49 protein-coding genes and 4 tRNA genes are annotated in these 41,957 nt (G+C 58.8%); 1 reads left to right on the forward strand and 52 read right to left on the reverse strand.

The genetic code is table 11. The features are described 5' to 3' along the window. Positions 1-164: 164 nt before the first annotated feature. Complete coding sequence (locus ACNFG0_RS19595; RefSeq protein ID WP_196145403.1) at positions 165-704, reverse strand: single-stranded DNA-binding protein; 540 nt, start codon at positions 702-704, stop codon at positions 165-167. Positions 705-713: 9 nt separating this feature from the next. Continuing rightward, positions 714-2,108: an MFS transporter gene (locus tag ACNFG0_RS19600; RefSeq protein WP_196145402.1), complete on the reverse strand. Its 1,395-nt coding sequence runs from the start codon at positions 2,106-2,108 to the stop codon at positions 714-716. A gap of 129 nt (positions 2,109-2,237) precedes the next feature. Here ACNFG0_RS19600 and uvrA point away from each other — a divergent pair, with 129 nt between their 5' ends. Further along, positions 2,238-5,072: an excinuclease ABC subunit UvrA gene (gene uvrA, locus ACNFG0_RS19605; protein WP_416766081.1), complete on the forward strand. Its 2,835-nt coding sequence runs from the start codon at positions 2,238-2,240 to the stop codon at positions 5,070-5,072. Positions 5,073-5,189: 117 nt separating this feature from the next. Here uvrA and bfr read toward each other — a convergent pair whose 3' ends face one another. From bfr to birA, 50 genes are all read right to left on the reverse strand, one after another. Then, positions 5,190-5,654, reverse strand: a complete 465-nt coding sequence (gene bfr, locus ACNFG0_RS19610; RefSeq protein ID WP_012316512.1) for a bacterioferritin — start codon at positions 5,652-5,654, stop codon at positions 5,190-5,192. A 162-nt stretch (positions 5,655-5,816) separates the two neighbouring features. After that, on the reverse strand, positions 5,817-7,256 hold the full coding sequence (locus tag ACNFG0_RS19615) for a catalase (RefSeq protein WP_196145400.1): 1,440 nt from the start codon (positions 7,254-7,256) through the stop codon (positions 5,817-5,819). 171 nt (positions 7,257-7,427) lie between these two features. Further along, positions 7,428-7,814: a 50S ribosomal protein L17 gene (gene rplQ / locus ACNFG0_RS19620; protein ID WP_043210290.1), complete on the reverse strand. Its 387-nt coding sequence runs from the start codon at positions 7,812-7,814 to the stop codon at positions 7,428-7,430. Positions 7,815-7,856: 42 nt separating this feature from the next. Then, the gene (locus ACNFG0_RS19625; protein WP_003255452.1) at positions 7,857-8,858 is read right to left on the reverse strand and encodes a DNA-directed RNA polymerase subunit alpha; all 1,002 of its coding nucleotides are present in this window, start codon (positions 8,856-8,858) and stop codon (positions 7,857-7,859) included. 22 nt (positions 8,859-8,880) lie between these two features. After that, the gene (gene rpsD / locus ACNFG0_RS19630) at positions 8,881-9,501 is read right to left on the reverse strand and encodes a 30S ribosomal protein S4 (protein WP_084857327.1); all 621 of its coding nucleotides are present in this window, start codon (positions 9,499-9,501) and stop codon (positions 8,881-8,883) included. A 15-nt stretch (positions 9,502-9,516) separates the two neighbouring features. Next, positions 9,517-9,906, reverse strand: coding sequence for a 30S ribosomal protein S11 (rpsK, locus tag ACNFG0_RS19635; RefSeq protein WP_003255454.1), 390 nt, complete (start codon positions 9,904-9,906; stop codon positions 9,517-9,519). Positions 9,907-9,924: 18 nt separating this feature from the next. Then, on the reverse strand, positions 9,925-10,281 hold the full coding sequence (rpsM, locus tag ACNFG0_RS19640) for a 30S ribosomal protein S13 (protein ID WP_084857325.1): 357 nt from the start codon (positions 10,279-10,281) through the stop codon (positions 9,925-9,927). A 131-nt stretch (positions 10,282-10,412) separates the two neighbouring features. Then, the gene (gene rpmJ, locus ACNFG0_RS19645; RefSeq protein WP_011531897.1) at positions 10,413-10,529 is read right to left on the reverse strand and encodes a 50S ribosomal protein L36; all 117 of its coding nucleotides are present in this window, start codon (positions 10,527-10,529) and stop codon (positions 10,413-10,415) included. Between the two features lie 28 nt (positions 10,530-10,557). Next, positions 10,558-11,889, reverse strand: a complete 1,332-nt coding sequence (gene secY / locus ACNFG0_RS19650) for a preprotein translocase subunit SecY (protein ID WP_084857323.1) — start codon at positions 11,887-11,889, stop codon at positions 10,558-10,560. Next, the gene (gene rplO, locus ACNFG0_RS19655; protein ID WP_084857322.1) at positions 11,890-12,324 is read right to left on the reverse strand and encodes a 50S ribosomal protein L15; all 435 of its coding nucleotides are present in this window, start codon (positions 12,322-12,324) and stop codon (positions 11,890-11,892) included. It lies immediately after the preceding gene. A gap of 3 nt (positions 12,325-12,327) precedes the next feature. Further along, positions 12,328-12,504 (reverse strand): 50S ribosomal protein L30, encoded by a 177-nt coding sequence (gene rpmD, locus ACNFG0_RS19660; protein ID WP_028690238.1) that lies wholly within the window; start codon positions 12,502-12,504, stop codon positions 12,328-12,330. 2 nt (positions 12,505-12,506) lie between these two features. After that, entirely contained in the window at positions 12,507-13,007 is a 501-nt protein-coding gene (gene rpsE / locus ACNFG0_RS19665) for a 30S ribosomal protein S5 (protein ID WP_023382626.1), read from the reverse strand. A gap of 3 nt (positions 13,008-13,010) precedes the next feature. Then, positions 13,011-13,361: a 50S ribosomal protein L18 gene (gene rplR, locus ACNFG0_RS19670; RefSeq protein WP_009397496.1), complete on the reverse strand. Its 351-nt coding sequence runs from the start codon at positions 13,359-13,361 to the stop codon at positions 13,011-13,013. Between the two features lie 10 nt (positions 13,362-13,371). After that, positions 13,372-13,905, reverse strand: coding sequence for a 50S ribosomal protein L6 (gene rplF, locus ACNFG0_RS19675; protein WP_084857320.1), 534 nt, complete (start codon positions 13,903-13,905; stop codon positions 13,372-13,374). 12 nt (positions 13,906-13,917) lie between these two features. Then, positions 13,918-14,310 carry a 30S ribosomal protein S8 gene (rpsH, locus tag ACNFG0_RS19680; RefSeq protein WP_084857318.1) on the reverse strand — a complete coding sequence of 131 codons (393 nt, stop codon included), beginning with the start codon at positions 14,308-14,310 and terminating at the stop codon, positions 13,918-13,920. 209 nt (positions 14,311-14,519) lie between these two features. Then, positions 14,520-14,825, reverse strand: a complete 306-nt coding sequence (gene rpsN / locus ACNFG0_RS19685) for a 30S ribosomal protein S14 (RefSeq protein ID WP_013970638.1) — start codon at positions 14,823-14,825, stop codon at positions 14,520-14,522. Between the two features lie 13 nt (positions 14,826-14,838). After that, entirely contained in the window at positions 14,839-15,378 is a 540-nt protein-coding gene (rplE, locus tag ACNFG0_RS19690) for a 50S ribosomal protein L5 (protein WP_084857317.1), read from the reverse strand. 20 nt (positions 15,379-15,398) lie between these two features. Beyond that, positions 15,399-15,713, reverse strand: a complete 315-nt coding sequence (gene rplX, locus ACNFG0_RS19695) for a 50S ribosomal protein L24 (RefSeq protein WP_013970637.1) — start codon at positions 15,711-15,713, stop codon at positions 15,399-15,401. 11 nt (positions 15,714-15,724) lie between these two features. Continuing rightward, positions 15,725-16,093, reverse strand: a complete 369-nt coding sequence (gene rplN, locus ACNFG0_RS19700; RefSeq protein ID WP_008089810.1) for a 50S ribosomal protein L14 — start codon at positions 16,091-16,093, stop codon at positions 15,725-15,727. Positions 16,094-16,116: 23 nt separating this feature from the next. Further along, on the reverse strand, positions 16,117-16,383 hold the full coding sequence (gene rpsQ / locus ACNFG0_RS19705) for a 30S ribosomal protein S17 (RefSeq protein WP_084857315.1): 267 nt from the start codon (positions 16,381-16,383) through the stop codon (positions 16,117-16,119). A 2-nt stretch (positions 16,384-16,385) separates the two neighbouring features. Then, positions 16,386-16,577 (reverse strand): 50S ribosomal protein L29, encoded by a 192-nt coding sequence (gene rpmC, locus ACNFG0_RS19710; RefSeq protein WP_042123524.1) that lies wholly within the window; start codon positions 16,575-16,577, stop codon positions 16,386-16,388. Next, entirely contained in the window at positions 16,577-16,990 is a 414-nt protein-coding gene (gene rplP / locus ACNFG0_RS19715) for a 50S ribosomal protein L16 (protein WP_009397508.1), read from the reverse strand. The genes rpmC and rplP overlap by 1 nt, the downstream gene beginning before the upstream one ends. Before the next feature lie 12 nt (positions 16,991-17,002). Next, positions 17,003-17,689: a 30S ribosomal protein S3 gene (gene rpsC / locus ACNFG0_RS19720; protein WP_003255481.1), complete on the reverse strand. Its 687-nt coding sequence runs from the start codon at positions 17,687-17,689 to the stop codon at positions 17,003-17,005. 13 nt (positions 17,690-17,702) lie between these two features. Continuing rightward, positions 17,703-18,035 carry a 50S ribosomal protein L22 gene (gene rplV, locus ACNFG0_RS19725; protein WP_003103908.1) on the reverse strand — a complete coding sequence of 111 codons (333 nt, stop codon included), beginning with the start codon at positions 18,033-18,035 and terminating at the stop codon, positions 17,703-17,705. 11 nt (positions 18,036-18,046) lie between these two features. Next, positions 18,047-18,322 (reverse strand): 30S ribosomal protein S19, encoded by a 276-nt coding sequence (gene rpsS, locus ACNFG0_RS19730; RefSeq protein ID WP_010486981.1) that lies wholly within the window; start codon positions 18,320-18,322, stop codon positions 18,047-18,049. A gap of 16 nt (positions 18,323-18,338) precedes the next feature. Beyond that, complete coding sequence (rplB, locus tag ACNFG0_RS19735) at positions 18,339-19,163, reverse strand: 50S ribosomal protein L2 (RefSeq protein ID WP_084857313.1); 825 nt, start codon at positions 19,161-19,163, stop codon at positions 18,339-18,341. 14 nt (positions 19,164-19,177) lie between these two features. After that, entirely contained in the window at positions 19,178-19,477 is a 300-nt protein-coding gene (gene rplW / locus ACNFG0_RS19740; protein ID WP_003255484.1) for a 50S ribosomal protein L23, read from the reverse strand. Beyond that, positions 19,474-20,076: a 50S ribosomal protein L4 gene (rplD, locus tag ACNFG0_RS19745; RefSeq protein ID WP_043210315.1), complete on the reverse strand. Its 603-nt coding sequence runs from the start codon at positions 20,074-20,076 to the stop codon at positions 19,474-19,476. The genes rplW and rplD overlap by 4 nt, the downstream gene beginning before the upstream one ends. 12 nt (positions 20,077-20,088) lie before the next feature. After that, on the reverse strand, positions 20,089-20,724 hold the full coding sequence (gene rplC, locus ACNFG0_RS19750) for a 50S ribosomal protein L3 (protein ID WP_043210317.1): 636 nt from the start codon (positions 20,722-20,724) through the stop codon (positions 20,089-20,091). Positions 20,725-20,804: 80 nt separating this feature from the next. Next, the gene (gene rpsJ, locus ACNFG0_RS19755; RefSeq protein ID WP_003186070.1) at positions 20,805-21,116 is read right to left on the reverse strand and encodes a 30S ribosomal protein S10; all 312 of its coding nucleotides are present in this window, start codon (positions 21,114-21,116) and stop codon (positions 20,805-20,807) included. Positions 21,117-21,258: 142 nt separating this feature from the next. Continuing rightward, positions 21,259-22,452 carry an elongation factor Tu gene (gene tuf, locus ACNFG0_RS19760; RefSeq protein WP_196145393.1) on the reverse strand — a complete coding sequence of 398 codons (1,194 nt, stop codon included), beginning with the start codon at positions 22,450-22,452 and terminating at the stop codon, positions 21,259-21,261. A gap of 30 nt (positions 22,453-22,482) precedes the next feature. Further along, positions 22,483-24,627, reverse strand: coding sequence for an elongation factor G (fusA, locus tag ACNFG0_RS19765; RefSeq protein ID WP_196145397.1), 2,145 nt, complete (start codon positions 24,625-24,627; stop codon positions 22,483-22,485). Positions 24,628-24,657: 30 nt separating this feature from the next. Then, on the reverse strand, positions 24,658-25,128 hold the full coding sequence (gene rpsG, locus ACNFG0_RS19770) for a 30S ribosomal protein S7 (protein WP_003246741.1): 471 nt from the start codon (positions 25,126-25,128) through the stop codon (positions 24,658-24,660). A gap of 106 nt (positions 25,129-25,234) precedes the next feature. Then, positions 25,235-25,606, reverse strand: coding sequence for a 30S ribosomal protein S12 (gene rpsL / locus ACNFG0_RS19775; protein ID WP_003257088.1), 372 nt, complete (start codon positions 25,604-25,606; stop codon positions 25,235-25,237). 210 nt (positions 25,607-25,816) lie between these two features. Next, complete coding sequence (gene rpoC, locus ACNFG0_RS19780) at positions 25,817-30,016, reverse strand: DNA-directed RNA polymerase subunit beta' (RefSeq protein WP_196145396.1); 4,200 nt, start codon at positions 30,014-30,016, stop codon at positions 25,817-25,819. A gap of 64 nt (positions 30,017-30,080) precedes the next feature. Then, positions 30,081-34,154, reverse strand: coding sequence for a DNA-directed RNA polymerase subunit beta (gene rpoB / locus ACNFG0_RS19785; RefSeq protein WP_196145395.1), 4,074 nt, complete (start codon positions 34,152-34,154; stop codon positions 30,081-30,083). A gap of 220 nt (positions 34,155-34,374) precedes the next feature. Beyond that, positions 34,375-34,746 (reverse strand): 50S ribosomal protein L7/L12, encoded by a 372-nt coding sequence (gene rplL, locus ACNFG0_RS19790; RefSeq protein WP_043215349.1) that lies wholly within the window; start codon positions 34,744-34,746, stop codon positions 34,375-34,377. A gap of 80 nt (positions 34,747-34,826) precedes the next feature. Then, positions 34,827-35,327, reverse strand: a complete 501-nt coding sequence (gene rplJ, locus ACNFG0_RS19795; RefSeq protein ID WP_084859376.1) for a 50S ribosomal protein L10 — start codon at positions 35,325-35,327, stop codon at positions 34,827-34,829. Positions 35,328-35,526: 199 nt separating this feature from the next. Continuing rightward, a complete protein-coding gene (rplA, locus tag ACNFG0_RS19800) occupies positions 35,527-36,222 on the reverse strand; it encodes a 50S ribosomal protein L1 (protein WP_084859378.1) in 696 nt (231 codons plus the stop codon). After that, positions 36,222-36,653 carry a 50S ribosomal protein L11 gene (gene rplK, locus ACNFG0_RS19805; protein WP_084859380.1) on the reverse strand — a complete coding sequence of 144 codons (432 nt, stop codon included), beginning with the start codon at positions 36,651-36,653 and terminating at the stop codon, positions 36,222-36,224. The genes rplA and rplK overlap by 1 nt, the downstream gene beginning before the upstream one ends. A gap of 119 nt (positions 36,654-36,772) precedes the next feature. Further along, positions 36,773-37,306, reverse strand: a complete 534-nt coding sequence (gene nusG, locus ACNFG0_RS19810) for a transcription termination/antitermination protein NusG (RefSeq protein ID WP_011531880.1) — start codon at positions 37,304-37,306, stop codon at positions 36,773-36,775. A gap of 9 nt (positions 37,307-37,315) precedes the next feature. Next, positions 37,316-37,684 (reverse strand): preprotein translocase subunit SecE, encoded by a 369-nt coding sequence (gene secE / locus ACNFG0_RS19815; RefSeq protein WP_196145394.1) that lies wholly within the window; start codon positions 37,682-37,684, stop codon positions 37,316-37,318. A gap of 43 nt (positions 37,685-37,727) precedes the next feature. Beyond that, positions 37,728-37,803, reverse strand: a tRNA-Trp gene (locus tag ACNFG0_RS19820). Between the two features lie 55 nt (positions 37,804-37,858). After that, positions 37,859-39,052 carry an elongation factor Tu gene (tuf, locus tag ACNFG0_RS19825; protein ID WP_196145393.1) on the reverse strand — a complete coding sequence of 398 codons (1,194 nt, stop codon included), beginning with the start codon at positions 39,050-39,052 and terminating at the stop codon, positions 37,859-37,861. Positions 39,053-39,132: 80 nt separating this feature from the next. After that, positions 39,133-39,208, reverse strand: a tRNA-Thr gene (locus ACNFG0_RS19830). A 28-nt stretch (positions 39,209-39,236) separates the two neighbouring features. Then, positions 39,237-39,310 (reverse strand) — tRNA-Gly (locus tag ACNFG0_RS19835). Between the two features lie 23 nt (positions 39,311-39,333). After that, positions 39,334-39,418 (reverse strand) — tRNA-Tyr (locus ACNFG0_RS19840). A 144-nt stretch (positions 39,419-39,562) separates the two neighbouring features. Further along, positions 39,563-39,988, reverse strand: coding sequence for a hypothetical protein (locus tag ACNFG0_RS19845; protein ID WP_196145392.1), 426 nt, complete (start codon positions 39,986-39,988; stop codon positions 39,563-39,565). Positions 39,989-39,995: 7 nt separating this feature from the next. Beyond that, positions 39,996-40,745, reverse strand: a complete 750-nt coding sequence (locus ACNFG0_RS19850; RefSeq protein WP_196145391.1) for a pantothenate kinase — start codon at positions 40,743-40,745, stop codon at positions 39,996-39,998. Beyond that, positions 40,735-41,694: a bifunctional biotin--[acetyl-CoA-carboxylase] ligase/biotin operon repressor BirA gene (gene birA, locus ACNFG0_RS19855; RefSeq protein ID WP_416766087.1), complete on the reverse strand. Its 960-nt coding sequence runs from the start codon at positions 41,692-41,694 to the stop codon at positions 40,735-40,737. Before birA ends, ACNFG0_RS19850 begins: the two co-directional genes overlap by 11 nt. Between the last annotated feature and the right edge of the window lie 263 nt (positions 41,695-41,957).

Here is a 41,957-nt window from a genome sequence, read left to right on the forward strand (position 1 = left end):
CCCTTGCCGGGTGTGTAGAGGACTTTCACCTCCAAGTCACCCACTCGACCACCACAGCCAAGCAGGTTGCGCTTGCGCGCAACGCGCCATGCCTGGCGCACCATGAAAAAACCCGGAGCGGTTGCTCCGGGTTTCTAGTCTGACGTGATGCCTAACCGTTCGAATCAGAACGGAATATCGTCATCGAAACTGTCGAAGTCAGCCGCCGGCTGCGGAGCTGGCTGCTGCGGTGCAGGACGCTGCGGGGCCTGCTGCGGACGCGGAGCCTGCTGGCGAGGGGCCTGGTTGTACTGCTGCTGACCGCCCTGGTTGTAGTTGCCACCACCCTGGTTGTACGGATCACCGCCCTGCTGGTTCTGCGGACGGCCGCCGAGCAGCTGCATGGTGCCGTTGATGTCGACGATGATTTCGGTGGTATAGCGCTTGATGCCATCTTTTTCCCACTCGCGGGTCTGCAGCTTGCCTTCGATGTAGCACTGCGAACCTTTGCGCAGGTACTCGCCGGCGATCTCAGCGACCTTGCCGAACAGAGCCACGCGGTGCCATTCGGTACGCTCGACCTTCTGGCCGGACTGCTTGTCGGTCCACTGCTCGCTGGTGGCCAGGCTCAGGTTGGTCACGGCGTTACCGTTGGGCAGGTAGCGGACTTCGGGATCCTGACCGCAGGTGCCGACCAGAATGACTTTGTTAACCCCACGGGCCATAACGTTCTCCTAGGCTTCGCACGCCGAAGCGGCTGGGTTCACCAGACGCTCGAGGGTCGCGCGGTCCAAAATTTTCGTATCCAGTTTGATATAGATGGCGGCTTCTTCTGCCACCACCACGGCGTCGGTCACACCCGGCACGGCCAACAGGCGTTCGGTCAAGCCAGCCTCCCGGAGACCCTCCGGCGTCAGCGGCATGCGCAGGCTGGTCACGTACGGCGGCTCGTTCATGCTCAAGGCCGTCACCAGCCACACGGCACACAGCCCTGCGCAACCGAGGAACACCATGCCCAGGCCACCGTGCTGGAACAACCAGCCACCGATGATTCCTCCCAAGGCAGCACCGAGGAACTGGCTGGTGGAATAGACCCCCATCGCCGTCCCCTTGCCGCCTGCGGGCGACACTTTGCTCACCAGCGAAGGCAGCGATGCCTCCAGCAGGTTGAATGCCGTAAAGAATACCACGGTGCCGGTCACCAGTCCGCGCAAGTTGTCAGCCCATTGCCAGAAGAACAGCTCGACCACCATTAGCACGCTGACTGCGCCGATCAGCACACGCTTCATCTTGCGCTTCTTCTCGCCGTAGATGATGAACGGGATCATTGCAAAAAATGAGACCAGCAAGGCGGTCAGGTATACCCACCAATGTTGTTCCTTCGGCAGGCCGCCGCGCTCGACGAAGGCCAGGGGCAGCGCGACGAAGCTGGCCATGAGGATGGCATGCAGGACGAAAATGCCCACGTCCAGGCGCAGAAGGTCCGGATGACGCAGGGTCGGCCCCAGGGCCTGGCGCGCCACGCCGGACTCGCGATGTTGCAAGGCCTTGTGGCCGCTGGGCACGACGAAGGCGATCAACGCGATGCCGACCAGGGCAAGTCCTGCAGTGGCGAGGAACAATCCTGACAAGCCAAAGGCACGGGTCAACAGCGGGCCTATGACCATGGCCACCGCGAACGAAAGGCCGATGCTCATGCCGATCATGGCCATGGCCTTGGTACGGTGCTGCTCGCGGGTCAGGTCGGAAAGCAGCGCCATGACCGCCGCCGAGATGGCACCTGCACCTTGTAGGATGCGCCCGGCGATCACTCCCCAGATCGAATCGGCCTGGGCCGCCAGCAGGCTGCCGAGGGCGAACACCACCAGGCCCAGGTAAATCACCGGGCGGCGCCCGATGCGGTCGGAAATCACCCCGAACGGAATCTGCAGCACGGCCTGGGTCAGGCCATAGGCACCGATGGCCAGGCCGATCAGCGCAGGGGTCGCACCGGCCAAGTCCATGCCATAGGTGGCCAGCACAGGCAGAACCATGAACATGCCCAGCATACGAAAGGCAAAGACCAGGGCCAGGCCGCTTGCGGCGCGGGTTTCGCTGCCACTCATGCGTTCGTTGTGGGTGTCGTGCATGGAATAACCTCGTGTGAACCGGCGGCGATTCTATCAGTCCGACAGCGTAACAGCATCCACGCGACGCTTTGCCGCGTACTGGCAGCGCGCCTTATACTCCTTTGTTTATGCCCGCCGAGCGAGGCCGCAGTGGACAAGATCCTGATTCGTGGGGCACGCACCCACAACCTGAAGAACATCGACCTGACCCTGCCTCGGGACAAGCTGATCGTGATCACCGGCCTGTCCGGTTCCGGCAAGTCGTCCCTGGCGTTCGACACCCTGTACGCCGAGGGACAGCGTCGCTACGTGGAGTCCCTGTCGGCCTACGCCCGGCAGTTCCTGTCCATGATGGAAAAGCCCGACGTCGATACCATCGAGGGTCTGTCGCCGGCCATCTCCATCGAGCAGAAATCCACCTCTCACAACCCCCGCTCCACCGTCGGCACCATCACCGAGATCTACGACTACCTGCGCCTGCTCTATGCCCGCGTCGGCACGCCACGCTGCCCGGACCATGACATTCCGCTGGAGGCGCAAACGATCAGCCAGATGGTCGACCTGGTGCTTGCCCAGCCCGAAGGCAGCAAGCTGATGCTGCTGGCGCCGGTAGTGCGCGAGCGCAAGGGCGAGCACCTGGCGGTGTTCGAAGAACTGCGCGCCCAAGGTTTCGTACGCGCCCGGGTCAACGGCAAGCTGTACGAGCTCGACGAACTGCCCAAGCTGGACAAGCAGAAGAAGCACAGCATCGATGTGGTGGTGGACCGCTTCAAGGTCCGCGAAGATCTGCAGCAACGCTTGGCCGAGTCCTTCGAGACCGCGCTGAAGCTCGCCGATGGCATCGCCCTGGTGGCGCCGATGGAGGACGAGGCCGGCGAAGAGATGATCTTCTCTGCCCGTTTCGCCTGCCCGGTGTGCGGCCATGCCATCAGCGAGCTCGAGCCGAAGCTGTTCTCCTTCAACAACCCGGCCGGCGCCTGCCCGACCTGCGACGGCCTGGGCGTGAAACAGTTCTTCGATACCAAGCGCCTGGTCAACAACGAGCTGACCCTGGCCGAGGGCGCCATACGCGGCTGGGACCGACGCAACGTCTATTACTTCCAGATGCTCGGCTCCCTGGCCTCGCACTACGGGTTCAGCCTCGAGCTGCCGTTCGGCGAGCTGTCGGCTGAACACCAGAAGGTGATCCTGCACGGCAGCGGCAAGCAGAGCGTCGACTTCAAGTACCTCAACGACCGTGGCGACATCGTCAAGCGCTCGCACCCCTTCGAGGGCATCGTGCCCAACCTGGAGCGACGCTACCGCGAGACCGAGTCCGCCACCGTGCGCGAGGAGCTGGCCAAATACCTCGGCACCCAGCCCTGCCCGGATTGCCGCGGCACCCGCCTGCGCCGCGAAGCGCGTCACGTCTGGGTAGGCGAGAAAACCCTGCCGGCAGTCACCAACCTGCCGATCGGCGAAGCCAGCGACTATTTCAGCGACCTGACCCTGACCGGTCGACGCGGCGAGATCGCGGCGAAGATCCTCAAGGAGATCTGCGAGCGCCTGCAGTTCCTGGTCAATGTCGGCCTGGACTACCTGACCCTGGACCGCAGCGCCGAGACCTTGTCCGGCGGCGAAGCCCAGCGAATCCGCTTGGCCAGCCAGATCGGTGCCGGCCTGGTGGGCGTCATGTACATTCTCGATGAACCGTCCATTGGCCTGCACCAGCGCGACAACGACCGCCTGCTGGCCACCCTGAACCACCTGCGCGACCTGGGCAACACGGTGATCGTGGTGGAGCATGACGAGGATGCCATTCGCTTGGCCGACTACGTGGTCGACATTGGCCCTGGCGCAGGCGTGCATGGTGGCCGGATCGTTGCCGAGGGCTCGCCAGAAGAGGTGATGGCCCACCCCGACTCGCTCACCGGCAAGTACCTCTCCGGGCGCAAGAAGATCGTCGTGCCGGCCAAGCGCACGCCGCGCAACAAGAAGCTTGCGCTCAAGCTCAAAGGCGCCCGTGGCAATAACCTGCAGAACGTCGACCTGGAAGTCCCGATCGGCCTGCTGACCTGCGTCACGGGGGTTTCCGGCTCGGGCAAGTCGACTCTGATCAACAATACCCTGTTCCCCCTGGCCGCCACCGCGCTCAATGGTGCCAGCAGCCTGGAGGCCGCACCGCACAACAGCCTGGACGGCCTGCAGCACCTGGACAAGGTAGTCGACATCGACCAGAGCCCGATCGGCCGCACACCGCGCTCCAACCCGGCGACGTACACCGGCATCTTCACGCCGATCCGCGAATTGTTCGCCGGCGTGCCGGAGTCGCGCGCACGGGGCTACGGCCCGGGACGCTTCTCGTTCAACGTCAAGGGCGGACGCTGCGAGGCGTGCCAGGGCGATGGCCTGATCAAGGTGGAGATGCACTTCCTGCCGGATATCTACGTGCCGTGCGATGTGTGCAAGAGCAAGCGCTACAACCGCGAGACCCTGGAGATCAAATACAAGGGCAAGAACATCCACGAAGTGCTGGAAATGACCATCGAGGATGCCCGTGCGTTCTTCGACGCGGTACCAGCCCTGGCGCGCAAGCTGCAGACGTTGATGGACGTGGGCCTGTCCTACATCAAGCTGGGGCAGTCGGCCACAACACTGTCAGGCGGTGAGGCACAGCGGGTCAAGTTGTCTCGCGAACTGTCCAAGCGCGATACCGGCAAGACACTGTATATCCTCGACGAGCCGACCACCGGCCTGCATTTCGCCGACATCCAGCAACTGTTGGACGTGCTGCATCGCTTGCGTGACCACGGCAATACCGTGGTGGTGATCGAGCACAACCTGGATGTGATCAAGACCGCGGACTGGTTGGTGGACCTGGGGCCGGAGGGAGGCTCCAAGGGCGGCCAGATCATTGCCTGCGGTACGCCAGAAGAACTGGCCGAGATGAAGCAGTCCTATACCGGGCATTACCTCAAGCCGCTGCTGGAGCGGGATCGGGCTTGAGGACGGGGGCGTTTTGCGCCCCTTTCACGGCACGAGGCCGCTCTTACAAGACCGCGGTTTGCGCTGTCCTGTAGGAGCGGCCTCGTGCCGCGAAAGGGCTGCAAAGCAGCCCAGCTTTTACATCTGCGACTGCAGGTAGTTCTCCAGGCCGATGGCCTTGATCAACCCCTGCTGCTTCTCCAGCCAATAGGTGTGGTCTTCCTCGGTATCGGCCAACTGCGCACGCAGGATGTCGCGGCTGATGTAGTCCTTGTGCAGCTCGCACAACTCGATGCCTTTGCACAGCGCCGCACGCACCTTGTACTCGAGCTTGAGGTCGGCCTCGATCATCTCGGGCACAGTGCTGCCCACTTCCAGATCATCGGCGCGCATGTCCGGCGTACCTTCGAGCATGAGGATGCGGCGCATCAGGGCATCGGCGTGCTGGGTCTCTTCTTCCATTTCATGATTGATACGTTCGTAGAGCTTGGACAGGCCCCAGTCTTCGTACATACGCGAATGGATGAAGTACTGGTCGCGTGCTGCCAGTTCGCCCTTCAGCAACGTGACGAGGTAGTTGATTACGTCCGGGTGACCTTGCATCGCCCTGCTTCTCCCTGTGAATACGTCAATGCCAATAGTGTGAACCAGCTTTGCTTCGCGGTCACGGGGAAACGCGCAATTAGAAGCAAAAAATCGGTTAAACAGTAGTGATATTCATTGAAAAACCGCCCAAATGAGGGCGGTTCTTCTTATCACTTCGACTTAGGCGAGATTCACGCCCAACGCCTTGGCGATCCCCTCGCCATAGGCCGGGTCCGCCTTGAAGAAGTACTGCAACTGGCGCTGCACCACATCCATGCTGACCCCAGTCATCGCGCCGGCGATATTGCTGATGAGCAAAGCTTGCTGCTCAGCATTCATCAGCCGGAACAACGCACCGGCATGGCTGAAGTAATCGTTGTCCTCACGATGATCGTAGCGATCGGCAGCACCTTGCAGGGCCAGCGCCGGCTCGGCATGCCGCGGAGATTGCTTAGGCGCGTCGCTGTAGCTGTTGGGCTCATAGTTCGGGGCACCGCCATAGCTGCCGGAGGCCATCGCACCATCGCGCTGGTAGCTGTGCACCGGGCTGCGCGGGGCATTCACCGGCAACTGCTGGTGATTGGTACCGACACGGTAGCGGTGGGCGTCAGCGTAGGCGAATACCCGACCTTGCAGCATCCGGTCCGGCGACAAGCCGACACCCGGTACCATGTTGCTCGGGCCGAAGGCGGCCTGCTCGACTTCCGCGAAATAGTTTAGCGGGTTGCGGTTGAGCTCCAGCACACCGACTTCGATCAGCGGGTAATCCTTCTGTGACCAAGTCTTGGTCACGTCGAAGGGGTTCTCCGCGCGGCCCGCGGCTTCGGCCTCGCTCATCACCTGAATGCATACGGTCCAGCGTGGGTAGTCACCGCGCTCGATGGCTTCGAACAGGTCACGCTGAGCGTAGTCCGGGTCGGTACCTGCCAAGCGGGCAGCTTCGGCGGGCGCGAGGTTCTTGATGCCCTGCTGGGTCTTGAAGTGCCATTTGACCCAGGTGCGCTCGCCCTCGGCATTGATCAGGCTGTAGGTATGGCTACCGAAGCCGTGCATGTGCCGGTACCCGTCTGGGATGCCACGGTCGGAGAACAGGATGGTGACCTGGTGCAGCGCCTCAGGGGAATGGGACCAGAAGTCCCACATCATCTGGGCATTCTTCAGGTTGCTTTGCGGGTGGCGCTTCTGGGTATGGATGAAGTCAGGGAACTTGAGCGGATCGCGGATGAAGAACACCGGCGTGTTGTTGCCCACGATGTCCCAATTGCCTTCCTCGGTGTAGAACTTGACTGCGAAACCGCGCGGGTCACGCTCGGTGTCGGCCGAGCCCCGCTCGCCGCCGACCGTAGAGAAACGAAGGAAGGTCTCGGTTTGCTTACCGATGCTGTCGAACAGCTTGGCGCTGGTGTACTGGGTGATGTCACGGGTCACGGTGAAGGTGCCGTAGGCGCCCGATCCCTTGGCATGCACACGGCGCTCAGGGATGTTCTCGCGGTTGAAATGGGCGAGCTTCTCGACCAAGTGGAAATCGTCGAGCAGCAGCGGGCCGCGTGGGCCTGCCGAACGGGAGTTCTGGTTGTCGGCTACTGGGGCACCGCTGGCGGTGGTGAGAATCTTGCTCATGGGCTCTCCTTATCAGTCTAGGGCTGCCGCTGTATCGGCGTGCTGACAAGTATGGTCGAGCCAGGTGACAAGAACTAATTCATTGAATAAGTAAGATCGATAGAAAATAGCAATTCATACACGCACAAAAAACCGGGCACGAGGCCCGGTTTCTTGTAGCAGACTGATGTCTTACTCGGCAGCTTCTACAGCACCACCGACCGGACGATCAACCAGCTCGACGTACGCCATAGGCGCGTTGTCGCCAGCGCGGAAACCGCACTTCAGGATACGCAGGTAGCCGCCCTGACGGGTGGCGTAGCGCTTGCCCAGGTCGTTGAACAGCTTGCCAACGGCAGCTTTCGAACGGGTACGGTCGAAAGCCAGGCGACGGTTGGCGACGCTGTCTTCCTTGGCCAGGGTGATCAGCGGCTCGGCAACGCGGCGCAGTTCCTTGGCTTTCGGCAGGGTGGTTTTGATCAGCTCGTGCTCGATCAGCGACACTGCCATGTTCTGGAACATAGCCTTGCGGTGAGAGCTGGTACGGCTCAGGTGACGTCCACTTTTACGATGACGCATGATTCATTCCTTACCAAACACTACGTTCGGTGATTACGACGATCAGGCGGTCGCCTTGTCGTCTTTCTTAAGACTTGCAGGCGGCCAGTTGTCGAGGCGCATGCCGAGAGACAGACCACGGGAGGCCAGGACGTCCTTGATTTCAGTCAGGGACTTCTTGCCCAGGTTCGGAGTCTTCAACAGCTCTACTTCGGTACGCTGAATCAGGTCGCCGATGTAGTAGATGTTCTCCGCCTTGAGGCAGTTGGCCGAACGTACGGTCAGTTCCAGATCGTCAACCGGACGCAGCAGGATCGGATCGATCTCGTCTTCCTGCTCGACTACAACAGGCTCGCTGTCACCTTTGAGGTCGACGAACGCGGCCAGCTGCTGCTGCAGGATGGTCGCGGCACGACGGATGGCCTCTTCAGGATCCAGGGTACCGTTGGTTTCCAGGTCGATGACCAGCTTGTCCAGGTTGGTACGCTGTTCAACACGGGCGTTCTCGACCACGTAGGCGATACGACGCACCGGGCTGAACGAAGCGTCCAGCTGCAGACGGCCGATGCTGCGGCTTTCGTCTTCGTCGGTTTGACGGGAGTCGGCCGGCTCGTAACCGCGACCACGAGCTACGGTGAGCTTCATGTTCAGGGCGCCGTTGGACGCCAGGTTCGCGATTACGTGATCGGGATTGACGATCTCGACATCGTGATCCAGCTGAATATCGGCAGCGGTAACCACCCCCGAACCCTTTTTCGACAAGGTCAGCGTAACTTCGTCACGACCGTGCAGCTTGATGGCCAGGCCTTTGAGGTTCAACAGGATTTCAATGACGTCTTCCTGTACACCTTCGATCGCGGAGTACTCATGGAGTACGCCGTCGATCTCGGCCTCGACTACTGCACAGCCAGGCATGGAGGACAACAGGATGCGGCGCAGCGCGTTGCCCAGGGTATGGCCGAAACCACGCTCGAGAGGCTCGAGCGTGATCTTGGCGCGGGTCGGACTGACAACCTGCACATCGATGTGGCGGGGTGTCAGGAACTCATTTACCGAAATCTGCATGGATGCACCTATTTTCTAGCCCTTACTTGGAGTAGAGCTCGACAATCAGGTTTTCGTTGATGTCGGCGGACAGGTCGCTGCGAGCAGGAACGTTCTTGAAAACGCCCGACTTCTTGGCAGCATCCACGTCAACCCACTCAACTCGGCCACGCTGGGCGCACAGTTCAAGGGCTTGAACAATGCGCAGCTGGTTCTGCGACTTCTCGCGAACCGCGACCACGTCACCCGGACGAACTTGGTAGGATGGAATGTTTACGGTCTTGCCGTTGACGCTGATTGCCTTGTGCGAAACCAGCTGGCGCGATTCCGAACGAGTGGAACCGAAGCCCATACGGTAGACGACGTTGTCCAGACGGCACTCGAGCAGTTGCAGCAGGTTCTCACCGGTAGCACCCTTCTTCGAGGCTGCCAGCTGGTAGTAACCGCGGAACTGACGCTCCAGGACACCGTAGATACGACGAACTTTTTGCTTCTCGCGCAGCTGGGTACCGTAGTCGGACTGACGGCCACGGCGCTGGCCGTGGATACCTGGGGCTGCTTCGATGTTGCACTTCGATTCCAGAGCGCGAACGCCGCTCTTCAGGAACAGATCGGTGCCTTCACGACGAGACAGTTTGCATTTTGGACCAATGTAACGTGCCATTTATCTGTCTCCTGATTACACGCGACGCTTCTTCGGCGGACGGCACCCGTTGTGCGGGATTGGCGTCACGTCGGTGATGCTGGCGATCTTGTAGCCGCAGCTGTTCAGTGCACGAACGGCGGACTCACGACCTGGACCTGGGCCCTTGACGTTGACGTCGAGGTTCTTCAGGCCATATTCCAGCGCAGCTTGACCAGCACGCTCAGCAGCGATCTGGGCTGCGAACGGGGTGGATTTGCGCGAACCACGGAAACCCGAACCACCGGAGGTCGCCCAGGACAAAGCGTTGCCCTGACGGTCGGTGATGGTCACGATGGTGTTGTTGAAAGACGCATGGATGTGGGCGATGCCATCAACCACTGTCTTTTTGACTTTTTTACGAGGACGAGCAGCAGGTTTTGCCATGTCTATATTCCTGGGCGATTACTTGCGGATCGGCTTACGCGGGCCCTTACGGGTGCGTGCGTTGGTCTTGGTGCGCTGACCGCGAACCGGCAGACCTTTACGATGACGCAGGCCGCGGTAGCAACCCAGGTCCATCAAGCGCTTGATCTTCATGTTGATGTCACGACGCAGATCACCTTCGGTGGTGATCTTCGCAACTTCGCCACGCAGGGTTTCGATTTGCTCGTCGCTCAGATCCTTGATCTTAGCGGCTGGGTTCACACCAGCATCTGCACAGATCTTCTGTGCAGTAGTGCGACCGACACCATAGATGTAGGTCAGCGAGATAACAGTGTGCTTGTTATCTGGAATGTTGACGCCTGCAATACGGGCCATTCAGTGGGACTCCAATTGACAGCTACCTACGCCCCGGAAGCCAAGAAATAGGGCGCGAGATAATATCGCTGTAGAAACGAATAATCAACCCAGCAGCACACTAGCTGCTGGGTTTGAAGCGCGGATCACACTCAGCCTTGGCGCTGCTTGTGACGCGGTTCCGCGCTGCAGATCACGCGAACGATACCTTCGCGACGAATGATCTTGCAGTTGCGGCACAGCTTTTTCACCGATGCACGAACTTTCATTACCGACTCCTCGAACCTTAGGGGTCTATCAGCGCAGCAGACCGCTGCCACCGTAGCCTTTCAGGTTGGCTTTCTTCATCAGGGATTCGTACTGGTGCGAAACGAGGTGCGATTGTACTTGGGACATGAAGTCCATCACAACCACTACCACAATCAGCAACGAGGTCCCGCCAAGGTAGAACGGCACGTTTGCTGCCACCACCAGGAACTGGGGCAGAAGGCAGACGGCCATCATGTAAAGAGCACCGAACATGGTCAAACGGGTCAGAACGCCATCAATGTAGCGTGCCGACTGCTCACCAGGACGGATACCCGGAATAAAGGCACCGGACTTCTTCAGGTTTTCCGCTACGTCTTTCGGGTTGAACATCAGCGCTGTGTAGAAGAAGCAGAAGAAAATGATCCCTGCACTAAACAGCAGAATGTTCAACGGCTGACCAGGAGCGATCGACTGCGAGATGTCCTGCAGCCAGCCCATACCCTCGGACTGACCGAACCAGGCACCCAGCGAAGCCGGGAACAGCAGAATGCTGCTGGCGAAAATGGCCGGGATAACCCCTGCCATGTTCACCTTGAGCGGCAAGTGGCTGGTCTGCGCGGCAAAGACCTTACGGCCCTGCTGACGCTTGGCGTAGTGAACGGCGATACGACGCTGACCACGCTCGATGAACACCACGAAGCCGATAATCGCTACTGCAAGCAAACCGATAGCGACCAGGGCGAAAATGTTGATATCACCCGTACGCGCAGACTCGAAAGACTGCCCGATTGCTCTCGGAAGACCGGCAACGATACCTGCGAAGATCAACATCGAGATACCGTTGCCCACACCGCGCTCGGTGATCTGCTCGCCCAGCCACATCATGAACATCGCGCCGGCCACGAAAGTAGCAACGGCGACAACATGGAAGCCCAGACCAACAGAAAACGCCACGCCCTGGTTGGCCAGGCCAATGGACATGCCAATGGCTTGAACCAGTGCCAGGATAACGGTGCCGTAGCGGGTGTACTGGCTGATCTTGCGACGGCCAGCTTCACCTTCCTTCTTCAACTGCTCCAGTTGCGGGCTGACCGCGGTCATGAGCTGCATGATGATCGACGCCGAGATGTACGGCATGATCCCCAGTGCAAAGATGCTCATGCGCTCCAGCGCGCCACCGGAAAACATGTTGAACAAGCTAAGAATGGTCCCCTCATTCTGCCGAAACAGATCCGCCAGACGGTCCGGGTTGATGCCAGGCACCGGGATATGCGCGCCGATCCGATAGACGATGATCGCCATGAACAGAAAGCGCAGACGAGCCCAGAGTTCCGACATCCCGCCCTTTCCGAGCGAAGAGAGAGCACCTTGCTTAGCCATTTATTCCTCGAACTTGCCGCCAGCTGCTTCGATAGCCGCACGCGCACCCTTGGTGGCTGCGATACCCTTGATGGTGACTGCGCGAGTGACTTCGCCCGACAGCATGATTTTCACGCGCTGTACGTGCTGGCCGATCACGTTGGCATCCTTCAGGGATTGCACGGAGATCACGTCGCCTTCCACCTTGGCCAGCTCGGACAGACGCACTTCGGCGCGGTCCATGGCTTTCAGGGAAACGAAGCCGAACTTCGGCAGACGACGGTGCAGCGGCTGTTGACCGCCTTCGAAGCCCGGAGCGATCGAACCACCGGAACGGGAGGTCTGACCTTTGTGACCACGGCCACCAGTCTTACCCAAACCGCTACCGATACCACGACCCGGACGATGCTTCTCGCGACGGGAACCCGGCGCTGGACTCAGATCATTGAGTTTCATCGATTAACCCTCGACCTTCAGCATGTAGTAAGCCTTGTTGATCATCCCGCGGTTCTCGGGAGTATCCTGGACTTCTACAGTGTGACCGATGCGACGCAGACCCAGGCCTTTAACGCACAGTTTGTGGTTAGGCAGACGGCCGGCGGTGCTTTTGATCAGCGTTACTTTTACAGTTGCCATGATCAGATGATCTCCTCAACGCTCTTGCCACGCTTGGCAGCAATGGACTCAGGAGATTGCATGGCTTTCAGACCCTTGAAGGTGGCGTAAACCACGTTCACTGGGTTGGTCGAACCGTAGCACTTGGCCAGAACGTTCTGGACACCAGCAACTTCCAGGACAGCACGCATTGCGCCGCCGGCGATGATACCGGTACCTTCCGAGGCAGGCTGCATGTAGACCTTCGAGGCGCCGTGGGCGGCCTTGGTGGCGTACTGCAGGGTGGTGCCCTTCAGGTCGACTTGAATCATGTTGCGACGGGCAGCTTCCATGGCTTTCTGGATCGCGGCAGGTACTTCGCGCGATTTGCCACGGCCGAAACCAACACGGCCCTTGCCGTCACCTACCACGGTCAGCGCGGTGAAGGTGAAGATACGGCCGCCTTTAACGGTTTTAGCTACGCGGTTAACTTGAACCAGCTTCTCGATGTAGCCTTCGTCGCGCTTTTGATCGTTATTTGCCATAACTTAGAACTCCAGCCCGCCTTCACGAGCAGCATCAGCCAGCGCCTTGACGCGGCCGTGGTACTTGAAGCCGGAACGGTCAAAGGCAACTTGAGATACACCGGCGGCTTTCGCACGCTCAGCTACCAGCTTGCCAACCTTAGTGGCCGCGTCGATGTTGCCGGTGGCGCCATCACGCAGTTCTTTGTCCAAGGTCGAGGCGCTTGCCAGAACCTTGCTGCCGTCGGCCGAAATGACCTGGGCGTAGATGTGCTGCGAGGAGCGGAACACGCAGAGACGCACGACTTCGAGTTCGTGCATTTTCAGGCGTGCTTTGCGAGCGCGACGCAGTCGAGTAACTTTTTTGTCGGTCATTTGCTAGGCCCTACTTCTTCTTGGCTTCTTTACGACGGACTACTTCGTCCGCGTAACGCACACCCTTGCCTTTGTAAGGCTCTGGCGGACGGAAGTCGCGGATTTCAGCGGCCACCTGACCAACCAGCTGCTTGTCGATACCCTTGATCAGGATGTCGGTCTGGCTGGGGGTTTCAGCGGTGATGCCGGCTGGCAGTTCGTAGTCCACTGGGTGCGAGAAGCCCAGAGCCAGGTTCAGGACGCTGCCCTTGGCCTGTGCCTTGTAACCAACACCGACCAGCTGGAGCTTACGCTCGAAGCCTTGGCTTACGCCCTGGACCATGTTGTTCACCAGGGCACGGGTAGTACCGGCCATGGCGCGAGCTTGCTGGTCACCGTTGCGAGCGGCGAAACGCAGCTCACCAGCTTCCTGGGTGATTTCAACAGACGAGTGAACGTTCAGTTCGAGAGTGCCCTTGGCACCCTTCACCGAAAGCTGCTGGCCGGCGAATTTGACTTCGACGCCGGAAGGCAGCTTAACGGGGTTCTTAGCGACGCGAGACATGCCTATCTCCCCTTAGAACACTGTGCACAGAACTTCGCCGCCAACACCGGCAGCGCGCGCAGCGCGATCAGTCATCACACCTTTGTTGGTGGAGACAATAGACACGCCCAGGCCGCCACGTACTTTCGGCAGGTCTGCGACGGACTTGTACTGGCGCAGGCCTGGACGGCTGGAGCGCTTCAGTTCCTCGATGACCGGACGGCCTTCGAAGTACTTCAGTTCGATCGACAGGGAGGGTTTGGCTTCGCCACTGACCTGGTAGCCAGCGATGTAACCTTCGTCCTTCAGAACTTTGGCAACCGCGACCTTCAGGGTGGAGGAAGGCATGCTTACGACGGACTTTTCAGCCATCTGGGCATTACGGATGCGAGTTAGCATGTCCGCTAACGGGTCCTGCATACTCATGGGCTAGATGCTCCTGATACAAGAATTATTAGCCTTGCGGCTATCACAACCACCCGAGCGGGCAGGGTAAAAAACCCGGGCTCAGGTGAGCCGGTCATTCTAGACACAAGACAGAAACGAAACAAGCCCCATGAAGGGGCTTGTTTGTTGGCGAGGTCACCGACGGTCGGAAGATTGCTCCCCTTCCGTCGGGACTGCACCGGCAGCGATTACCAGGAGGCCTTGACCAGACCTGGTACGTCACCGCGCATTGCAGCTTGACGCAGCATGTTACGGCCCAGGCCGAACTTACGGTATACACCGTGAGGACGACCGGTCAGGCGGCAACGGTTGCGCAGGCGCGAGGCGCTGGCGTCACGCGGCTGCTTCTGCAGGGCGACTACGGCAGCAAAACGCTCTTCAGGAGAGGCGTTCAGGTTGACGATGGTCGCTTTCAGCTCAGCGCGCTTTTTAGCGTACTTGGCTACCGTGAGCTGACGCTTCAGCTCGCGGTTCTTCATGCTCTTCTTGGCCATTTTCCTACTCCAATCAGTTGCGGAACGGGAATTTGAAAGCACGCAGCAGGGCGCGGCCTTCGTCATCCGTACGAGCAGTGGTGGTCAGGGTGATGTCCAGACCGCGCAGAGCATCGATCTTGTCGTAATCGATTTCCGGGAAGATGATCTGCTCTTTCACGCCCATGCTGTAGTTGCCACGGCCATCGAAGGACTTGGCATTCAGGCCGCGGAAGTCGCGAACCCGAGGCAGGGAGATCGCCAGCAGGCGGTCCAGGAATTCGTACATACGATCGCGGCGCAGGGTTACCTTGACGCCGATCGGCCAACCTTCACGAACCTTGAAACCCGCAATCGACTTGCGAGCGAAAGTCACGACCGGCTTTTGACCGGTGATCTTTTCCAGGTCGGCAACGGCGTTCTCGATGACCTTCTTGTCACCGACCGCTTCGCCCAGACCCATGTTCAGGGTGATCTTGGTTACGCGAGGAACTTCCATCACGTTCGCCAGCTTAAGTTCTTCCTTAAGCTTGGGAGCGATTTCGTTCCGGTAAATCTCTTTCAGTCGTGCCATTGTCTTCTACCTAGCAGTGTTCAAGCATCAACCGCTTTCTGGGTCGACTTGAAGACACGAATTTTCTTGCCGTCTTCAACCTTGAAGCCAACGCGGTCAGCCTTGTTGGTTTCACCATTGAAAATGGCAACGTTGGAAGCGTGCAGAGGCGCTTCTTTTTCGACGATACCGCCCTGGACGCCCGCCATCGGGTTAGGCTTGGTATGACGCTTGACCAGGTTGACACCGCCAACAACCAGACGGTTGTCAGCGAGCACCTTCAGCACCTTACCGCGCTTACCTTTGTCCTTGCCGGCGATCACGATGATCTCGTCGTCACGACGAATCTTTTGCATGTCGGATCTCCTTAGAGCACTTCAGGGGCGAGCGAGACGATCTTCATGAACTTCTCGGTACGAAGTTCACGGGTCACTGGCCCGAAGATGCGAGTGCCGATCGGCTCTTGCTTGGTGTTCAGCAGAACAGCAGCGTTGCCGTCGAAACGAATGATGGAACCGTCAGCGCGACGTACACCGTGACGGGTACGGACGACAACAGCAGTCATCACCTGGCCTTTTTTGACCTTACCGCGCGGAATTGCTTCCTTGACGGTAACTTTGATGATGTCACCGATACCGGCGTAACGGCGGTGGGAACCGCCGAGCACCTTGATGCACATGACGCGACGAGCGCCGCTGTTATCGGCCACATCGAGCATGGATTGAGTCTGAATCATAAAATTTCTCCGACCCTTCGCCCTTAGACTTCAACAGCGCGTTCGAGGACTTCAACCAGTGCCCAGGACTTGGTCTTGGCCAGCGGACGGGTTTCACGGATGGAAACCTTGTCGCCGATCTTGCACTGGTTGGTCTCGTCGTGCGCGTGCAGCTTAGTCGAACGCTTAACGTATTTACCGTAGATCGGGTGCTTGACGCGACGCTCGATCAGAACGGTGATGGTCTTGTCCATTTTGTCGCTGACGACACGGCCAGTCAGCGTACGGACGGTTTTTTCAGCTTCAGCCATGATCACTTACCTGCCTGCTGGTTGAGCACAGTTTTCACGCGAGCGATGTCACGCTTAACTTGCGAGAGCAGGTGCGACTGCCCCAACTGGCCAGTTGCTTTCTGCATACGCAGATTGAACTGGTCGCGCAGCAAGCCGAGCAGTTGCTCGTTCAGCTGCTGTGCCGATTGTTCACGAAGTTCATTCGCTTTCATCACATCACCGTCCGCTTAACAAAGGAGGTGGCGAGTGGCAGCTTTGCAGCAGCCAGGGCGAAGGCCTCACGCGCCAGCTCTTCAGAAACACCCTCGATCTCGTACAGGACCTTGCCTGGCTGGATCTGGGCAACCCAGTACTCAACGGAACCCTTACCTTTACCCATACGAACCTCGAGAGGCTTCTTGGTAACCGGCTTGTCCGGGAATACACGGATCCAGATCTTGCCGCCACGTTTTACGTGACGGGTCAGGGCACGACGTGCCGACTCGATCTGACGGGCGGTGAGACGACCGCGAGCAACAGCCTTCAGGGCGAATTCGCCGAAGCTGACCTTGCTACCGCGCAGTGCCAGACCACGGTTGTGGCCGGTCATCTGCTTGCGGAATTTTGTACGCTTTGGTTGCAACATTTGGCGTACCCCTTACTTAGCAGCTTTTTTACGAGGCGCTGGTGCTTGCGGCTTCAGCTCTTCTTGGCGACCACCAATCACTTCGCCTTTGAAGATCCAAACCTTCACACCGATCACACCGTAGGTGGTGTGAGCTTCGTAGGTGTTGTAGTCGATATCGGCACGCAGGGTGTGCAGGGGCACACGACCTTCGCGATACCACTCGGTACGTGCGATCTCGGCACCGCCGAGACGACCGCTCACCTGGATCTTGATGCCTTTGGCACCAATACGCATGGCGTTCTGTACGGCGCGCTTCATGGCACGACGGAACATTACGCGGCGTTCCAGCTGCTGAGCTACGCTCTGCGCAACCAGCATAGCGTCGAGTTCCGGCTTGCGGATCTCTTCGATGTTGATGTGCACAGGCACACCCATCTGCTTGGTCAGGTCCTGACGCAGCTTCTCAACGTCCTCACCTTTCTTGCCGATAACGATACCGGGACGAGCGGTGTGGATGGTGATGCGTGCAGTTTGAGCCGGACGATGAATATCGATACGGCTTACGGACGCGCTTTTTAGTTTGTCCTGGAGGTACTCACGCGTTTTCAGATCCTTCAACAGGTAATCTGCGTAAGTAGCGCCGTCTGCATACCAGACGGAGGTGTGCTCCTTGACGATTCCCAGGCGAATGCCAGTGGGATGTACTTTCTGACCCATCTGATCGACTCCGTTACTTGTCCGCAACCTTGACAGTGATATGGCAAGACCGCTTGACGATGCGATCAGCGCGGCCTTTGGCACGCGGCATGATGCGCTTCAGCGAACGCCCTTCGTTGACGAAAACGGTGGAGACCTTCAGGTCATCAACGTCTGCGCCTTCGTTGTGTTCGGCGTTGGCAACGGCCGACTCGAGGACTTTCTTCATGATTTCAGCGGCTTTTTTGCTGCTGAAGGCCAACAGGTTGAGCGCTTCGCCCACCTTCTTCCCGCGGATCTGGTCGGCGACCAAGCGGGCTTTCTGGGCGGAGATTCGAGCGCCCGACAACTTAGCGGCTACTTCCATTTCCTTACCCCTTAACGCTTGGCTTTCTTGTCAGCCACGTGCCCGCGATAGGTGCGGGTACCGGCGAACTCGCCCAGTTTGTGGCCGACCATGTCTTCGTTCACGAGAACGGGGACGTGCTGGCGACCGTTGTGTACCGCGATGGTCAGACCGACCATTTGTGGCAGGATCATCGAACGGCGCGACCAGGTTTTAACTGGCTTGCGATCGTTCTTCTCCACCGCCACTTCGATCTTCTTCAGAAGGTGAAGATCGATAAAAGGACCTTTTTTCAGAGAACGTGGCACTGTCGTATCCCTCTAGTTACTTGCGACGACGGACGATCATGTTGTCGGTACGCTTATTACCACGGGTTTTCGCACCCTTGGTTGGGAAGCCCCATGGCGATACCGGATGACGACCACCGGAGGTACGACCTTCACCACCACCATGTGGGTGGTCAACCGGGTTCATGGCAACACCACGAACGGTTGGGCGAACGCCGCGCCAGCGTTTGGCACCAGCTTTACCCAGCGAACGCAGGCTGTGCTCGGAGTTCGAGACTTCGCCCAGGGTCGCACGGCACTCAGCCAGTACTTTACGCATTTCACCAGAGCGCAGACGCAGGGTCACGTAAGCGCCTTCACGAGCGATCAGCTGAGCCGAAGCACCAGCGGAACGAGCGATCTGTGCACCTTTGCCCGGCTTCAGTTCGATGCCGTGAATGGTGCTACCTACTGGGATGTTGCGCAGTTGCAGGGTGTTACCGGCCTTGATTGGGGCCAGGGCACCTGCGATCAGCTGGTCACCGGCAACAACGCCCTTAGGGGCGATGATGTAGCGACGCTCGCCGTCTGCGTAGCACAGCAGGGCGATGTGAGCAGTACGGTTCGGGTCGTATTCGATACGCTCGACAGTGGCAGGGATGCCATCTTTGTCGTTGCGACGGAAGTCGACCAGACGGTAATGCTGCTTATGACCACCACCAACGTGACGAGTGGTGATGCGGCCATTGTTGTTACGACCACCAGACTTCGATTTCTTCTCGATCAGCGGTGCGTGAGGAGCGCCTTTGTGCAGCTCCTTGTTGACCACCTTGACCACGAAACGGCGGCCAGGGGAAGTCGGTTTGCATTTAACGATTGCCATGATGCACCCCTTCCTTACTCAGCACTGCTGCTGAAATCGAGATCTTGGCCTGGCTGAAGGGAGACGATCGCCTTCTTCCAGTCATTGCGCTTGCCCAGACCACGTGCGGTACGCTTGGTTTTACCCAGAACGTTGACGGTCGACACGTTTTCAACTTTTACGTTGAACAGGCCTTCGACAGCTTTCTTGATTTCCAGCTTGGTTGCGTCGGTAGCAACCTTGAATACGAACTGGCCTTTCTTCTCAGCCAGAACGGTAGCCTTCTCGGAAACGTGCGGGCCAAGGAGGACTTTAAATACGCGTTCCTGGTTCATCCCAGCAGCTCCTCGAATTTCTTCACGGCCGAGACAGTGATCAACACTTTCTCGTATGCGATCAGACTGACCGGATCGGAACCCTGAACGTCACGTACGTCGACGTGCGGCAGGTTACGAGCAGCCAGGTACAGGTTCTGATCAACGGCGTCGGAAACGATCAGTACGTCGTTCAGACCCATGCCGTTCAGCTTGTTCAGCAGGTCCTTGGTCTTCGGGGCTTCGACTGCGAAGTCCTGAACTACGACCAGGCGCTCGCTACGTACCAGCTCGGAGAGGATGGAGCGCAGGGCTGCGCGGTACATCTTCTTGTTGAGCTTCTGCGAGTGATCCTGAGGACGAGCTGCGAAGGTGACACCACCGCCGCGCCAGATCGGGCCACGAGTGGTACCGGCACGAGCACGGCCGGTGCCCTTCTGACGCCATGGGCGCTTACCGCCACCAGCCACGTCGGAACGGGTCTTCTGCTGCTTGGTGCCCTGACGGCCGCCGGCCATGTAGGCCACGACTGCTTGGTGTACCAGCGTCTCGTTGAATTCGCCACCGAAAGTCAGTTCGGAAACTTCGATCGCCTGAGCGTCATTTACATTGAGTTGCATGTCAGTTTCCCCTTAACCGCGAGCCTTGACAGCTGGACGCACAACCACGTCGCCGCCAGTAGCGCCTGGAACGGCACCCTTGACCAGCAGCAGGTTGCGTTCTGCGTCTACGCGTACTACTTCCAGGGACTGAACAGTCACGCGCTCGGCGCCCATGTGACCGGACATCTTCTTGCCCTTGAATACACGACCAGGAGTCTGGCACTGGCCGATGGAGCCAGGGACACGGTGCGATACGGAGTTACCGTGGGTGTTGTCCTGACCACGGAAGTTCCAACGCTTGATGGTACCGGCGAAGCCTTTACCTTTGGACTGACCGGTTACGTCTACCAGCTGGCCTGCAGTGAAGAGTTCAGCTTTGATCAGATCGCCAGCCTGGAAATCGCCTTCTTCAAGACGGAACTCCCAAACACCGCGACCAGCGGCAACGTTAGCCTTGGCGAAGTGACCTGCCTGAGCGGCAGTCACGCGCGAAGCACGACGCTCGCCGACAGTGACTTGCACTGCACGGTAGCCATCGGTTTCTTCAGTTTTGAACTGGGTGACGCGATTCGGCTCGATCTCGATGACCGTGACCGGAATGGAGACACCTTCTTCGGTGAAAATGCGGGTCATGCCGCACTTACGACCGACTACACCAATAGTCATGTTGTAAACCTCATGAGTGTACGGGGCTTTCACCCGCTATGGCCGCCCATTTCAGAGCGTTACACGACCAGACCGAAGTCTTAGCCGAGGCTGATCTGCACTTCCACGCCTGCCGCGAGATCAAGCTTCATCAGCGCGTCAACGGTTTTATCCGTCGGCTGGACGATGTCCAGAACACGCTTATGAGTGCGAATCTCGTACTGGTCACGCGCGTCTTTGTTGACGTGCGGGGAAACCAGAACGGTGAAACGCTCTTTGCGGGTTGGCAGTGGAATTGGACCACGCACTTGTGCACCAGTACGTTTCGCGGTTTCCACGATTTCCTGGGTGGATTGGTCGATCAGGCGATGGTCAAAAGCCTTCAACCTGATACGGATTTGCTGATTTTGCATTGGATTTCAGACTCCAGGCTGTTCCCATCGGGCGCACTACGCCCGTTAAAAGGAGGCGTGATTCTATAGACGCCCCCAATTAGTGTCAACCCAATAAAAAAAGCCCCCGCTGAGCGGGGGCTTTTTTCAATCGACCGAGTGATTACTCGATGATTTTGGCTACGACACCGGCGCCGACGGTACGACCGCCTTCACGGATAGCGAAGCGCAGACCGTCTTCCATTGCGATGGTCTTGATCAGGGTGACAGTCATCTGAATGTTGTCACCTGGCATTACCATTTCAACGCCTTCCGGCAGTTCGCAGTTACCGGTCACGTCAGTGGTACGGAAGTAGAACTGAGGACGGTAGCCTTTGAAGAACGGAGTGTGACGACCGCCTTCTTCCTTCGACAGAACGTAGACTTCTGCGGTGAACTTGGTGTGCGGCTTGACCGAACCCGGCTTGACCAGAACCTGGCCACGCTCAACGTCGTCACGCTTGGTACCACGCAGCAGAACGCCGCAGTTCTCGCCAGCACGACCTTCGTCCAGCAGCTTGCGGAACATCTCAACACCGGTGCAGGTGGTGGTGCTGGTTTCACGCAGACCAACGATTTCCAGCGGATCCTGAACGCGGACGATACCACGCTCGATACGACCGGTAACAACGGTACCACGACCCGAGATCGAGAAGACGTCTTCGATCGGCATCAGGAACGGCTGGTCAACGGCACGAACTGGCTCAGGAATGTAGGCATCCAGAGTTTCAACCAGCTTCTTGACAGCGCTGGTACCCATTTCGTTGTCGTCTTTGCCTTCCAGAGCCATACGAGCCGAACCGATGATGATCGGGGTGTCGTCGCCTGGGAAGTCGTAGGTGGACAGCAGGTCGCGAACTTCCATCTCGACCAGTTCCAGCAGCTCAGCGTCGTCTACCAGGTCAGCCTTGTTCAGGAAGACCACGATGTACGGAACGCCAACCTGACGGGACAGCAGGATGTGCTCACGGGTTTGTGGCATCGGACCATCGGCGGCCGAGCAAACCAGGATCGCGCCGTCCATCTGGGCAGCACCGGTGATCATGTTCTTCACGTAGTCAGCGTGACCTGGGCAGTCAACGTGAGCGTAGTGACGAATGTTCGAGTTGTACTCGACGTGAGCGGTGTTGATGGTGATACCGCGCGCTTTTTCTTCCGGAGCCGAGTCGATCTTGTCGAACTCAACGACTGCCGAACCGAAAACTTCGGAGCAGACGCGAGTCAGAGCTGCGGTCAGAGTGGTCTTACCGTGGTCAACGTGGCCGATGGTGCCGACGTTAACGTGGGGAAGGGAACGATCAAATTTTTCTTTAGCCACGACAGTGAACCTCTTGCCTAAAGGGCTGGATTAGCCTTGTTTTTTAACGAGTGCTTCGACGATGTTCGACGGAGCTTCCGAGTACTTGGAGAATTCCATGGAGTAGCTTGCGCGACCCTGAGACATGGAACGAACGTCGGTCGCATAACCGAACATCTCTCCCAGCGGGACTTCTGCACGGATAACTTTGCCGGAGACGGAGTCATCCATACCCTGGATCAGACCACGACGACGGTTCAGGTCACCCATCACGTCACCCATGTAATCCTCAGGGGTTACTACCTCAACCTTCATGATCGGCTCAAGCACAACACCGCCGCCCTTCTGGGCCAGCTGCTTGGTCGCCATGGAGGCCGCGATCTTGAACGCCATCTCGTTGGAGTCGACGTCATGGTACGAACCGTCGAACACGGTAGCCTTCAGGCCGATCAGAGGATAGCCGGCAACAACGCCGTTCTTCATCTGCTCTTCGATACCCTTCTGGATCGCCGGGATGTATTCCTTAGGAACCACACCGCCAACGACTTCGTTGGTGAAGACCAGGCCTTCGGTGATGTTGCCCTTGTCATCCTGGTCCGGCTCGGAGAAGCGGATCCAGCAGTGACCGAACTGACCACGACCGCCCGACTGACGAACGAACTTGCCTTCGATCTCGACGTTGGACTTGGTGATCTTCTCGCGATAGGAAACCTGCGGCTTGCCGATGTTGGCCTCAACGTTGAACTCGCGCTTCATGCGGTCAACGATGATGTCCAGGTGCAGCTCACCCATACCGGAGATGATGGTCTGGCCGGTTTCTTCGTCGGTCTTGACGCGGAACGACGGGTCTTCCTGGGCCAGCTTGCCCAGCGCGATACCCATCTTTTCCTGGTCTTGCTTGGTCTTCGGCTCAACAGACAGCGAGATCACTGGCTCTGGGAAGTCCATGCGCTCAAGGATGATTGGCTTGTCGGCGTCGCACAGGGTTTCACCGGTGGTGACGTCTTTCATGCCGATCAGGGCCGCGATGTCGCCAGCACGAACTTCCTTGATCTCTTCACGCTGGTTGGCGTGCATCTGCACCATACGACCAACGCGCTCTTTCTTGCCTTTTACCGAGTTGATGACCGAGTCACCGGAGCTCAGAACGCCCGAGTACACGCGAACGAAGGTCAGGGTGCCTACGAACGGGTCGGTAGCGATCTTGAACGCCAGAGCCGAGAACGGCTCGTTGTCGTCAGCATGACGCTCGTCGTGACGAACGGCAGGATCGTCCTTGGCCAGGTCCTTGTCGTCCGGGTTGATACCCTGGATGGCAGGGATCTCGGTCGGAGCCGGCAGGAAGTCGATGACGGCGTCCAGAACCAGGGGAACGCCCTTGTTCTTGAACGAGGAGCCGCAGACAGCAGGAACGATCTCGCTCGCCAGGGTACGGGCGCGCAGACCAGCCTTGATCTCTTCGACGGACAGGTCACCTTCTTCAAGGTACTTGTTCATCAGCTCTTCGTTGGCTTCGGCGGCGGCTTCAACCATGTTGCTGCGCCACTCGGTGGCCAGGTCCAGCATATCGGCCGGAATCTCTTCCTCGCGATAGGTGGTGCCCTTGTCGTCTTCGTTCCAGTAGATGGCTTTCATCTTGATCAGGTCGACCTGACCCTGGAAGTTGTCTTCAGCACCGATAGCCAGCTGGATTGGAACCGGGGTGTGACCCAGGCGGTTCTTGATCTGGCCGACAACGCGCAGGAAGTTGGCACCGGCACGGTCCATCTTGTTCACGTAGACAACACGTGGAACGCCGTACTTGTTGGCCTGACGCCATACGGTTTCGGACTGCGGCTCAACGCCGGAGGTACCGCAGAATACGACGACCGCGCCGTCGAGTACACGCAGCGAGCGCTCTACTTCAATAGTGAAGTCAACGTGGCCGGGGGTATCGATGACGTTTACGCGGTAGTTGTCGTACTGACCACGGGAGCCTTTCCAGAAGGTGGTAACGGCAGCGGAGGTAATGGTGATACCGCGCTCTTGCTCTTGCACCATCCAGTCGGTGGTCGCGGCGCCGTCATGCACCTCGCCCATCTTGTGGCTCAGACCTGTGTAGAACAGGATCCGCTCGGTAGTGGTAGTCTTGCCCGCATCGACGTGCGCGCAGATACCGATGTTACGGTAGCGGTTAATAGCTGTAGTACGAGCCATAAAGCCCTCGCAAAAAAATTGATGCTTGAATTAGAAGCGGTAGTGCGAGAACGCCTTGTTGGCTTCGGCCATACGGTGCACGTCTTCACGCTTCTTGACTGCAGCACCCTTGCCTTCGGCAGCATCCAGCAGTTCACCAGCCAGGCGCAGCGCCATGGACTTCTCGCCACGCTTACGGGCGTAGTCTACGAGCCAGCGCATTGCCAGAGCGTTACGACGGGATGGGCGAACTTCAACCGGAACCTGGTAAGTGGCACCGCCGACACGGCGGGACTTTACTTCGACCAGCGGAGCGATGGCGTCGAGAGCTTTCTCGAAGATTTCCAGGGGGTCGCTGTTCTTGCGTGCTTTGACGGTATCCAGGGCACCGTAAACGATGCGCTCGGCTACGGCCTTCTTGCCGCTTTCCATCACGTGGTTCATGAACTTGGCGAGGATCTGGGATCCGTACTTCGGATCGTCCAGGATCTCACGTTTTGCTGCTACACGACGTCTTGGCATGATAAGCCCTCAAACGGTCTTCAGGTTAGCCCGGGACGTGGGTCTTCGACCCCTGCCCGACCTTACTCTTATCGACTCAAAAAATTGGATGTCTGCAAACGGCCGATTACTTCGGACGCTTGGTACCGTACTTGGAACGACCCTGGTTACGGCCTTTGACGCCCGAAGTATCCAGAGAACCGCGAACGGTGTGGTAACGAACACCTGGCAAGTCTTTTACACGGCCGCCACGGATCAGGACGACGCTGTGCTCTTGCAGGTTGTGGCCTTCACCACCGATGTACGAGGAAACCTCGAAACCGTTGGTCAGACGCACACGGCATACTTTACGCAGTGCCGAGTTAGGTTTTTTCGGCGTAGTGGTGTACACGCGGGTGCACACGCCACGACGCTGCGGGCAGTTCTGCAGCGCAGGTACGTCGGATTTCTCGACGGTACGCTTACGCGGCTGACGTACCAGCTGGTTGATAGTTGCCATCTACTAGCTCCACTGATTGTCTTGCGACGCTATTGTCTTGCAAGAAAGCCAAAAATTGGCGAGACGGAGCCTCACCAAATTTAAGGGTACAAAAGTCTAAAGAGGATCTTGCACCCAGTCAAGACGAGGCCCCGGCCCTCCTCGCCCGGTCATCGGCAACAATTCATGTCACCGATGCCCTGCAGGATGAACCGGGGCCCTGCCCTGTTCTCAGTTACCGCTGGAGTTCAGCGCTTCGGTCAGTGCGGCTTCCACCTCACTGGCGCTCACACGCAGCGGCTTGTCGGCATCACGGCGACGCTTGCGCTCGCTGTGGTAGGCCAGACCGGTACCGGCCGGGATCAGACGACCCACGACCACGTTCTCTTTCAGGCCGCGCAGGTAGTCGCGCTTGCCAGTGACGGCCGCTTCGGTCAGCACGCGGGTGGTTTCCTGGAAGGAAGCCGCGGAGATGAACGATTCGGTCGACAGCGACGCCTTGGTGATACCCAGCAGAACACGCGAGAACTTCGAGACGAACTTGTCCTCGGCGGCGAGACGCTCGTTCTCGACCAGCACTTGGGTCAGTTCCATCTGGTCGCCCTTGATGAAGCTGGAATCGCCGGACTCGGTGATCTCAACCTTACGCAGCATCTGACGCAGGATGGTCTCGATGTGCTTGTCGTTGATCTTCACGCCCTGCAGGCGGTAAACGTCCTGGATCTCGTTGACGATGTACTTGGCCAGCGCGCTTACACCCAGCAGACGCAGGATGTCGTGCGGATCGCTCGGGCCGTCGGAGATGACTTCGCCGCGGTTTACCTGTTCGCCTTCGAAGACGTTCAGGTGGCGCCACTTCGGAATCAGCTCTTCGTACGGCTCGCTGCCATCGGTCGGGGTGATCACCAGACGGCGCTTGCCCTTGGTTTCTTTACCGAAGGCAATGGTGCCGCTGACTTCAGCCAGGATCGACGCTTCTTTCGGACGACGCGCTTCGAACAGGTCGGCAACGCGCGGCAGACCACCGGTGATGTCACGGGTCTTGGACGTTTCCTGCGGAATACGCGCGATAACGTCACCCACACCGATCTGTGCACCGTCAGCCACACCGACGAGGGCGTTGGCCGGCAGGAAGTACTGGGCAGGTACGTCGGTACCTGGCAGGTACAGGTCCTTGCCAGCGGCGTCGACCATCTTGATCGCCGGACGGATTTCCTTGCCGGCGGCAGGGCGATCCTTGACGTCCATCACTTCGATATTGGTCAGACCGGTCAATTCGTCGGTCTGACGCTTGATGGTGATGCCTTCTTCCATGCCCACGAAGGTCACGGTACCTTTCAGCTCGGTCACGATCGGGTGGGTGTGCGGGTCCCACTTGGCGACGATGGCGCCAGCCTCGACCTTCTCACCTTCCTTGACCGAAATCACCGCACCGTATGGCAGCTTGTAGCGCTCACGCTCACGGCCGAACTCGTCGGCAATGGCCAGCTCGCCGGAACGCGATACGGCAACCAGGTTGCCATCGGCACGTTCGACCTGCTTGAGGTTGTGCAGACGCACCATGCCGCCGTTCTTCACCTGGACGCTGTCGGCAGCCGAGGTACGGCTTGCAGCACCACCGATGTGGAAGGTACGCATGGTCAGCTGGGTACCCGGCTCACCGATCGACTGGGCAGCGATAACGCCGACAGCCTCACCGATGTTCACCTGGTGACCGCGAGCCAGGTCGCGACCGTAGCACTTGGCGCAGATGCCGTAGCGGGTTTCGCAGCTGATCGGCGAACGCACGACCACTTCGTCGATGCTGTTCAGCTCGATGAACTCGACCCACTTCTCGTCGACCAGGGTACCCGCCGGAACGATGACGTCCTCGGTGCCCGGCTTGAACACGTCTCGGGCGATGACACGACCCAGTACGCGCTCACCCAGCGGCTCGACAACGTCGCCGCCTTCGATGTGCGGGGTCATGACCAGGCCCTGGTCGGTGCCGCAGTCGATCTCGGTCACGACCAGATCCTGGGCCACGTCAACCAGACGACGGGTCAGGTAACCGGAGTTCGCGGTCTTCAGTGCGGTATCCGCCAGACCTTTACGAGCACCGTGGGTCGAGATGAAGTACTGCAGAACGCTCAGGCCTTCACGGAAGTTCGCGGTGATCGGCGTCTCGATGATGGAGCCGTCCGGCTTGGCCATCAGGCCACGCATACCGGCCAGCTGACGGATCTGGGCCGCGGAACCCCGCGCACCGGAGTCAGCCATCATGTACATCGAGTTGAAGGATTCCTGCTCGACTTCATTGCCTTCGCGGTCAATGACCTTCTCTTTCGAGAGGTTGGCCATCATCGCCTTGGACACTTCATCGTTCGCCTTCGACCACAAGTCGATGACCTTGTTGTACTTCTCGCCCTGGGTTACCAGGCCGGAGGCGTACTGGCTCTCGATTTCCTTCACTTCGTCGGTAGCGGTACCGATGATGCGGGCTTTCTCGTCCGGGATAACGAAGTCGTTGACACCGATCGATACGCCGGAAATGGTCGAGTAGGCAAAGCCGGTGTACATCAGCTGGTCGGCGAAGATAACGGTTTCCTTCAGACCCACCACGCGGTAGCACTGGTTGATCAGCTTGGAAATCGCCTTCTTCTTCATCGACTGGTTGACGACGTCGAACGGCAGGCCAGCAGGTACTACCTGGAACAGCAGCGCACGGCCGACGGTAGTGTCGACGATACGGGTGTTCTTGGTGATGCTGCCGTCACGGTCCTTCACGGTCTCGTTGATACGGACCTTGATCTTGGCGTGCAGCGCTGCCTCGCCGGCGCGGAATACGCGGTCGACTTCCTGCAGGTCAGCGAACACACGGCCTTCGCCCTTGGCGTTGATGGCTTCACGGGTCATGTAGTACAGACCCAGAACGACGTCCTGCGAAGGAACGATGATCGGCTCGCCGTTGGCAGGCGACAGGATGTTGTTGGTCGACATCATCAGCGCACGCGCTTCCAGCTGGGCTTCCAGCGTCAGCGGTACGTGAACGGCCATCTGGTCACCGTCGAAGTCGGCGTTGTACGCAGCACACACCAATGGGTGCAGCTGGATTGCCTTGCCTTCGATCAGCACCGGCTCGAACGCCTGGATACCCAGACGGTGGAGGGTCGGTGCACGGTTGAGCAGTACGGGGTGTTCGCGGATCACCTCGGCCAGGACGTCCCAGACCTCCGGCAGCTCACGCTCGACCATCTTCTTGGCAGCCTTGATGGTGGTCGCCAGACCACGCATTTCCAGCTTGCCGAAAATGAACGGCTTGAACAGCTCCAGGGCCATCTTCTTCGGCAGACCGCACTGGTGCAGGCGCAGGGTCGGACCTACGGTAATTACCGAACGGCCGGAGTAGTCCACGCGCTTACCGAGCAGGTTCTGACGGAAGCGACCTTGCTTACCTTTGATCATGTCGGCCAGGGACTTCAGCGGACGCTTGTTCGAGCCAGTGATGGCGCGACCGCGACGGCCGTTGTCCAGCAGGGCGTCGACCGCTTCCTGCAGCATGCGCTTTTCGTTGCGCACGATGATGTCCGGCGCCGACAGATCCAGCAGGCGCTTCAGACGGTTGTTACGGTTGATCACCCGGCGGTACAGGTCGTTCAGGTCGGAAGTCGCGAAGCGACCGCCGTCCAGCGGAACCAGCGGACGCAGGTCTGGCGGCAGAACCGGCAGAACGGTCAGGACCATCCACTCAGGCAGGTTGCCCGAGCCCTGGAAAGCTTCCATCAGCTTCAGGCGCTTGGACAGCTTCTTGATCTTGGTTTCCGAGTTGGTCTGCGGAATCTCTTCGCGCAGGCGGCCGATCTCGTGCTCCAGATCGATCGCGTGCAGCAGCTCGCGGACAGCCTCGGCACCCATGCGGGCGTCGAAATCGTCACCGAACTCTTCCAGCGCCTCGAAGTACTGCTCGTCGTTCAGCAGCTGGCCCTTTTCCAGGGTGGTCATGCCCGGGTCGATAACGACATAGCTCTCGAAATAGAGCACGCGCTCGATGTCACGCAGGGTCATGTCCATCAGCAGGCCGATACGGGACGGCAGCGACTTCAGGAACCAGATGTGGGCAACCGGCGAGGCCAGTTCGATGTGCGCCATGCGCTCACGACGAACCTTGGCCAGGGCGACTTCGACGCCGCACTTCTCACAGATCACACCGCGGTGCTTGAGGCGCTTGTACTTGCCGCACAGGCACTCGTAGTCCTTGACTGGGCCAAAGATCTTGGCGCAGAACAGGCCGTCACGCTCAGGTTTGAACGTACGGTAGTTGATGGTTTCCGGCTTCTTAACTTCACCGAACGACCACGAACGGATCATTTCAGGCGACGCCAGACCGATGCGGATGGCGTCGAACTCTTCGACTTGACCCTGGTTTTTCAGCAAATTCAGTAGGTCTTTCAAGGCCTTTCCTCCTGGCGGAGCAGGAAGCGGGCATTACCTGCCCCGCTCCCCTTCGCGTCACGTGTTATTCGGTTTCCAGATCGATATCGATACCGAGCGAACGGATCTCTTTGATCAACACGTTGAAGGACTCGGGCATGCCCGGCTCCATACGGTGATCGCCATCCACGATGTTCTTGTACATCTTGGTACGGCCGTTCACGTCGTCCGACTTCACTGTGAGCATTTCTTGCAGGGTGTATGCCGCGCCGTATGCTTCCAGCGCCCACACTTCCATCTCCCCGAAACGCTGACCACCGAACTGTGCCTTACCACCCAGCGGCTGCTGGGTAACCAGGCTGTACGAACCAGTGGAACGCGCGTGCATCTTGTCGTCCACCAAGTGGTTCAGCTTGAGCATGTACATGTAACCCACGGTTACAGGACGCTCGAACTTGTTGCCGGTACGGCCGTCGAACAGGACCATCTGGCCGCTCTCAGGCATGTCGGCCAGCTTCAGCATGGCCTTGATCTCGCGCTCCTTGGCACCATCGAAGACCGGGGTAGCCATCGGCACGCCCTTCTTCAGGTTGTTGGCCAGGGCGAGGATCTCTTCGTCCGAGAACTCGTCCAGGTTTTCCTGGCGACCACCGATCTCGTTGTAGACCTCGGTCAGGAAGCTGCGCAGCTCAGCGGCCTTGCGCTGTTCTTCGATCATGCGATCGATCTTCTCGCCCAGGCCCTTGGCCGCGAGGCCCAGGTGGGTTTCGAGGATCTGACCGACGTTCATACGCGAAGGTACGCCCAGCGGGTTCAGGACGACATCCACCGGAGTACCGTTGGCGTCGTGCGGCATGTCTTCGACCGGCATGATCACCGAGACCACACCCTTGTTACCGTGACGACCGGCCATCTTGTCACCCGGCTGGATGCGACGGCGGATAGCCAGGTAGACCTTGACGATCTTCAGTACGCCCGGTGCCAGGTCATCGCCTTGCTGCAGCTTGCGCTTCTTGTCTTCGAACTTGTCGTCCAGCAGGCGACGGCGATCGACGATGTACTGCTGAGCCTTTTCCAGCTGCTCGTTCAGTGCATCTTCGGCCATGCGCAGTTTGAACCACTGACCGTGCTCCAGACCGTTCAGGACTTCGTCGGTGATCACGGTGCCTTTCTTCAGGCCCGCACCACCGTCGACCACCTGGCCGTTCAGGGCAGCGCGCAGACGCTCAAAGGTCGCACCTTCAACGATGCGGAACTCTTCGTTGAGGTCCTTGCGGATCTCGTCCAGCTGCATCTTCTCGATGGCCAGGGCGCGGCTGTCGCGCTCGACGCCGTCACGGGTGAAGACCTGGACGTCGATGACGGTACCCTTGGTGCCGGTCGGCACGCGCAGGGAGGTGTCCTTAACGTCGCTGGCCTTCTCACCGAAGATCGCGCGCAGCAGTTTTTCTTCCGGCGTCAGCTGGGTCTCGCCTTTCGGGGTGACCTTGCCGACCAGAATGTCGCCGGCGCCGACTTCGGCACCTACGTAGACGATACCGGCTTCGTCCAGCTTGTTCAGCGCAGCCTCACCCACGTTCGGGATGTCCGCGGTGATTTCCTCTGGGCCAAGCTTGGTGTCACGGGCCACACAGGTCAGTTCCTGGATGTGGATGGTGGTGAAGCGGTCTTCCTGGACCACACGCTCGGACAGGCAGATGGAGTCTTCGAAGTTGAAGCCGTTCCACGCCATGAACGCGATGCGCATGTTCTGACCCAGCGCCAGTTCGCCCATGTCGGTGGACGGACCGTCGGCCATGATGTCGCCACGCGCGACCACGTCACCCTTGCTCACCAACGGACGCTGGTTGATGCAGGTGTTCTGGTTCGAACGGGTGTACTTGGTCAGGTTGTAGATATCCACACCTGCTTCGCCGGTCTCGACTTCGTCGTCGGCCACGCGAACCACGATACGGCTGGCATCGACCGAGTCGATCACGCCACCGCGGCGGGCCACGACGCAGACGCCGGAGTCACGGGCAACGTTGCGCTCCATGCCGGTACCTACCAGCGGCTTGTCGGCGCGCAGGGTCGGAACAGCCTGACGCTGCATGTTCGAACCCATCAATGCACGGTTGGCGTCGTCGTGCTCGAGGAACGGAATCAACGAGGCAGCGACGGAAACAACCTGCTTCGGCGAAACGTCCATCAGGGTGACGTCTTCCGGCGCCTTGACGGTGAATTCGTTCAGGTGACGGACCGCTACCAGCTCGTCGATCAGTTGCTTCTTCTCGTTCATCGCGGCCGAGGCCTGGGCGATGACGTGATCGGCTTCTTCGATGGCGGACAGGAAGACGATGTCGTCGGTGACCACACCCTCTTTCACCACGCGGTACGGGCTTTCCAGGAAGCCGTACTGGTTGGTGCGGGCGTAGGCCGCCAGGGAGTTGATCAGACCGATGTTCGGACCTTCAGGGGTTTCGATCGGGCACACGCGACCATAGTGGGTCGGGTGTACGTCACGAACCTCGAAGCCAGCACGCTCACGGGTCAGACCGCCTGGGCCGAGTGCGGAGACACGGCGCTTGTGGGTGATCTCGGAGAGCGGGTTGTTCTGGTCCATGAACTGCGAGAGCTGGCTGGAACCGAAGAACTCCTTCACCGCCGCCGCGACCGGCTTGGCGTTGATCAGGTCCTGCGGCATCAGGCCTTCGCTTTCAGCCATCGACAGGCGTTCCTTGACCGCGCGCTCTACACGCACCAGGCCAACGCGGAACTGGTTCTCGGCCATCTCGCCGACGCAACGAACGCGACGGTTACCCAGGTGGTCGATGTCATCGACGATACCCTTGCCGTTACGGATGTCGACCAGGGTCTTGAGCACGTCGACGATGTCTTCCTTGCTCAGCACGCCCGAACCTTCGATCTCGGTACGACCGATACGACGGTTGAACTTCATGCGGCCCACGGCGGACAGATCGTAACGCTCGGCGCTGAAGAACAGGTTGTTGAACAGGGTCTCGGCGGCATCCTTGGTTGGCGGCTCGCCTGGACGCATCATGCGGTAGATTTCGACCAGGGCTTCCAGCTGGTTGCTGGTGGTGTCGATCTTCAGGGTATCGGAGATGAACGGGCCGCAGTCGATGTCGTTGGTGTACAGGGTCTCGATGCGGACGACCTGCGCCTTGGCAACCTTGATCAGCAGCTCGGTGGTCAGCTCGGTGTTGCACTCGGCCAGGATCTCGCCAGTGGCCGGATGCACAATGGCCTTGGCGGTGGTACGGCCCAGGACGTATTCCATTGGAACGTCCAGCTGTTTTACACCGGCCTTCTCGAGCTGGTTGATGTGGCGCGCGGTAATACGGCGGCCCTGCTCGACGATAACCTTGCCGCTGCCGTCATGGATGTCCATGACCGCGACTTCACCACGCAGACGCTGAGGGACCAGTTCCAGGCTGAGTTTTTCGCCGGAAACGTGGAACACGTTGGTGGTGTAGAAGGTGTTGAGGACTTCCTCGGTGCTGTAGCCCAGGGCACGCAGCAGTACCGAAGCCGGCAGCTTGCGGCGACGGTCGATACGTACGAACACGCAGTCCTTCGGATCGAACTCGAAGTCCAACCAGGAGCCGCGGTAAGGAATGATGCGGGCGGAGTACAGCAGCTTGCCGGAGCTGTGAGTCTTGCCACGGTCGTGGTCGAAGAACACACCTGGCGAGCGGTGCAGCTGGGAAACGATAACACGCTCGGTACCGTTGATAACGAAGGTACCGTTTTCAGTCATCAGGGGGATTTCACCCATGTAGACTTCTTGCTCTTTGATGTCCTTGATCGCTTTGTTCGACGATTCCTTGTCGAAGATGATCAGGCGCACCTTCACACGCAGCGGGACAGCGAACGTCACGCCACGCAGGACACATTCCTTCACATCGAAAGCCGGCTCGCCCAGGCGATAGCCGACGTACTCCAGGGCAGCATTGCCGGAGTAGCTGATGATCGGGAATACCGATTTGAAGGCCGCGTGCAGGCCGACGTCGCGGAACTGATCCTTGGATGCTCCCGCCTGCAGGAATTCGCGATACGAATCCAGCTGGATGGCCAGGAGGTAAGGCACATCCATGACGTCCGGCAACTTGCTAAAGTCCTTGCGGATACGTTTTTTCTCAGTGTATGAGTAAGCCATCAGCGTTCCCCAGCTTGGTCACCTGCTTGTTTGGCTCCTCCCGAGCGGGAGCAGCCAGAAAATCTGCAAACCCCATGGTTTGCACACCCTCTTGGGTGTTCTTGCAGCACGTTATCGGGGCCGACCTGATCGGCCACCAATAACGGAAAAAGGCCGGTGGCATAAGCCACCAGCCGTCAGCCTTTTGCTTAACGCTCGGGCTGGAGTCGCAAAGTCGAAATTACTTCAGCTCGACTTTAGCGCCTGCTTCTTCCAGCTTCTTCTTGGCGTCTTCAGCGGCTTCTTTCGAAACGCCTTCAGCGATCACAGCAGGAGCGCCGTCAACTTTCTCTTTGGCTTCTTTCAGGCCCAGACCGGTCAGTTCACGAACGGCCTTGATCACGTTGACTTTCTTGTCGCCGGCTTCGGCCAGAACAACGTTGAACTCGGTCTGCTCTTCAGCAGCGGCAGCAGCGCCACCAGCAGGGGCAGCAGCAACAGCGGCAGCAGCGGTAACGCCGAAGGTTTCTTCCATCGCTTTGATCAGTTCAACAATTTCCAGAACGGTTTTCTGGCCGATCGCTTCGATGATTTGCTCGTTAGTCAGAGACATGACTATGAATTCCTGTATTGGGGTGACAGCCTACGCGGCCATCAAATTAAACGTTTGATTTCGAAAGAGACGGCGCGGCCTTAGGCAGCAGCGGCTTCTTTCTGGTCGCGCAGAGCAGCCAGGGTACGAGCCAGCTTGCTGGTTGCACCTTGGATCACGCTCATCAGCTGTGCGATAGCCTCGTCGCGAGTTGGCAGAGTTGCCAGCACGTCGATCTGGTTAGCGGCAAGGAACTTGCCGTCGAACGCAGCTGCCTTGATCTCGAACTTGTCCTGACCCTTGGCGAACTCTTTGAACAGACGAGCAGCAGCGCCCGGGTGTTCGTTGGAGAAAGCGATCAGGGTCGGGCCTTTGAACGCGTCGTTGAGGACCGAGTACTCGGTGCCTTCAACAGCGCGCTTGAGCAGGGTGTTACGTACGACACGCACGTAAACGCCAGCTTCGCGGGCCTCTTTACGGAGTCCGGTCATTGCGCCTACAGTCACACCACGGGCATCGGCCACGACAGCGGACAGAGCGACTTTGGCAGCCTCGTTGACTTCAGCGACGATGGCCTTCTTGTCTTCGAGTTTAATTGCCACGGGTTTACTCCTGGTTTTTACCGTTTCATCCAGCCGAGGCCGGATGTCGTTTTGGTGTCTGATTCGGTAACGAATCGGGAGCACCATCTGCGTAGGCTTGTGGTTTAAGGCTTGCGCCGCCTACGGTCTTGGATAGCCCCCGCCAGGCAGGGACCCCAATTTCAGCAGCCGGCGCGGACAAGGCCGCGCCGGCCGAGCATTACACGTTCAGCGAGCTCTGATCGATGATCAGACCTGGGCCCATAGTGGTGCTCAGGGTAACGCGCTTGACGTAGATACCTTTCGAGGAAGCCGGCTTGATACGCTTCAGATCGGCGATCAGGGCTTCAACGTTTTCCTTCAGCTTGCCAGCTTCGAAGCCGACCTTGCCAACGGAGGTGTGGATGATGCCGTTCTTGTCGGTACGGTAGCGCACCTGACCAGCCTTGGCGTTCTTGACGGCGCCGGCTACGTCTGGAGTCACAGTACCCACTTTCGGGTTTGGCATCAGGCCGCGAGGACCCAGGACCTGACCCAGCTGACCCACAACGCGCATGGCATCAGGCGATGCGATGACGACGTCATAGTTCAGATCGCCGCCTTTCATTTCGGCAGCCAGATCGTCCATACCTACGCGGTCAGCGCCGGCAGCCAGAGCAGCTTCAGCAGCTGGGCCCTGGGTGAAGACGGCTACGCGAACGGTTTTGCCAGTGCCGTGCGGCAGCACGGTAGCGCTGCGAACGACCTGGTCGGATTTACGCGGGTCAACACCGAGGTTGACGGCGATGTCGTAGGACTCGACAAACTTGGCAGCCGGCAGCGAAGCCAGCAGATTGGCGGCCTCTTCGAAGTTGTAGGCCTTGCCTGCTTCGATTTTCTCGGCGATAGCCTTTTGGCGCTTAGTCAGCTTAGCCATTACACACCCTCCACGTTCAGGCCCATGCTGCGGGCAGAGCCGGCGATGGTGCGCACAGCTGCATCCAGGTCAGCGGCAGTCAGATCAGCCTGCTTGGTCTTGGCGATCTCTTCCAGCTGAGCACGGGTAACGGTACCGACCTTGACGGTGTTCGGGCGAGCCGAACCGCTAGCCAGGCCAGCAGCTTTCTTCAGCAGAACCGAGGCAGGGGTGCTCTTGGTTTCGAAGGTGAAGCTACGGTCACTGTAGACAGTGATGATCACTGGAGTCGGCAGACCTGGCTCTTGACCCTGAGTACGGGCGTTGAAGGCCTTGCAGAATTCCATGATGTTCACGCCGTGCTGACCCAGTGCTGGACCAACGGGTGGGCTTGGGTTGGCCTGGCCGGCCTTAACTTGCAGCTTGATGTAAGCCTGAATCTTCTTAGCCATGAGCTACTCCAAAATCGGGTACGAACGCCAGATGGCTCCCCGTATGACTTGCGTTTTATCCCAGTGACGACAAAACCCCGCAGCACATAGGGCTGCGGGGTATGGGATGCGTCGTTCGCCTAGACCTTCTCGACCTGGCTGAACTCGAGCTCCACCGGAGTAGAGCGACCGAAAATGAGCACTGCAACCTGCAAGCGACTCTTTTCGTAGTTAACTTCTTCGACACTGCCATTGAAGTCAGCGAAGGGACCGTCAATGACGCGAACCACTTCACCCGGCTCGAACAGCGTCTTCGGCTTCGGCTTGTCGCTACCGTCGGCGACGCGACGCAGGATAGCTTCAGCTTCTTTATCGGTGATCGGCGCAGGCTTGTCTGCGGTACCACCAATGAAACCCATAACACGAGGGGTGTCCTTGACGAGGTGCCAAGTCCCTTCGTTCATTTCCATCTGGACCAATACATAGCCAGGGAAGAACTTGCGCTCGCTCTTGCGCTTCTGGCCGTTGCGCATTTCGACGACTTCTTCGGTCGGGACCAGGATCTCGCCGAATTCGTCTTCCATGCCAGCCAGCTTGACGCGCTCGATCAGAGAGCGCATGACATGCTTCTCGTAACCCGAGTAAGCATGCACGACGTACCAACGCTTAGCCACGGGACACCCTTAGCCAACAATCAAGGAGACCGCCCAGCCGAGCAGGGAATCAAGACCCCACAGCAGCAGCGCCATAACCAACACGACAACCACGACAATGAGCGTGGTCTGAGTGGTTTCCTGGCGGGTCGGCCACACGACTTTACGGATCTCAGCACGAGCTTCCTTCGCCAGCGTAAAGAACGACTTACCCTTCGCAGTCTGCAAGGCAACGAAGCCTGCAACGGCAGCCAGGGCGAGAAGTGCAAGGACGCGATACAGGATTGGAGCCGCGGAGTAATACTGATTACCCACAACACCAACGACCACCAACACTACAACAGCCAGCCACTTGAACAGATCAAAACGCGATTCTTGGGCTTCAGTTTTGGGAGTCATCGAGGAGGATCCTGTGAGAAGAAAGCCATCACACCGAGGTGAATGGCAGGTCAGGAGGGAATCGAACCCCCAACCTACGGTTTTGGAGACCGTCGCTCTGCCAATTGAGCTACTGACCTTTAACGCTGTATCAGGCCGGCCATTATGCCGGCCTGATCATGAGAAATCAACTACTTATTCAATAATTTTTGCTACGACACCGGCGCCGACGGTACGACCGCCTTCACGGATAGCGAAGCGCAGACCGTCTTCCATTGCGATGGTCTTGATCAGGGTGACAGTCATCTGAATGTTGTCACCTGGCATTACCATTTCAACGCCTTCCGGCAGTTCGCAGTTACCGGTCACGTCAGTGGTACGGAAGTAGAACTGAGGACGGTAGCCTTTGAAGAACGGAGTGTGACGACCGCCTTCTTCCTTCGACAGAACGTAGACTTCTGCGGTGAACTTGGTGTGCGGCTTGACCGAACCCGGCTTGACCAGAACCTGGCCACGCTCAACGTCGTCACGCTTGGTACCACGCAGCAGAACGCCGCAGTTCTCGCCAGCACGACCTTCGTCCAGCAGCTTGCGGAACATCTCAACACCGGTGCAGGTGGTGGTGCTGGTTTCACGCAGACCAACGATTTCCAGCGGATCCTGAACGCGGACGATACCACGCTCGATACGACCGGTAACAACGGTACCACGACCCGAGATCGAGAAGACGTCTTCGATCGGCATCAGGAACGGCTGGTCAACGGCACGAACTGGCTCAGGAATGTAGGCATCCAGAGTTTCAACCAGCTTCTTGACAGCGCTGGTACCCATTTCGTTGTCGTCTTTGCCTTCCAGAGCCATACGAGCCGAACCGATGATGATCGGGGTGTCGTCGCCTGGGAAGTCGTAGGTGGACAGCAGGTCGCGAACTTCCATCTCGACCAGTTCCAGCAGCTCAGCGTCGTCTACCAGGTCAGCCTTGTTCAGGAAGACCACGATGTACGGAACGCCAACCTGACGGGACAGCAGGATGTGCTCACGGGTTTGTGGCATCGGACCATCGGCGGCCGAGCAAACCAGGATCGCGCCGTCCATCTGGGCAGCACCGGTGATCATGTTCTTCACGTAGTCAGCGTGACCTGGGCAGTCAACGTGAGCGTAGTGACGAATGTTCGAGTTGTACTCGACGTGAGCGGTGTTGATGGTGATACCGCGCGCTTTTTCTTCCGGAGCCGAGTCGATCTTGTCGAACTCAACGACTGCCGAACCGAAAACTTCGGAGCAGACGCGAGTCAGAGCTGCGGTCAGAGTGGTCTTACCGTGGTCAACGTGGCCGATGGTGCCGACGTTAACGTGGGGAAGGGAACGATCAAACTTTTCCTTAGCCATCGATACAGTCCTCCGCAGAAGAAATAGTCATTACTACTGATAAAACAAAGGCAGATATTTTCATATCTGCCTTGTTTATATGGAGCTCTTGAGCGGACTTGAACCGCTGACCTCACCCTTACCAAGGGTGTGCTCTACCAACTGAGCTACAAGAGCGAAACACATTGTGCAACAACAGCAAACTTGGAGCGGGTAGCGGGAATCGAACCCGCATCATCAGCTTGGAAGGCTGAGGTTCTACCACTAAACTATACCCGCGGAGCTTGCGGCTCTCGCTAAACTGGTGGAGGGGGAAGGATTCGAACCTTCGAAGTCGTAGACGTCAGATTTACAGTCTGATCCCTTTGGCCACTCGGGAACCCCTCCTAAGTGTGGGCGGCATTTTCAACTCTTGCCGTCCTGCTGTCAAGCTTTTTCTCATTAAAATCTTGAGGTTAGCTACTTTGACAACAGCTTCCGGTCCTACCACCTCAGTGGTGTTCCCTGCGAAGCGGGCGCCATTCTATCAAGCTATTCGGCAGTTGCAATACCCTCGCACAAAATAATTTTGTGTTTTAAGTCTTTGAAATCCTTGGAAAGACTGGACAGCACCGCCGAGTCCAGCAAACGCTCGCTTTCAACGGCCACTTTCAGCCAGCGGCCCTCCGCGCCGGGCAGTTGTCCCGCCACCGGCACCGTCGCGATATCCAGGCTCACCAGACGCTGACGCAGAGCCACGAGCTGCTCCTGCGTCGCCACCCCACCCACCACCAGGCATTCTTCACGGCGTTTGGCCGGCGCAGAGGCACCAGTTTCACGCAACAGGCGAATCTCCTGCTGGTTACCTTTATATAAGGAAAGCGGGGCCACTTCCTTGGCCTTCAGCGGCGCTTCCTGCTGGTGCCAGACGTAATAGACGACATTGAGCACCACCAATAGCAGAAACAACCAACGCATAGGCACCTCAATCCAATGGGCAGGCCATGGCCAGACCGACGAAGACCAGGTCGGGTATCACCCGAGCCTGCGGGACCGAATCCTGAACCAAAGGTGCATCACCGCCGGTAAGGAATACGGAGAACGCCTCTCCCCATAACGCACGCGCCTGCTCGATCTGGGTGCGAGCAAATCCCTGCAACATCAATACGCAACCTCGCTCGACCGCTTCGACAGTGGAGTGCCCGGGAGCCAGGCTGCTCAAGGCGCGCTCTGCCGAAGCATCGTCGTATCGGATTCTGCGAGTATGCGTGCGCAGTTGGCTGCGCATCAGCGGCATGCCCGGGCATATATACCCACCGAGGTGCTGGCCGTCGCCAGCCACGAAATCCGCCTTGGCTGCCGTTCCCAGATCGATTACCAGACAGGCGCCTTTCGCCAGATGATAGGCGCCCAATGCGGCGAGCCAACGGTCCATGCCCAGGCGTTGGTAGTCGTCGTATCCGTTACGCACGCCTGCCATTTCCTGGGCCGGCTGAGCAACCTGGACCCGCACACCGAAACTCTGCTCCAGATGCGCGCAGAGCACATCGGTTTCGTCTTCGCTGCGCACACTCACCATTCGACAACCGCTCAGCCGCTGACCGGGCAATGCAGCGATCTGGGCCAGCAAGGCCTGGTCAGAATCGACTATGCCGCCGCCGACGATAGTTGCATCGCCGGCATGGATTACCCGCCACTTGATAAAGCTATTACCGCAATCGAGCTCAAGAATCATCACGCAACCTCAAACTGAGCTCTCCTGCACTGAAGCTCTTTTCTACGCCGTCGACCTCGAGGCGCAAGGCCCCCTGCCCATCGACCCCAAGCACCACCCCATCGATACGATTGCTACCCGCAACCAGCGATACCGCTCGCCCTTGCCACAGGTTCGCCTGCTCCCATTCCTCCTGGAATGCCGCAAAACCGTAACGACGATGGCGAGCCAACTCATGCTGAAGTTGTTGGTTGAGCTGTGCAACGAGACGATTGCGATCGATCGTCATTCCCACCTCACGCCTCATTGACGTCCATTGCTGATCAACCTGGTCGTTGACCTGCATGTTCACATTGATGCCTATACCCAGTACGACATGGCAGACATCTGCTGGGTCTCCCACCAGCTCCAGCAGGATACCCGCGATCTTTTGCTGACCGACCAACAGGTCATTGGGCCACTTCAACCCGACCCCCACCAAACCAAAACCCTGGAGGGTGCGCATCACGGCCAGGCCAACGACCAAACTCAGTCCTTCGAGCTGACGCATACCGCCGTCCACCCGCAGCACCAGACTGTAATAAAGATTTTCGGCGAATGGGCTTATCCATTGGCGCCCTCGCCTTCCCCGACCTGCACTCTGACGCTCGGCCAGCACCACGAACGGCGCAGGTCGCCCTTCGCCGATACAGCGCAAGGCTTCGGCGTTGGTCGAATCGATGGCGTCATGAATCGCGAGCGGCCACGCTTCTCCCTGCGTATATTCGGCGATCGACTGCGATTCGAGCAGGGTAAGCGGAGCAGCCAACTGATAGCCACGACCGCGCACCTTGTGGATAACAAGGTTCAATTCGCTTTCCAAGTGCTGCAGCTGCTTCCACACGGCGCTGCGACTCACCCCCAGTGCTTCCCCCAGGGCCTGCCCGGAATGGAACCGGCCATCCTTGAGGAGATTCAACAACTTCAGCATGCCAGTCTCGACCAGGAATAAGGCTGGCATGATAGCGACGCGTCAGGGGGCTTGCATAGGAAAAGGCAGCAATCCAGGCCCATAGGCATGGCCGTGGCCGACCGGCACCCCCTTGTAGGAGCGGCCTCGTGCCGCGAATCGGGCGCGCAGCAGCCGTAGACCCCGGGCGCGGTTATCAGACCCGGAAAGACAAAACCCCTACCTGCTCGCGCAGATAGGGGTTTTGCGAAATGAATCTTGACGATGACCTACTCTCACATGGG

The organism is Pseudomonas sp. NY15372 (genome assembly GCF_048068215.1).
In the GTDB taxonomy this organism is placed as follows: domain Bacteria; phylum Pseudomonadota; class Gammaproteobacteria; order Pseudomonadales; family Pseudomonadaceae; genus Aquipseudomonas; species Aquipseudomonas guariconensis_A.

Coding starts and splice junctions, on each gene's coding strand:
- ACNFG0_RS19615 (WP_196145400.1), bottom strand. CDS start 7,256: ATGAGCAAGATTCTCACCACCGCCAGCGGTGCCCCAGTAGCCGACAAC.
- rplV (WP_003103908.1), bottom strand. CDS start 18,035: ATGGAAGTAGCCGCTAAGTTGTCGGGCGCTCGAATCTCCGCCCAGAAA.
- rplR (WP_009397496.1), bottom strand. CDS start 13,361: ATGACCGACAAAAAAGTTACTCGACTGCGTCGCGCTCGCAAAGCACGC.
- rpsG (WP_003246741.1), bottom strand. CDS start 25,128: ATGCCAAGACGTCGTGTAGCAGCAAAACGTGAGATCCTGGACGATCCG.
- ACNFG0_RS19625 (WP_003255452.1), bottom strand. CDS start 8,858: ATGCAGATTTCGGTAAATGAGTTCCTGACACCCCGCCACATCGATGTG.
- rplX (WP_013970637.1), bottom strand. CDS start 15,713: ATGCAAAAGATTCGTCGTGACGACGAGATCATCGTGATCGCCGGCAAG.
- secY (WP_084857323.1), bottom strand. CDS start 11,889: ATGGCTAAGCAAGGTGCTCTCTCTTCGCTCGGAAAGGGCGGGATGTCG.
- rplC (WP_043210317.1), bottom strand. CDS start 20,724: ATGACTATTGGTGTAGTCGGTCGTAAGTGCGGCATGACCCGCATTTTC.
- rplF (WP_084857320.1), bottom strand. CDS start 13,905: ATGTCTCGCGTCGCTAAGAACCCCGTTAAGCTGCCTTCCGGCGTCGAA.
- rpmJ (WP_011531897.1), bottom strand. CDS start 10,529: ATGAAAGTTCGTGCATCGGTGAAAAAGCTGTGCCGCAACTGCAAGATC.
- rplP (WP_009397508.1), bottom strand. CDS start 16,990: ATGTTGCAACCAAAGCGTACAAAATTCCGCAAGCAGATGACCGGCCAC.
- rpoB (WP_196145395.1), bottom strand. CDS start 34,154: ATGGCTTACTCATACACTGAGAAAAAACGTATCCGCAAGGACTTTAGC.
- rpsH (WP_084857318.1), bottom strand. CDS start 14,310: ATGAGTATGCAGGACCCGTTAGCGGACATGCTAACTCGCATCCGTAAT.
- rplB (WP_084857313.1), bottom strand. CDS start 19,163: ATGGCAATCGTTAAATGCAAACCGACTTCCCCTGGCCGCCGTTTCGTG.
- rplN (WP_008089810.1), bottom strand. CDS start 16,093: ATGATTCAGACTCAATCCATGCTCGATGTGGCCGATAACAGCGGCGCT.
- rpsN (WP_013970638.1), bottom strand. CDS start 14,825: ATGGCCAAGAAGAGCATGAAGAACCGCGAGCTGAAGCGTCAGCTCACG.
- rpmC (WP_042123524.1), bottom strand. CDS start 16,577: ATGAAAGCGAATGAACTTCGTGAACAATCGGCACAGCAGCTGAACGAG.
- rplL (WP_043215349.1), bottom strand. CDS start 34,746: ATGTCTCTGACTAACGAGCAAATCATCGAAGCGATCGGCCAGAAAACC.
- bfr (WP_012316512.1), bottom strand. CDS start 5,654: ATGCAAGGTCACCCGGACGTAATCAACTACCTCGTCACGTTGCTGAAG.
- rplQ (WP_043210290.1), bottom strand. CDS start 7,814: ATGCGTCATCGTAAAAGTGGACGTCACCTGAGCCGTACCAGCTCTCAC.
- tuf (WP_196145393.1), bottom strand. CDS start 39,052: ATGGCTAAGGAAAAGTTTGATCGTTCCCTTCCCCACGTTAACGTCGGC.
- ACNFG0_RS19595 (WP_196145403.1), bottom strand. CDS start 704: ATGGCCCGTGGGGTTAACAAAGTCATTCTGGTCGGCACCTGCGGTCAG.
- rplK (WP_084859380.1), bottom strand. CDS start 36,653: ATGGCTAAGAAGATTCAGGCTTACATCAAGCTGCAAGTTAAGGCCGGC.
- rpsQ (WP_084857315.1), bottom strand. CDS start 16,383: ATGGCTGAAGCTGAAAAAACCGTCCGTACGCTGACTGGCCGTGTCGTC.
- rplO (WP_084857322.1), bottom strand. CDS start 12,324: ATGAAACTCAATGATCTGAGTCCAGCGCCGGGTTCCCGTCGCGAGAAG.
- rpmD (WP_028690238.1), bottom strand. CDS start 12,504: ATGGCAACTGTAAAAGTAACGCTGATCAAAAGCACCGCCGGCCGTCTG.
- rplD (WP_043210315.1), bottom strand. CDS start 20,076: ATGCAACTCAATGTAAATGACGCTCAGGCGATCGAAGTTTCCGAACTG.
- rpsC (WP_003255481.1), bottom strand. CDS start 17,689: ATGGGTCAGAAAGTACATCCCACTGGCATTCGCCTGGGAATCGTCAAG.
- rplE (WP_084857317.1), bottom strand. CDS start 15,378: ATGGCACGACTGAAAGAGATTTACCGGAACGAAATCGCTCCCAAGCTT.
- rplA (WP_084859378.1), bottom strand. CDS start 36,222: ATGGCTAAGCTGACTAAGCGCCAAAAGGCTATCGCCGAGAAAATCGAA.
- ACNFG0_RS19850 (WP_196145391.1), bottom strand. CDS start 40,745: ATGATTCTTGAGCTCGATTGCGGTAATAGCTTTATCAAGTGGCGGGTA.
- rpsD (WP_084857327.1), bottom strand. CDS start 9,501: ATGGCACGTTACATTGGTCCAAAATGCAAACTGTCTCGTCGTGAAGGC.
- fusA (WP_196145397.1), bottom strand. CDS start 24,627: ATGGCTCGTACTACAGCTATTAACCGCTACCGTAACATCGGTATCTGC.
- rpsK (WP_003255454.1), bottom strand. CDS start 9,906: ATGGCAAAACCTGCTGCTCGTCCTCGTAAAAAAGTCAAAAAGACAGTG.
- rpsL (WP_003257088.1), bottom strand. CDS start 25,606: ATGGCAACTATCAACCAGCTGGTACGTCAGCCGCGTAAGCGTACCGTC.
- birA (WP_416766087.1), bottom strand. CDS start 41,694: ATGCTGAAGTTGTTGAATCTCCTCAAGGATGGCCGGTTCCATTCCGGG.
- rpsJ (WP_003186070.1), bottom strand. CDS start 21,116: ATGCAAAATCAGCAAATCCGTATCAGGTTGAAGGCTTTTGACCATCGC.
- ACNFG0_RS19845 (WP_196145392.1), bottom strand. CDS start 39,988: ATGCGTTGGTTGTTTCTGCTATTGGTGGTGCTCAATGTCGTCTATTAC.
- secE (WP_196145394.1), bottom strand. CDS start 37,684: ATGACTCCCAAAACTGAAGCCCAAGAATCGCGTTTTGATCTGTTCAAG.
- rpsE (WP_023382626.1), bottom strand. CDS start 13,007: ATGGCAAATAACGATCAAAAGCGCGACGAAGGCTACATCGAGAAGCTG.
- rpsM (WP_084857325.1), bottom strand. CDS start 10,281: ATGGCCCGTATTGCAGGCGTCAACATTCCAGATAACAAGCACACTGTT.
- rplW (WP_003255484.1), bottom strand. CDS start 19,477: ATGAACCAGGAACGCGTATTTAAAGTCCTCCTTGGCCCGCACGTTTCC.
- ACNFG0_RS19600 (WP_196145402.1), bottom strand. CDS start 2,108: ATGCACGACACCCACAACGAACGCATGAGTGGCAGCGAAACCCGCGCC.